Below are 55,778 nucleotides of genomic sequence, written 5' to 3'. Positions count from 1 at the left end.
TCATCTCGGGCAGACGGTGCAGGGTCTGTGGGCCGAACACCACGTCGACATAGGGCGCGCGGTCGCGGATCGCGGCGCCTTCCTGGCTGGCCACGCAACCGCCGACGGCGATCACCATGTCCGGATTGGCCAGTTTCAGTTCGCGCCAGCGGCCCAGCTGCGAGTACACACGGTCCTGGGCCCGTTCGCGGATCGAGCAGGTATTGAGCAGGATCACGTCGGCATCTTCGGCGCGGGCGGTGACTTCCAGGGCCTGGTGTTCGCCCAGCAGATCGACCATGCGCGAGCTGTCGTACTCGTTCATCTGGCAACCGTGGGTTTCGATGTAAAGCTTCTTGGCCATGGGAATCGTCAACTGGTGGTAAAGAACCGCGCATTATAGGGGGCATGCCCATTGGTTCCTAGCGTTGTGCATCGGGTGCCATGCTATAGTTCGCGCCCTCTTTTATATCCCCGATGTGTTGTTCGCCCACCATGACCAAACGTGAAGCTCCAATCTACAAGGTGATTTTCCTCAACCAGGGCCAGGTGTTCGAAATGTACGCCAAGCAGATCTATCAAAGTGATCTGTGGGGGTTCCTGGAGGTGGAAGAGTTCGTCTTTGGCGAGCGCACCCAGTTGGTCGTCGACCCGGGCGAGGAGAAACTCAAGGCGCAATTCGAAGGCGTGGTGCGCAGTTTCGTGCCGATGCACTCGATTGTGCGCATTGATGAAGTCGAGCGCCTGGGCACGCCGAAGATCAGCGAAGCGCGAGGCGTGAGCAACGTCATGCCGTTTCCGATGCCGATGCCTGAGAAGTAGAGCGTTAGAGTGCGTCGTGCCCTTCGCGGGCTTGCCCGCTAAGTGGCCGTCAGATGCAACGCAGAGTCAGGGCAGGGGTGAGAACGGCGAACGTCCGTCGGCGCTCTGCAATTCCAGCAGGTACTTGCGGAAGATCTGGCCCAGCACCTGGGTCGCCACTTCCAGCTCATCGCGCTTCATGTGCTCGGCGACCTCGTCGGCCGTGTCCAGTGCGTCTTCGGCGCCGTTCACCGCCGCCATCTTCAATACGATGTACGCCTGGACGTTATTGACCGGCACCCCTTCACCGCGCATGTACATGTTGCCCAGCTCGAATTGCGCCTGCGCGTGACCTTGCAACGAGGCTTTCTCGAAGTAGCTCAAGGCTTTGTTGAGGTCCTGGGCTGGGTTTTTGCTGTCGTGGTAATACGCGCCCAACTCGTATTGCGCCTGGGCATCGCCCTCGTCAGCCTGTTTCTGGCACGCGCTCAGGGCTTCGGCCTGGGTGTCTGGCTGGGTATTGAGGGTGCAGCGACCCATCGCTGGGATTAACAACGAGTTGCCGCCTGCTTGTGCATGTGCCAGCAGCGGCTGAAGGAGCAACAGGCAGCCCAGAACCAGGGTGCGGCCGGTGCGTTTCATGGGAATCGACTTACCTCTGACGGGGCGCGCGGACCCTTGCGGGATCCAATAAGCGCGCATTATGAAATAAGCAGGCCCCTGCTTACAAAGTCTTTACTCGTTTTTCTGCCGGTTGGGCAAGTTATCTGCTGGATTGCGGATGATTTCTTGCGAAAAAGCCGGAAATATCTGTAAGCAAAGCGCCCAGCCAGGCGCCACGTGGGTGGCGCCTGGTAGATACGGCCGTTTATTTCAGCGCGGCAAAGGCGCGTTCAGCGGCGTCCAGGGTCAGTTTCAGCTCAGCGTCGCCATGGGCGATCGAGGTGAAACCGGCTTCAAACGCGCTCGGCGCCAGGTACACGCCGCCTTCAAGCATCAGGTGGAAGAAGCGTTTGAACAGGTCCGCATCGCTGCCCATCACGTCGTCGAAGGTGACGATATCGTCGGCGCCGCTGAAGTACAGGCCGAACATGCCGCCGGCCTGGGTGGTGACGAATGGGATACCGGCGGCATCGGCGCGCTGTTGCAGGCCGTCCAGCAGGCGGGTGGTGTAGTCGGTGAGTTCGGCGTGGAAGCCCGGACGGCTGATCAACCGCAGGGTTGTGAGGCCGGCGGCCATGGCCAGCGGGTTACCCGACAATGTGCCAGCCTGGTACACCGGCCCCAGCGGCGCGATGTGTTGCATGATCTCGCGCTTGCCGCCGAAGCAGCCCACCGGCATGCCGCCGCCGATGATCTTGCCAAAGGTGCTCAGGTCCGGTGTGACGCCGTAGTGCGCCTGGGCGCCGCCTAAGGCTACGCGGAAACCGGTCATCACTTCGTCGAAGATCAGCACCACGCCATGTTTGTCGCACTGCGCGCGCAGGCCTTCGAGGAAACCCGGGGCCGGCGGTACGCAGTTCATGTTGCCGGCCACCGGCTCGACGATGATGCAGGCCACGTCCTGGCCCACTTCGCTGAGCATCTGCTCGACGGCGGCGATATCGTTGAACGGCAGGGTCAGGGTGTGTTTGGCGAACGCCGCCGGCACACCGGCCGAGCTCGGTACGCCTTGGGTCAGCGCGCCGGAACCGGCCTTGACCAGCAGGCTGTCGGAATGGCCGTGGTAGCAGCCTTCAAACTTGATGATGCTGTCGCGACCGGTGAAGCCTCGGGCCAGGCGAATCGCACTCATCGTGGCTTCGGTGCCGGAGCTGACCATGCGCACCATCTCCATCGACGGCACGATCGAACACACCAGATCAGCCATCTCGGTTTCCATGGCGGTCGGCGCGCCATAGGACAGGCCGTGTTCCAACTGCCTGCGCACCGCGTCCAGCACGTCCGGGTGGCTGTGACCGAGGATCATCGGGCCCCAGGAACCCACGTAGTCCACGTAGCGCTTGTCATCTTCATCGGTGACGTAGGCGCCTTCGGCATGCTTGAAAAACAACGGCGTGCCGCCCACGCTTTTGAATGCACGCACGGGGGAGTTCACACCGCCGGGGATGTGTTTCTGGGCATTGGCAAACAGGGTTTCGGAACGGGACATAAACGGGCTCTCTACACTGAAGATTTAAGAAGGTCGTTGAAGGCGCGGGCGCGGCGCGTCACTTCCTGGGTGCTGTCGGCGCCGAACAGGCCATGGACCACCGCGAGCAGGTCGGCACCGTGCGCCACCAGCGGCTCGGCGTTCTCGAGGGTGACGCCGCCGATCGCACAGATCGGCAGCTGCAGGCGCTTGCGCGCATCGGCGAGCATTTGCAGGGTGGCGGCCGGCGCACCGGGCTTGGTGTTGGAGTTGAAGAAGCGGCCGAAGGCGACATAGCTGGCGCCTTCCCTGGCGGCCTGCTCGGCCAGTTCGATCTGGCTGTGGCAAGTGGCGCCGATGATGGCTTTGGGACCGAGCAGTGCGCGGGCCGGGGTGAGCGGGCCATCGGTCTGGCCCAGATGCACACCGACGCCCAGGCGCGCGGCCAGTTCGGCATCGTCGTTGATGATTAATTGGGTTTTGTAGCGCGAGCACAGTTCCCGCAGCGTTTGAGCTTCGCGCAGGCGGCGCGCTTCATCGTTGCTTTTGTCGCGGTACTGCAGCAGCGTCACGCCGCCGTCCAGCGCCGCTTCGACGTAAGCGAGGAATTTGCCGGCCAACAGTTGGCTGTCGGTAATGGCATAAAGGCCACGTAATTTCATCGGGCATGTCCCTTGAAGTGGCGAGCAGGCGCCTACGAGCAGAAATCCAGCGGCAGCCGGCGCGGAACGAACTGGCCCTGGCCGAGTTGTTCAGCATCACGCAGCGTGCGCCAAGTGTAGTTGAGGGCCGATTGCACGGCGCTGGCCAGGCCTTCGCCCTGGGCGATACGCCCGGCCAGCGCACTGGCCAGGGTGCAACCCGAACCGTGATAGCTGCCCGGCAGGCGCTGACAGGTGAAGGTCTGGCGCGTGCCGTCGCGGCTATACAGGCGATTGTGCACTTCATGCTCGTCGCCATGCCCACCGGTAATCAACAGGTGCTGGATAAACGGCAGCAGCTTGTCGGCGCACTCGTCCGCCGTGCCTTCGGGCAGTTCAGCGAGGATGCGGGCCTCGGGCAGGTTCGGCGTGGCAATCAGCGACAGAGGCAACAGCCGCTCCCGCATGGCGTAGCCCACTTCATCCTTGCCCAGGCTGCCGCCGCCGCCGGCACGCAGCACCGGGTCGCAGACCACCGGCAGGTGCGGGTGCGCCTGCAGCAGCTCGACCACGGTGTCGACCATCGCGGTGGAGCCGAGCATGCCCAGCTTGACCGCGGCCACCTCGGAGTCGCTGAGCACGGCGTTGGCCTGGGCCAGCACCCACTCGCGGTCGAGCACGCGGAAGTCGCTGACGTTGACTGTGTTTTGCACGGTCAGCGCGGTAACGGCCGCAGCAGCATGACAACCCTGGGCGAGCAGGGCTTCGATATCTGCCTGCAGGCCGGCGCCACCACTGGGATCATGGCCGGAGAGACAGAGGACAACAGGGCGAGAGCTGTAGATATTCATGGTGGGCGAGCTTACCACCAAACGCTTTTTGCGTGGCCTTCGGGCAGTGCTTGAATTTCACTCTGAAGGCTTCGCGCTTGCGCGGCTTTAACAGCCAAAAAACCATGCTGAAAGCCTTGTCCTAGAGCCTTTCAAAAAATTATTTCAATGGTGTCCAATGGCCTGCAACGGCTATGCTAGAGTGAATCCAAACAACTTATCTGTACCGCCGGTGTACGTCTTCTCAAAAGGAATGGGGGGCCTTTGCCATAACCGGACATGCCACGCTGGGGCTCTATGCGCTATTTGCTGATTCTATTGTTGTGCGGGCTGCCCATGCTCGCCGGCGCCATCGAGTTCAACCAGGACACCCGAAGCCTGCCCCTGGGCCGAGCCTTGCAAGTGCTCGAAGACCCGTCCAACAGCCTTTCCATTGCCGAGGTCAGCGCGCCGTCCGCGGCCGTGCAATTCAAACCTCACGATAAAGACACCCTCAACGCCGGCTACTCGCGTTCGGTGTTCTGGCTCAAGCTCAATCTGCATTATTTACCCCACGACACCGAGGCTCAGCGCACCTGGCTGCTGGAGCTGGCGTACCCGCCGTTGGACCACCTCGACCTGTACCTGCCCGACGGCCAGGGCGGTTATCGTCTGGCCAGGCGCACCGGGGATGCACTGCCGTTTGCCAGCCGCGAGATTCGTCAGAATAATTACCTGTTCAAACTGGATTTCACCCCAGGCGAGGCCAAGACCGTTTACCTGCGCCTGCAGAGCGAAGGTTCGATCCAGGCGCCGCTGACCCTCTGGTCCAGTACCGCGTACCTGGAGCAGCAGCCGCTGCGTCTGTATGTGCTGGGCCTGATCTATGGCGTGCTGCTGGGGATGCTGGTCTATAACCTGTTCATCTACCTGAGCGTGCGCGACACCAGCTACCTGTACTACATCTTCTATATCGCTTCGTTCGGCATGTACCAACTGTCGGTGAACGGCGCGGCGGTGGAATATTTCTGGCCGAACAACCCTTGGTGGACAAATGCCGCGACGCCATTTCTGATCGGTGCGTCGGCATTGTTCGGCAGCCTGTTTGCGCGCAGTTTCCTGCACACTGCCCAGCACAGTCGCTGGATCAACCGCGTGCTGCTGGCGCTGGTGGCGTGCGGCGCCGTGGTCATGCTGCTGTCGTTGATGGCCAGCTACGCGCTGGCACTGCGTCTGGCCACGGGCCTGGCGTTAGTGTTTACCGTGAGTATCTTTGTCGCCGCCATCAAGGCCTGGTATTGCGGCCAGCGCGTTGCGCGCTATTTCATCATCGCCTGGTCGGCGTTCCTGCTGGGTGGGGTGGTCAACACCCTGATGGTGCTGGGCTATCTGCCTAATGTGTTCCTGACCATGTATGCCAGCCAGATCGGCTCGGCAATCGAGGTGGCGCTGCTGTCGCTGGCCCTGGCCGACCGCATCAACGCGATGCGCGAGCAGCAGGCGCAGATTCTGTTCGATGCCAGCCAGAAACTCGAAGTGCTCAACTCGCAACTGGCCCGCAGCAACCGGCTCAAGGATGAATTTCTCGCCACCCTGACCCACGAACTGCGCACGCCGATGAACGGTGTGATCGGCTCTCTGGAGCTGATGCAGACAGTGCCTCTGACCCACGACCTGGCGCAATACCATCAAACCGCCGCCGGTTCCGCGCGGGACATGATGCGCATGGTCAACGGCATTCTCACCCTCACCGAATTGCAGGCCGGACGCCTGAGCGCCCAGCACCGCGTGTTCAGCCTGCGTGGGGTACTTGACAGCCTGCGCCAGCAATTCAATGCCAGCGCCCTGGCCAAGGGCCTGGCGTTTTCCATCGACGTCGCTGATGAACTGCCGGACCGCCTGGAGGGCGACGTCGACAAACTCATCCAGTGCCTGGATTGCCTGCTGGACAACGCGTTCAAATTCACCCACGAAGGCTCCGTGCGCGTGCGGGTGGTGGGCGTGCCCCACAGCGACGGCAGCGTGCGCCTGAGCTTTATCGTGACCGACACCGGCATCGGCTTTGCCTCCCTTGACGGGGCCACGTTGTACCAGCGTTTCTTCCAGCTGGACGGTTCGAGCACCCGAGAGTACGGCGGCATGGGCATCGGGCTGGCGATCTGTCGGCAGTTGATCGAACTGGTCGGCGGGCGCCTTACCCATCATTCCGAACCCCACAAGGGCAGTCGTTTCCAATTGGAGATGGAGGTGCGCCAGATGCCGTCCGAGTCCAGGCCTGCCCTGGCCGGGCAGCGCGCACCGCAGGACTGCACGGTGTTGCTGGTGGATGACAACAGTGTCGGCCAGTTGGCGGTGCGCGGCATGCTGCTCAAGCTCGGCTACCGGGTTAAAACGGTAGGCAGCGGTGCGGCGGCGTTGGAGGCGTTGCAGGCGCGATGTGTCGAGGCGGTGGTGTTGGATATGCCTGACGGTGAATTCTCGTTGTGTTGTCAGATCCGTGCCTTGCCCGGTTGCGCGGAACTGCCCGTGATCGCCTTGAGCACGTCGCTGACCGCGCCCGAGCGCGAGCGTTGCCTGGGGATCGGGGTGACCGAACGCATAGTCAAGCCGGTGCGCTTTGACGCGCTGCAGGCGGTGATGCAGCGCTGGGTGCTGGGCGCGGCCGAGGGCGAAAGCGCCGGGTATTCGGCGCGTATGCCACTTTTTTAAGCGCAGCAGCGGTGCTTAACTGAAAAAACCGGCCCTAACCGAACGTGGCCTTTTTCCAGGACGCCCGTGATGAACCTGCATCAATTTGCCGAAACCCACGACGTGACCAACCAGCCGCCCTCCCTGGACGGTGTCAACCTGTACCGCATCGACTTGCCCCTGCAAGAGTGGTCGCGTCGTTTCGGTGCCGGTTGGGCGCAACCGCGCATCGATGCCTATGGCGCGCTGGCCGGCGGGCCGTTGATGGCGGCCGGGTTCCTGGCCAATCAGCATAAGCCGGTGTTCAACAGTCATGACCGTTACGGACATCGCATTGATCTGGTGGAGTTTCATCCGGCCTATCACGAGCTCATGCGCACCGCCGTGGAGCACGGCCTGCCGTCGTTGCCGTGGGCGCACCCGCAGGCCGGCGCCCATGTGGCCCGCGCCGCCATGACCTACCTGCACAGCCAGGCCGAGGCCGGCAGCGGTTGCCCGTTGACCATGACCTTTGCCTGCGTGCCGGCACTGCGGTTGCAGCCGGACCTGGCCAAGGCCTGGCTGCCGAAAATCCTCAGCACTCACTACGACCCGCGTAATGTGGGCATCGCCCACAAGGCCGGCGCCACCATCGGTATGGCGATGACCGAGAAGCAAGGCGGCACCGACGTGCGCGCCAACACCACCCGCGCCTATCCGGTGGGCGCGGGCGGCCCCGGGCAGGCGTATGAGCTGGTGGGCCACAAGTGGTTCTGCTCCGCGCCGATGTGCGATGCGTTCCTCACGCTGGCGCAGACCGACAAAGGCCTGACCTGTTTCCTGCTGCCCCGGCACCGCCCTGGTGATACACGCAATGAGTTCTACATCCAGCGCCTGAAAAACAAGCTCGGCAACTGCTCCAACGCTTCCAGCGAAGTAGAGTTTCGCGGCGCCCTGGCGTGGATGGTCGGCGAAGAAGGGCGTGGCGTGCCGACCATTATCGAAATGGTCGCCATGACCCGCTTCGATTGCATGGTCGGTTCCAGCGCCTTGATGCGTCAGGCGCTGACCCAGGCCAGTCATCATTGCGCCCATCGCTCGGTAAGCGGGCGCGTGCTCAGCGAGCAACCGTTGATGCAAAACGTGCTGGGCGATCTGGCGCTGGAAAGCGAGGCCGCGCTGGCCTTGAGCATGCGCATGGGACGAGCGTTGGATCACTTGGATGACGAGCGCGAAAGCAAATTCGCACGGCTGGTCACGGCTGTGGGCAAGTACTGGATCTGCAAGCGCGCGCCGGCCATGATCAACGAGGCTGCCGAATGCATGGGCGGTGCCGGCTATGTGGAGGACAGCATCCTGCCGCGCCTTTACCGTGAGGCGCCGGTGAATTCTACGTGGGAAGGTTCCGGCAATGTGCAATGCCTGGATGTGTTGCGAGCGTTGTCCAAAGAGCCGGGGGTGCTGGAGGCGCTGTTTGTCGAACTGGGCGACGGGCACGGCGACAAGCGGCTGGCTCGGCATATCGAAGCGTTGAAATCCGCCTTCATGGACACCCAGGACATCCAGTACCGGGCGCGGCAGTTGACCGAGGACATTGCCGTGGCATTGCAGGCCAAGCTCTTGTTGGAGGCGGGTCATGCCGCAGTCAGCGATGGCTTTATCGCCAGCCGCTTGAGCGATTCCTCCGGCCGCGCTTATGGCGCCTTGCCGCGTGGCGTGGATGTGGTGGCTATCGTCGCCCGCTCAACGCCTTCTGTTTCTGAATAAGCGCGGTTCAAAGGTGGGAGGGGCAAGCCCTCTCCCACATTATTGAGCGCTTTCCAACGCCACTGTTTCGGTGCGGCTGGGATGCAGGCAAGATACAGGCCTGCATGTCAGAACACAGGATGCTTACCGTGACCGAAGCTTTTGTTGTCGTTAAAACCGCCGAAGAAGCCGTGGACCGGCTGGCGGCTCTGCATGAGCGGGCTACCGGCGCGCTCAATCAGGCCCTCAAGCAATACCTCAAGGACCGCGTCGAACCCGATGCCGAACAGCGTGCTCTGTTTCGCTACCCGGAACTGCGCCTGACCTACCACTGCCACGGCGAAGTCCCACAGACCACCCGCGCTTATGCCAAGGTGCAACTGCCGGGCACCTACAGCGTGACCGTTACCCATCCTGCGGCGTTCCGTAAGTACCTGCTGGAGCAACTGGTGCCGCTGATGCACGACTTCACCGTGACGGTGGAAGTGGGCGTGAGCCAGCAGAATATTCCTTACCCATACGTGGTCGAACAGGGCGATGAACTCGCCGGCTCCGGCGTGACCGCCGCCACCCTCGCGCGGGTATTCCCCAGCACCGACCTGTCGGCCGCCACCGACGGCATTGCCGACGGCCTGTATGACTGGGAAAACACCGACCCGCTGCCCCTGGCGCTGTTCGATGCGGCGCGCGTGGACTTTTCCCTGCGCCGGCTGGTGCATTACACCGGCAGCGACTGGCGCCATGTTCAACCCTGGATCCTGCTGACCAACTACCACCGCTACGTCGACCAGTTCATCCTGCATGGCCTGGAGCAGTTGCGCAGCGACCCGCGTTTTGTCCGCATGGTGTTGCCGGGCAACGTGGTCATCGACAAGAGCATGGACCACGGCGAAGCCTCGGCCATCGCGGCGGGTGTGGTCTGGCACCGCTACCAGATGCCGGCTTATCACCTGCAGGCCAGCGATGGTCACGGCGTGACCCTGGTCAACATCGGCGTCGGCCCGTCCAACGCCAAGAACATCACCGATCACCTGGCCGTGCTGCGTCCGCATTGCTGGTTGATGATCGGCCACTGCGGCGGCCTGCGCCAATCCCAGACCATCGGCGACTATGTCCTGGCCCACGCCTACATGCGTCGCGATGGCATTCTCGACCGTGTGGTGCCGCCGAATATTCCGATCCCGGCCCTGGCCGAAGTGCAACTGGCGCTCCAGCAAGCTGCGGCCCACGTGACGGGCGAAAAAGGCGAACAGCTGAAAAAACGCCTGCGCACCGGCACCGTGCTGACCTACGACGACCGCAACTGGGAGTTGCGTTGGGCCCAGGAGCGCCCATTGATCAACCTGTCCCGCGCCGTGGCGGTGGACATGGAAAGCGGCACCATCGCCGCCCAGGGCTATCGCTTGCGGGTGCCTTACGGCACGTTGCTGTGCGTGTCTGACAAGCCGCTGCACAGTGAAATCAAATTGCCCGGCTCGGCCAACGCGTTCTATGAACGCGCGGTGAGCCAGCACTTGAAGATCGGCATCGAAGCGGTGGACCTGCTGCGCAACGAACTCAACTCGCTGCACTCGCGCAAACTGCGCAGCTTCGACGAGCCGCCGTTCCGCTAAGCGGTTGGGATGGTCATTTAACGGTCAGGCCACTAGCATTGTCGGCCCTGACCGTTAGATGTTGTTCCGCCATGTCTCGTCCCACTCGCCCCGATTCGCGCCGCCCTGGCGTGAAACCTCCGTATTCCGCTGCGCGTCGCGTCGCCAAGGCGCCGCCGGCCGAGCCGAAGCTGATCCTGTTCAATAAACCATTCGATGTGCTGACCCAGTTCAGCGACGAAGGCGGGCGCGCGACGCTCAAGGACTTCATCGACATTCCCGGCATCTACCCGGCGGGCCGTCTGGACCGTGACAGCGAAGGCTTGCTGCTGCTGACCAACGATGGCCAGTTGCAGGCGCGCATTGCCGACCCTAAGCACAAGCTGGCGAAAACCTACTGGGTGCAGGTGGAGGGCGAACCCACGGAACAATTGCTGCAACGCCTGCGCGAGGGGGTAGAACTCAACGACGGCAAAACCTTGCCCGCCGAGGCCCGGCGTTTGGACGAGCCCGCGTTATGGCCGCGCAACCCACCGGTACGCTTTCGCAAAAACATTCCGACGTATTGGCTTGAATTGGTGATTCGAGAGGGGCGCAACCGTCAGGTCCGACGCATGACCGCCGCTGTGGGCCTGCCGACCTTGCGGCTGGTGCGGGTGCGCATTGGCGATTGGACAATCGATGGCCTGGACCAAGGCCAGTGGAAAGAAGTGCCGGCGCGTTTATAAAGCGCCGGATTCGATCAGGCCAATCACCACGCTCTTGATGATGAAAGCGGCCACGCCCAGGCCCAGCACGAAAAACAGGATGAACGAACCAAAGCGTCCGGCCTTGGACTTCTTCGCCAGGTCCCAGACGATAAAGCCCATGAAAATGATCAGAATCGTGACCAGGCCGGTCATCATCCATTCTTCAAACAGGGCGGGGTCGATGTTGTTCATGGGCTCTTCCAACGGGGCAGGCGGCGAGTATAGGGCAGTGTCACAAGCGCAACATTGACCTGGATCGAAGTGCAATCAAAATGTGGGAGCAGGCTTGCCCCCCTCCCACATTTGATCTTCATTGACCTTAGGTGCGTAGGTGGGTCAGTGGCAGCTCCGTGCTGTTGAGCACCTGGTTGAGTACAAAGCTTGAACGCACGCTGGTCACGCCTTCAATGCGGGTCAAATGCCCCAGCAACAGTTTCTGATAATGGTCCATGTCCGGCACCACCACTTTCAGCTGATAGTCCGCATCCATGCCGGTGACCAGGCTGCATTCCAGTACCTGGGGCAGGGTGCGGATGGCCGCTTCGAAGTTTTCGAAACGCTCGGGGGTGTGGCGGTCCATGCCGATCAGCACGTAGGCGGTCAGGCTCAGGCCGAGCATCTTGCGGTCGAGCAGGGCGACCTGGCGGGCGATGTAGCCGTCGTCTTCCAATTGCTTGACCCGGCGCGAGCACGGCGATGGCGACAGGCCAATCCGTTCAGCCAACTCCTGGTTGGAGATCCGCGCGTCACGCTGCAATTCCGCCAGAATACTCAGGTCATATCGGTCAAGCTTGCTCATTGGGTTGGCCTTTGTCGTAACTATTGCGGCGAATTATCTATGAAGGGTTAAAAATTGCGCAAGCACTGTTTATTGACGCAATCTTCGCAATCATCTGTCGGGTGCTGGCGCGTATCGTTAGCAACAGAATCACCGCCTGGACAACAGTCCACTGCAGCTCGCCCAATCAGGCCCGCTGCGGCCGCCGCCCCAGCAGGGTTGAGCCGGCCTCCAGGCTGCACACTGTCCACAAGACGGCGTGAGGTGAGCCAACGTCAAAAGCGTTGAGCCAGGACGAAATTCTCAAGGGGTGGCCGACGGGTCGCCCCTTTTCTTTTGCCTTAAGAAAATTGTTCTCGTGACTGATAACCTGTCTCAGAACCGGGCGAGGCTTTCCCAGTCTCATGTTCAAGCCCCGAATCGCAGTGAGGAAAAGCATGAAGCGCATCTGGCGTTTGGCAGGTGTTGGTTTGCTGGTGGTCGGTGTCGGCGCGCAGGTATTGGCCGACGAGCGCGATAACGCACCTCGCGAAGGCCAAGGGCCGCAGGGCGGTGGGCAGCATGAGCGCGGCCCGGAGGGCGGGCGGCGGCCGGAGAATAGTCCGCCGCGTCCCGAGAACCCTCAACCGCGTCCGCAGAACGAGCATTTTGACCGCGGCGGCCCGAATAGCGGTGGTCAATGGCAGGCGCGGCCGCAGGGCAACGAACCGGAGCGGCCGGCGCCACCACCGCCACCGCCGAATAATCTGCCGATCCAGGGCCGGCCCGATACCGTGCGCCAGACCCAGGAACCGCGCCAGGGTTACTACCGTGATATCCCCCGGCGCAACGATGGCAACCCACATTGGGAAGCCGGCGGCCCCGGTTCGCGTCCCGGCTACAACGGGCGTCCGGATGACCATCGTTGGCCAGGGCGCCCCGACGGCCATGGCAATGGCTGGGGCCCAGGCCCGCAGTACCGTCCGGGTTATGTGGTGGACCGCTTCCCCGACCGCAATTACCGCGTGCCGTATCGTGGCCAGGACTACTTCTTCTCCGGCGGTTACTGGTATCGCCCCCAGGGCCCGCGCTATGTCGTGGTTGCGCCGCCTTATGGCATCCGCGTGCATTACCTGCCGGACTATGCGCGCGAAGTGTGGGTCGGCGGCTCGCTGCTGTTCCTCGCCGCCGGCGCCTATTACGCCTACGAAGAAAGCACACAGCAATACGTGGTGGTGCAGCCGCCGGCGGCGGTTCCCGCGCCGCAGCCTGCGCCCCAGGGCAATGGTTATGACGTGGTGGCCTATCCCGCCAATGGCCAATCACCGGCCCAGGTGCAACAGGACGGTTATGACTGTTATCGCTGGGCGGTGCAGCAAAGCGGCTTCGACCCTCAGGCCGTCACCTATGCACCCGACCCGGCGGTGGTGCAGGCCTATCGCCAGGCCCAGGGCAACTGCCTGAGCAGTCGCGGGTATCAGGTGCAGTACTAGACCTTGGCGCCTGTAACCACTTCCTGCGGGTCGGCGTGTACCAGCACTTCGGCGCGCGGGTAGGCGGCGTGAATGGCATCGGCGGCCTGGTCGCTGATGTCATGGGCCACTGACAAGGTCAGGTCCCCCGGCAGTTCCAGGTGCAATTGCACGAACCAATGGTTGCCCGATACCCGCGTGCGCAGGTCATGGGCGCCCAGCACACCGGGCACGCCACGGGCCAGCTCCAGCATGTGCTGGCTGACGTCGGGCGGCAGTTCTTCGTCCATCAGCACCGCAAAGCTTTCCCGGGCGATATGGATGGCACTCCACAAAATGTAGGCGGCGATCCCCAGGCCGAACCAGGCATCCACCTGATGCAACCCCATGGCGGCCAGCACCAGCGCCAGCAGGATGCTGCCGTTGAGCAGCAGGTCCGAGCGATAGTGCAGCGAGTCGGCGCGCACGGCGTTGGAGCCGGTTTCACGGACCACTCGGTGTTGCAGCATCAGCAGGGCCACGGTCAGCAACAGGGAGAACACAATCACGCCGATGCTCAGCCATGGCGCGCCCACCGGTTCCGGATGCTGCAGGCGCTCATAGGCCTGCAGTGCGATCAACACCGCACTGCCGCCGATAAATAACGCCTGGGCCATGCCGGCCAACGACTCCGCCTTGCCATGCCCGTAACGGTGATCGTCATCGGCCGGTCGCAGCGCGTAATGCACGGCGAGCAGATTGAGCAGCGACGTCACCCCGTCCAGCAGCGAGTCGGTCAAGCCGGCAAGCATGCTCACCGAGCCGCTGAACCACCAGGCGATGGCCTTGGTGATGATCAGTACACAGGCCACCGCAACCGAGGCGCGAGTGGCCAGGCGCAACAGCCGGGCGTGTTCGGGACTGCTGGTCATGGGCTGTCCTTAGGCGGCGGGTTGCAGGCCAAGGGCGGCGAGTTGTTGCACGCTACCCTTGAACTGGATCAGGCGCGGGTCGTCCAGCGGCAGGCTGCGGCCGGTTTCTTTCTGAATGATGCTTTGCAGCTTGGCGTTGTCGACCTGGCCGTCGGCGCCGATGGCTTCGTGGAGTTTTTCCGGGGCGACCTGGGCAGTCTTGCCCGGCTCGAAATAGATCGCGCCCGTGGCGAAGTCGACGCCAAACGCGATCAGGCCAGGGATCACATAAAACAGCAGGCCCACGGCATCAAGCACAGCGATGGTCGGGTCGATCTTGCCGTCGATCTGGCCGCGGCGGTCGGGGTAGAAAATCGAGCCGCAGGCGGTCAATTGGCTGAGCAGGGTGACGGCTAAAACACCGCCGATGACTCGGGAAGCGATACGCATGGACAATCTCCTCAACAGGGTTGATACGCGACTATATAACACCGGCCTTGAGACCAGCGTCGGCATCCGGCAGTTCGCCGTTATACTCGCCGCTCTGCTTTGGAGCCAGTATGAATTCGTTGCCCATCGATGATGTTTTACCCGCCCTGCGTGACGCTTTGGCCAATCGCCATGAAGCCGTGCTCGAAGCACCGCCCGGCGCCGGTAAAACCACCCGCGTGCCCTTGGCCCTGTTGAATGAAACGTGGCTGGCCGGGCAGACCATCCTGATGCTCGAACCGCGCCGCCTGGCTGCGCGCGCCGCCGCCGAACGCTTGGCCAGCGAGCTGGGCGAAAAAGTCGGCGACACCGTCGGCTATCGCATCCGCCTCGACAGCAAAGTCGGCCCCGACACGCGTATCGAAGTGGTCACCGAAGGCATTCTCACGCGGCGCCTGCAGGACGACCCGGCCCTGGAGGGCGTGGGCCTGCTGATCTTCGATGAATTTCACGAGCGCAGCCTCGACGCCGACCTGGCGCTGGCCCTGAGCCTGAATGGCCGCGAGCTGTTTCGCGATGAGCAGCCGCTGAAAATCCTGTTGATGTCCGCCACCCTCGAAGGCGAGCGCCTGGCCGGTTTGCTGGACGACGCACCGATCCTGCGCAGCGAAGGGCGCATGTTTCCGGTGCAGATGCGCTGGGGGCGGCCGTATCAGCCCGGTGAGTTTATCGAACCGCGCGTGGTGCAAACCGTCCTTGAAGCCCTGCATGACGAAACCGGCAGTGTGCTGGTGTTCCTGCCGGGCCAGGCGGAGATTCGCCGGGTCCACCAGCAGCTTGCCGACGCCCTGGGCGACAGCCCCGATGTGCTGCTGTGCCCGCTGCACGGCGAGCTGGACCTCAACGCCCAGCGCGCCGCTATCGACCCCGCGCCGCCCGGCAAACGCAAGGTGGTCCTGGCCACCAACATCGCCGAGACCAGCCTGACCATCAACGGCGTGCGTGTAGTGATTGACGCCGGGTTGGCGCGAGTGCCGCGTTTCGACCCCGGCAGCGGCATGACTCGCCTTGACACCCAACGCATCTCCCGCGCCAGTGCGACCCAGCGCGCCGGCCGGGCCGGGCGCCTGGAACCGGGGGTGTGTTATCGGTTGTGGTCCGAAGACCAGCATGAAGGCCTGGCCGCGTATGGCAGCGCGGAAATCCTCGCCGCCGACCTCGCCGGTCTGGCCTTGCAGTTGGCGCGCTGGGGCGTGACGCCCGCGCAGCTCGTTTGGCTCGATGTGCCACCGACCGCCGCGTATGCCCAGGCCCAGGACTTGTTGGTGCGTCTGGGGGCATTGAGTGAAGAAAAACTGACGGCGCATGGGCAGAAGATGGCCGAGTTGCCGGCCCATCCGCGCATCGCTCATTTGCTGCTGCGCGGGCAAGATCTGGGGCTGGCGGCCACCGCGTGTGACGTCGCCGCGCTATTGGGCGAGCGCGATATTTTGCGCGGTGCCGGTGCGGACCTGCATAGCCGTCTGGCGTTGATGTCCGGCGAAGAACGCGCACGCGGCGGCCAAGGTGGCGTGCAGCGGGCCAGGCAACTGGCGCGGCAATATCGCGGGTACCTGCGCGGCAAGCCGACGCAAGCGGTGGCCGATCCAGACCACCCGCGCTGGCTCGGCGCCTTACTGGCGCTGGCCTACCCGGACCGCGTGGCCCAGCAGCGTCGCCCCGGCGGCGCCGAATACCGCCTGGCCAATGGCCGCGCGGCGCTGTTCGCCGAGGCCGACAGCCTGATGAAACAACCGTGGCTGGTGATCGCCGACCTGGGCAGCCGCCAGGGCCAGCGCGAAGAACGCATTTACCTGGCGGCGGATTTCGATCCGGCGCTGTTCGACACGGTGCTCGCCGAGCAAGTGCGCAACGTCGATCAACTGGATTGGGACGAACGCGAAGGCGTACTGCGTGCCGAGCGCCAGCGCAAAGTCGGTGAACTGGTGCTCAGCCGCGAACCGCTGACCGGCCTCGACGAAGCCGCGCGCAGTCAGGCGCTGGTGAATCTGGTGCGGCGCAAAGGCTTGGAACTGTTGCCCTGGACCCCGGAACTACGCCAATGGCAATCCCGGGTGATGCTGCTGCGTCAGTTGGACGCCGGCAAAACCAGCGAGTGGCCCGACCTCAGTGACAACGCGTTGCTGGCCGGCCTGGAGCACTGGCTGATGCCGTACTTGGGAAAAGTCTCGCGCCTGAGCCACTTCGCCAACCTGGATATCTCCAGCTATCTGCACAACCTGCTGCCCTGGCCGCTGCCCCAGCGCCTCGACGAACTCGCGCCGCAGCACATCAAAGTCCCTTCGGGTTCATCGGTGCGTTTGGACTACAGCGAACAACCGCCGATTCTGGCGGTGCGCTTGCAGGAACTGTTCGGCCTGGCCGACACGCCGCGCATCGCCGGCGGGCGCCAGGTGGTGAAGCTGCACCTGTTGTCCCCGGCACGGCGGCCGGTGCAGGTGACGCAGGACTTGGCGAACTTCTGGCGCAGTACCTATGCCGAGGTGAAGAAAGACCTGAAGGGCAGGTATCCCAAGCATTACTGGCCGGATGATCCGCTGATAGCCGAGCCGACCGCGCGGATCAAACCCCGAAAGTCGTAACCCTAAGCCTTCTACATTTATTGCGCGGCGGGCAGCAGGAAGCGGGCAATCACCGGCAAATGGTTGGAAATGCGCAACGTATCCTCCTGCCGCACCTTGGCCTCCACCCGCTTGATGCGCGGGCTGTGGAACAGGTAATCGACCGTGCGATCCGGGCCGTCGATGCTCGGGTCGTTGGGGAAGTACGTCAGCCATTTCTCCCGGTCGATGCCGCTGGATTGGCTGTTGCTCGGGATCATCGGGTACTTGTCCCACAGCAGGTGCAGCTCGCTGTCCGGCGAATACTGCCCGCGTTTGCTGGCGTCCAGGCGCAGGAATTGCCCCAGCGGCAGCAGATTGAAATCGCCGCCGATCAACCACGGTGTGCCACGCCCCTCGAATTTATCCAACAGCTTGACCGTGGCCTGCACCTGTTCCTGCACGGCACTGTGCCCCGGCATATCGGGATTCAGACGCGTGTTGAGCACCGCCAGCTGGCCGCCATCACTCAACGGCAGGTACGTCAGCAGCAGGGCGGGCTTGGGCTGGAACTGGCGGCTGATCAGTCCAGCATCCGGCACCGGCAGTTGCAGGCGTTCGGCGTGTTCGATCTGGTAGCGGCTGAGGGTGGCGAGCTTGCGCCCGACGCTGCCGAAAATATGCAGGTCGGGCACGAAATCGGCTTTCCAGTCGAACGCCTGGGCGCTGCACGGGTAGAGGTCGACCAGGCGCTCTTGCAGCAACGCGAGTTGGTCCTGGTAATGGGAGGGCTTGGCGTTTTCGTCGAGTTCCTGCAACAGCAGGAGGTCGGGTTGTTCATCGCGGATTATCCGCGCCACTTCGTCGAGGCTGACGGCCATGTCTTCCACGGTGGGGCGCTCGTCCGGGCCGCTGCCGTCGGCGGTGTCGTACCAGAACACGTAGTTCTTGCCGGCCAGGTATTGCACGTTCCAGGTCATCACTTTGAGCGCCTGCCCGGGCAGCAGGGTAGGCGCCCGTGGCGCCACGCAACTGACGGGCAGGGTCTGCCTGGGTTCGGGGCGCCAGGTGAGGCTGTAGATCAAGGCGCTCGCCAGGCCCGCGACGATCAGCAGGCCCAGCAAGGTGATGCGCAATAAACGGGTCATCGGCTCGGCTTAAGGCGTGTCAGGGATGGCGGGAGCATATCACCGCGCGTCGGCGTCGCCACCGATCAGCATGAATAAACGGAACAGCACCACACTGGTAAACAGCTGCAGGAAACTGTGAGCACTGTCGATCAGCACACCCAGCAACGGCGCCGGCTCGGGATACGCCGCGACACTGGCGCCCTTGAGCAGCCACAGGGGTGTCATCACACACAGCAGGCAGACGAGGATGCGCCAGAAATGCCCACGGGTCAGGCGCAGGCTTTCCTTCATCGCCTCCAGCGCCGGCATGCCGCGCAGCACCAGCAGGTACTCGGCAAACCCCAGCACCACCATCAGCCATAGGCCCGGCAGGAAATACAGCGACAGCCCCAGCAGAATCAGCAGCGTGCTCATGGCCGTCAGCAGCGCGAAACGCGGCCACAGGGTCAGCGCCATCGCCCACACATCGCGGGTGCGCGGCGTCTGGCCACGGGTTCGGGCGTCAAGGAACAGAATCAGGGCACCGGTATACACCGGGTAGACGAGCAAACCCACTATCACGCTGTAACCGGGGAAGGCGTCCGCGCCGAGCGTATGGTCGAGCACTTGTTGCAGCACCGCTTCGAGGATCACCCAGGGCAGGCAAAGCTGAACGATGGCGCCCAGGTTGCGCAGGGTAAAACGGAAGGAGTCGCGCAGTACGTCTAACGGATTCATCAGGTTCATCGCAGGCCTGTAAACGAGGGCGACACTTTAACCGATCAGCATCGCAGGGGCACAAACGTAAACCTTGAGTAAAGACCATTGAAACAATTGGTAACAGCCCCATAACTAGCACGCACCTGGCCTGATCAAGGGCAGGACCACGATTTCTACCGGCAATCTAACGAGGTCGCCATGAACAGCGAAGAGCAAACCCTGATCGATGGACTGTTTTCACGGTTGCAGCAAGCCGAAACGGACTCAGCCCCCCGCGACGCCCAGGCCGAAGCGCGGATCAAGGAGCACATGACTCGCCAACCGGCCGCCGGGTACTACATGACCCAGTCGATTCTGGTGCAGGAACACGCCCTGCAGAGCCTCGACGCGCAGAACAAGCAACAGGCGCAGCAGATTCAGCAGTTGCAGGAACAATTGCAACGCGCCAAATCCGCGCAACCCGCCGCCTCCAGCGGTGGCGGTTTCCTGTCGAGCATTTTTGGCGGCGGCTCCCGCGACGCGCAACCCACCCAGAGCGCCCCGGCCTCCACGGGCGGCGGTTGGCGCGAACCGGCGCGGCCCTCCTTCAGCCAGCCTGCGCCGCAACAGAGCTATCAGCAGCCCCCCCAAGCACCTGCCGCGCCCGTGGGCAGCGGTTTCCTTGGCGGCGCCATGAAAACCGCAGCGGGCGTGGCCGGTGGTGTGTTGCTGGCCGAGGGCATCAGCAGCCTGTTCCACCACAACCAGCAACCACAGGTGGTGGAAGAAATCATCGAGCAACCGGCGCCGGCCAGCGATCAAGGCAACTGGGGCAACGATGACCAGAAGTTCGCCGGCAACGACAGCTGGGGCGGCAACAACGCCGACAGCTTTGCCGATAGCGATTATTCCGACGACTCTTCCGTCTTCGATGATGACGATTCCTTCGTCTGACACCGCCAGGCCGGGGCGGCATAGCGCCCCGGTCTGATTTTTTCCCGGAAACTTCCCTGTGGCTGGCATACTGGCGCCTTTGCGGACCCCCGTATGCCGGGTCCAAATGGCTGTCATGGGGAAGTGCGGTGAAGAAAATTGCAGTGTTCGCCGATGTACAAAACCTCTATTACACCGTGCGCCAGGCCTATGGCTGCCACTTCAACTACGCCGCCCTGTGGGCTGATATCAGCTCCCGCGGGCAGATCGTCGAGGCGTATGCCTATGCCATCGACCGGGGCGACAGCAAGCAGCAGCAGTTCCAGCAGATCCTGCGCAACCTGGGCTTTACGGTAAAGCTCAAGCCGTATATCCAGCGCAGCGACGGCTCGGCCAAGGGCGACTGGGACGTGGGTATCACCCTCGACATCATGGACGCCGCCGACCACGTCGACGAAGTGGTGCTGGCCTCCGGTGACGGTGATTTCGACATGCTGCTCGAACGCATCATCCACAAACATGGCGTTGAAGCCGTGGCTTATGGCGTGCCGGGGCTCACGGCCAATTCTTTGATACGCGCCGCCAGCCGCTACGTGCCGATCGAAGGCGCGTTGCTGCTTAAATAGTTGTTTTGACGGAGTAGGAACAGGTTTGGAACGTATAGCGGTCATCGACTTTGAAACCACCGGCATCACCCCGAGCAGCCAGTGCCGGGCCACGGAAATTGCCGTGGTCATCCTTGAGCGCGGGCAAATCGTCGACCGCTACCAGAGCCTGATGAATGCCGGCGTGCGCGTGCCGGGCTTTATCGAACAACTGACCGGCATCAGCACCGCCATGTTGCGCAGCGCACCACCGGCCGAGCGGGTGATGAACGAAGTCAACGAGTTCGTCGGCATCACGCCGCTGCTGGCGCACAACGCCGCATTCGACCAGAAATTCTGGGACTACGAACTGGGCCTGATCCGCCGCACCCGCCTGCAGAAATTCGCCTGTTCCCTGCTACTGGCCCGCCGCCTGATGCCCTCGGCACCCAACCATAAGCTCGGCACCTTGAATGCTTTCGCTCAACTGCCTCACACCGGCAAGGCTCACCGTGCATTGGCGGACGCGGAAATGGCCGCCAACCTGACGGCGCATTTGGCCCAGGAATTGCGACGTACCCATGGCCTGCGCGAACTGTCCCACGACCTGCTGTGCACCTTGCAGAAGGTGCCGGCGGCGAAGATCAATGAGCACCTGAAGAAACATCGCGGGTTCTGACAGAACAACTCCGCTGGAAATGCGGGAAGGGGCTTGCCCCCGATTGTGGTGTGTCAGTCACAGATTAGCTGACCGGTCCACCGCTATCGGGGGCAAGCCCCCTCCCACGTTAGTTATGTGTCGTTCATTGAGGCTGCACACACTCCAGAGCCTGATCCACCACTCCCTTTGCCATCTCCACCAAATGCATCACCGCCCGCTGCTGCACATCCATCGCTTCCCCCGACGAATGTGCGGTGCCCACCGCGCAGTGCAACAAATCCGCCGCGTGGGCGAGGGCGTCTTCGAGGCTCAGGTTGCCGTTCAGGGTGAAAGTGGGCGCATCGGGGGCGCAGGCTTTGAGGTAGTAGTCGATGGCGCGGCGGTGGAGCAGGGCGTCTTCGCTGGGGAAGTGGGGTGGATCGGGGGTAACTTTGACCATGATGTCGCTTCTCCGTCAGATAAGAAGCTGCACCATTCGCTTGCACGCGAATTAGGGTGGCAGCGGTACGCGGGTGTGCAAGACCGAGACGGAGTTCGGTAGATCCGAAGATCTCCCGCGTACAACTGCCATAACGAATTACCGCCTGAAAAAACAGACGTTAAAGAGTTAAAGCTTTTGAGTATTACCGTCGGCGGACTTGCACGTCCGGTCACCGAAAACTCGATGACTGGGCGAGACTAGCTACCTGATCCGACGGAAACAAGGCCGTGGGATTCTCTCGGAAACGTCCCGCAAATGAAAGGGATCGGTCTTGCTGGCCTTTGAAACAACAGCTCTTTTTCGGGGCGTTTATTTGCTTTCTGAATAGTCAGTAGGCTTAGACTTGCTGTCATGTCGGACTTTTCTGGATTTTCCCGTCTCCCGTCTATAGCCCTTCGCTGCGACCTAAGATCCCTGCTGTCATTTACGTACAGGGACTACGTCATGCAGGAAAGCGATCTTCACACAGCAATCATGCGAAGCCAGTTTGAACTCCAGCGTAACGGCATCGATTTCGGCTCAACTTCAAACGTGGCGTTTCATTTGGGAAACGCGATGACAAGCTGCCCGGCAGTCATGGTTTTACCTGGTTCGCCAAGCTGGACCCATGGCGCCAGTTACCAGCTCCTCAAGCCCGTGCATGCTGACTCCTCGGTGCCGAGCACCACGTTTGACGAACTCTGGAAATGCACACAGCAACACTACGGCTTGACGGCCGCAACGGTTCTCACTGGTGCCGCGGGCATACCTATCAGCAAAATGGCCGTGGGCACTTGGGTTCATGTTGGCTCCAGCAAAACGACGAACTTGGCGAGTCTTATTGGCATGCGCTTTTTCCCCCGTACATTGATCAGGCAACCCACGGTGGCCAGAATGGCGAAAGCAACGTTTGGCACCGTCCGGGTATTTGGCATTATTGGACGGGGCATTCCGTTCGTAGCTGCGGGGTTAGCTGTTTTTGATCTAATCAGTATTGGTAAGTGCGCCTATGAGGCCAGAAATGGAAGGTAGCCCGACTAGAACCGAGATCAGCGAAAAGGTAATTCAGCTATTCGTCGATATCATCGGCTTTATCGACCGAAGCCAGGTCACGGAGCAAACGGACTTCATCCATGACTTCAAGATTATTGATGATGATTTGACCTGCTTTGTCATGCAGATCAAGTGGCAATTCAACTTGCAGGCGACGCAGGAGGATTGGGATCACATCACTACCATCAAGCAGATAGTCGACTTGATCGTTGAGCGCGCGAATTTGCAGTGCGGCCACTGACGCCATCGGGGGCAAGCCCCCTCCCACATTGGATCTGTGTTTACCTTCGGATTGGCGCAGTCAACGCGGTCAAAACTGTGGGAGGGGGCTTGCCCCCGATGGCAATCTGTCAGTCACAGATTAGCTGACCGGTCCACCGCTATCGGGGGCAAGCCCCCTCCCACGTTAGTTATGTGTCGTTCATCGAGGCTGCACACACTCCAGAGCCTGATCCACCACTCCCTTTGCCATCTCCACCAAATGCATCACCGCCCGCTGCTGCACATCCATCGCTTCCCCCGACGAATGTGCAGTGCCCACCGCGCAGTGCAACAAATCCGCCGCGTGGGCGAGGGCGTCTTCGAGGCTCAGGTTGTCGTTCAGGGTGAAAGTGGGCGCATCGGGGGCGCTGGCTTTGAGGTAGTAGTCGATGGCGCGGCGGTGGAGCAGGGCGTCTTCGCTGGGGAAGTGGGGTGGATCGGGCGTGACTTTGACCATGGTTGAACTCCTTGCTGGAAGAAGTCGACACCGTTCGCTTGCACGCGAATGGGGTGGCAACTGTACGTAGGTGTGCAAGACCGGGGCAAGAAGTAAACCCAGCAGACCCGAAGGTCTCCCACGCACAGCCGCCATAACGGGCATATTGAAAGCCTGAGACTAGGCGTAAAGCTGTAGGTTGATTTGTGATCTCGCTTGCCATCGGACTTGCACGTCCGGTCACCGAAAACTCGATGACTGGGCGAGACTAGCTACCTGATCCGACGGAAACAAGACGGTGGGATTCTCTCGGAAACGTCCCGCAAATGAAAGGGATCAGTCTTGCTGGCCATCCAAGCATTCTGACGGCGTCGCGATCGTTGAGCGCTCGAATTTGCGGTGCGGCCACTGACGCCATCGGGGGCAAGCCCCCTCCCACATTGGATTTGTGTTTACCTTCGGATTGCGTAGTCAACGCGGTCAAAACTGTGGGAGGGGCAAGCCCCCTCCACATTGGATCTGTGTTTACCTTCGGATTGCGCAGTCAACGCGGTCAAAACTGTGGGAGGGGCAAGCCCCCTCCCACATTGGATCTGTGTTTACCTTCGGATTGGCGCAGTCAACGCGGTCAAAACTGTGGGAGGGGGCTTGCCCCCGATGGCGATCTATCAGCCAAGCGTTTTCCCATTACCTTCCAATTGCCCCAACGGCACTCGCCGTTCTATCGCGCTCGATAGGATGATCGAGGTCTTGCTGAACCCAAACTTTGCAATCCGGTTGATCAGGTTTTCCAGCTCCTGCATCGACCCCACCGCCGCCTGCATGATCACGCAGGGGTCGCCGGTGACGCGGTGGCACTCGGTCAGTTCGGGGATTTCGGCGAGGGCGTCGTAGACCTTTTGATTACCGTGGTGGGTCAGGCGCAGTTCAATCACGCATTGAATCGGTAAGCCCACTTTGGACAGGTCCACCTTGGCCTGATAGCCGGTGATTACCCCGCTGGCCTCCAGCTTGGCCACGCGTTCGGCCACGGCCGGGGCGGAGAGGTTAACGATGCGCGCCAGTTGTGCGTAGGACGCGCGGCCGTCTTCAAGCAGGGCGTTGAGGAGCATGCGGTCGTATTTGTCCATAGAAAGGCTCCAATCACCGGTTGCTTTCGAAAACAAAGCTTATAGCCCCCATAACCCTGTTTTGAAAAGTGTATGGGCCGTTTAAACAGGTTTTGTAACTTATTTTTATCCGCCTGCCTTTCTAGAATAAGCCTCCCGTTTCCGTCATAGAGCCGCCCCATGCCTGGCCCACGTCGCTTTCCCTTACCGTTGATCGCTGCCTTCTTTGCTTTATATGTGATCTGGGGTTCCACCTACCTGGTGATCCGCATCGGCGTCGAATATTGGCCGCCGCTGTTGCTAGCGGGGATTCGGTTTTGCACGGCGGGGGCGTTGATGTATGGCTACCTCAGATGGCGTGGGGTGCCGGCGCCGACCTGGAAGCAGTGGAAAGCCGCCGGGATGATCGGCATTTTGCTGCTCACCTTCGGCAATGGCGGCGTCAGCGTGGCCGAGCACACCGGCGTGTCGTCCGGGGTGGCGGCGCTGGCGGTAGCGACGGTGCCGCTGTTCACCCTGCTGTGCGGGTACTTCTGGGGCGCGCGTAATACGCGACTGGAATGGGCCGGGGTGATCCTGGGGATCGTCGGCATCGCCATGCTCAACATGGGCAACACCCTGCAGTCGAGTCCGATAGGGGCCGCGTTGTTGCTGTTTGCGGCGGCGTCATGGGCGTTCGGCTCGGTGTGGAGCCGGCAGTTGCCGTTGCCCGAGGGCGCCATGGCCAGTGCCGCGGAAATGCTGGTGGCCGGTGTGGCGTTGTTGATCGTCAGTGCGCTGTCCGGCGAGCACCTGCAGGCGATGCCTCCGTTGGAAGGCTGGCTGGCCCTGGCTTACTTGACCGTATTCGGCTCGATCATCGCCTTCAACGCCTATATGTACCTGCTCAAGCACGTGCGCCCGGCAGCGGCGACCAGTTACGCCTACGTCAACCCGGCGGTGGCGGTGTTGCTGGGGATTGTGTTCGTCGGTGAAACCATCGGCCTGGAAGAAGCCCTGGCCATGCTGGTGATTATCAGCGCGGTGCTGTTGATCAGCCTGCCCCAGTGGCGCAAGCCCAAGCCGGAAATAAGGTAAACTGCCGCGCATTGCGACCTTGCGTTGATTTTTCCTACGGTAACTACATGACTTTCGCCACCCTTGGCCTGATCGAACCCTTGCTGCGCGCCCTTGAGACGCTCGGCTACCAGACCCCGACGCCGGTGCAGGCGCAAGCCATTCCGGCGGTGCTGGCCGGTCGCGACCTGATGGCCGCCGCCCAGACCGGCACCGGCAAGACCGCCGGCTTCGCCGTGCCGTTGCTGCAATTGCTGACCCTGGAAGGGCCGAAAGTCGCCGCCAACTCGGCACGCGCGCTGATCCTGTGCCCAACCCGTGAGCTGGCCGAGCAGGTCCACGCCAGCGTCGCCGAATATGCGCAACACCTGCCGCTGACCACCTACGCGGTGTACGGCGGCGTGAGCATCAACCCGCAAATGATGAAGCTGCGCAAGGGCGTCGACATCCTGGTCGCCACCCCTGGCCGCTTGATCGATCTGTTCCGCCAGAACGCGCTGAAGCTCAATCAGCTGCAGACCCTGGTGCTGGACGAAGCGGATCGCATGCTCGATCTGGGCTTCTCCGAAGAACTGGCGAACATCTACCGCATGCTGCCGAAAAAGCGCCAGACCCTGTTGTTTTCGGCGACCTTCTCCGATGACATCCGCCTGCTGGCCGGGCAGATGCTCAACGACCCGCTGAGCATCGAAGTCAGCCCGCGTAACGTCGCCGCCAACACCGTCAAGCAATGGGTAGTGCCGGTGGACAAGAAGCGCAAGCCGGAGCTGTTTGTGCACCTGATGCGCAAAGGCCGCTGGAAGCAGGTGCTGGTGTTTGCCAAGACCCGCAACGGCGTGGATGCGCTGGTGGACAAGTTGCAGGGCCTGGGCATCAATGCCGACGGCATCCATGGCGACAAACCCCAGGCTACGCGCCAACGCGCGCTGGACCGCTTCAAGTCCAGCGATGTGCAGATCCTGGTGGCCACCGATGTGGCGGCCCGTGGCCTGGACATTGAAGACCTGCCGCTGGTGGTCAACTTCGACCTGCCGATCGTGGCCGAGGACTACATCCACCGTATCGGCCGCACTGGCCGCGCGGGCAACACCGGCGAGGCGATTTCCCTGGTGTGTGCCGATGAAGTGAACATGCTGTCGGCCATCGAGATGCTGACCCGTCAGACCCTCACGCGCAAAACCGAGCCGGACTTTGAGCCCGAGCACCGGGTTCCGGATACCGATGCCAGCGGGCAAGTGGTGAAGAAGCCGAAAAAACCGAAGAAGCCCAAGGCGTCCGGTGGTGGCGGCAAGCGCAATCTGGGCAAGTGGGTGGACAGTGGGGACGCGGCGCCGGTGGAGCCGTCGATCAAGCCGGTGCGCAAGGTGCCGGTGTTTAATACCGGGCCGCGTAAGAAGAAGTAAATGATCGTTCCCACGCTCTGCGTGGGAATGCATCCTGTGACGCTCTGCGTCACGACTCTACAGCGGGACGCGGAGCGTCCCTGGCGGCATTACCACGCGGAGCGTGGGAACGATCAGCGGTTCAACCATTCCAGCATGCCCCGCCCAGCTGCTCGACCACTGGCAAAGCACCCCGTCAGCAAATACCCGCCGGTCGGCGCTTCCCAATCCAGCATCTCGCCCGCACAAAACACCCCCGGCAATTGCTTGAGCATCAAGCGCTCATCTAACGCTTCAAAGGGCACGCCGCCTGCGGTGCTGATGGCTTCATCCATTGGCCGGGTTTTCACCAGCGTCAGGGGTAACGCCTTGATATCCACCGCCAACTGCGCGGGATCCTGGAAGTGATCGGCTGGCGTCAACTCGCGCAGCAGCGCGGCTTTCACCCCATCCAACCCCAACTGGCTGTGCAAATGCTTGCTTATCGAGCGCGAGCCACGCGGTTTGGTCAGGGCGGCCTGGACCTTATCCAGCGGTTTGCTCGGCAGCAAATCGATATGCACGGTGGCCGCGCCGTCGCGGTTGATCGCTTCCCGAATCGGCGCCGACAACGCATAGATCAAGCTGCCCTCGATACCAGTGGCAGTGATCACGCATTCGCCCAGCCGCGGTTTGTCGTCCCCCAAGCCGATGGCGACGTTTTTCAACGGCGCGCCGGCGAATTTGCTGACCATCAAATCGCTCCAGGCCGATACCTCGAAACCACAGTTGCTCGGTTGCAGGCGGACGTAGGGCACGCCTTTGTCTTCCAGCAGCTTGAGCCAGGCGCCGTCGGAACCCAGGCGCGACCAACTGCCGCCGCCCAGGGCCAGCAGCACGGCCTCGCTGTGGACAACTGTTTCGCCGTCCGGGCTGTGGATAAGTAAATCGCCCTCGGCATTCCAGCCCACCCAGCGATGGCGGGTGTGGATAACCACGCCTTGGTCGCGCAGGCGCTTGAGCCAGGCACGTAAGAGCGGGGCGGCTTTCATGTCGGTAGGAAATACACGGCCGGAGGTGCCGACAAAAGTTTGAATACCCAGGCCATGAATCCACTCGCACAACGCTTGGGCACCAAACTCACGCAGCAAGGGCGCCATTTGCGCGGCGCGCTCGGCGTAGCGGGCCACAAAGGCCGGGTACGCCTCGGAATGGGTGATGTTCATACCGCCTACGCCCGCCAGCAGGAACTTGCGCCCCACCGAGGGCATGCCGTCGTAGAGGTCCACATGCACCCCGGCCAGGCTCAAGACTTCGGCGGCCATCAGCCCGGCTGGGCCGCCGCCGATGATGGTGGCGTGTCGAGAGGAAATGTCGGGCATGGGCAGGGCTACGATCGCAAAAATAAGCCGAGCATTCTACCTGAGGAGTGCGACGCTGCCTGATCAAAAAATGTACAGCTTCCTACAGGCTATGCAGAGACTGGCTCTCAGCCGCTTACGCTCAAGTTATCCACAGGCCGTTCCACAGCCATTGTGGGTAACGCTCACAAATCAATGACAACCTGATGACGTCCACACCCGCTGCGCGCTGTGGTGCAGGATGCCGTGGCGGCGGGCCAGGGCCGTGCGGTCTTTGCTGTAGCCGCCGCCGATCACGCCCATCACCGGAATGTCGCGGCCCAGACAGTGACGCATCACGCGTTCATCGCGGTCGGCCAGGCCTTGGTCTGTCAGCTTGAGGTAACCGAGGGCGTCATCCTTATGCACATCTACGCCGGCGTCGTACAGCACCAGGTCGGGCTGATACAGCGGCAACAGGTAGTTGAGGGCGTCATCGACCACTTTGAGATAGTCGGCATCGCCCATGCCCATGGGCAGTGGGATGTCCCAGTCGCTGTGGGCCTTGCGCGCGGGGAAGTTTTTTTCGCAGTGCAGCGACACGGTGATCGCTTCCGGGGTGTCGTGCAGGATGCGCGCAGTGCCGTCGCCCTGGTGCACGTCGCAATCGAAGATCAGCACGCGGTCGACCCGGCCGCTTTCCAGCAGGTAACGGCTGATTACCGCCAGGTCATTGAAAATGCAAAAGCCTGCCGGGTAATCGTAATGGGCATGGTGGGTGCCGCCCGCCAGATGGCAGGCCAGGCCGTGCTCCAATGCTTGCTCGGCGGCCAGGATCGAACCGCCCACCGCTCGCACCGTGCGCCGGGCCAGGGCTTCGCTCCAGGGCAGGCCGAGGCGCCGTTGGTCTTCGCGGGACAACTCGCCGCTCATGTAGCGTTCGATATACCCAGGTTCATGGGCCAGGGCCAGAATCTGCGGCGGGCACAATGACGGGCGCAGCAGTTGGCTGTCCTTGGTCAGGCCGCTGGCCACCAGGTGGTCACGCAGCAGGCGGAATTTGTCCATCGGGAACCGGTGGTCCGCCGGGAACTCCGGGCTGTAGTCATCGTGGTAGATCAGTGGCAATGGCATGGAATTTTCTGACGGGAATCTGCGACTGATCTTAACAGCGCTGTACACTCACGCACATGGCAAGGGAGGGGCCCCATGGAGCCGATACTGGAATTGGAAAGCGCGCGGCTGGTGCTGCGCCAGTGGCGCGACAAAGACCTCAAGGCATTTGCGAGCATGTGCGACGACCCTCAGGTGATGCGCTATTTCCCGGCCCGGCTGAGCCACCTGGAAAGCGCCGCCTTGATCGGGCGCATCCGTGGCCATTTCGCCGAATACGGCTTCGGTTTCTGGGCCTTGCAGCGCAAGGACAGCGGCGAATTCATCGGCTTCACCGGGTTGCAGAACGTCAGCTTTGAAACCGGCTTCACCCCGGCGGTGGAAATTGGCTGGCGCCTGGCGCGCGAGCATTGGGGCCTGGGTTACGCCAGTGAGGCCGCCTGGGCGGCCTTGCGTTGTGGTTTCGACCGCTTGCAGCTGGATGAAATCGTCGCCTTCACCACCGAAGCCAATCTGCCTTCACAAAAAGTCATGCAGGCCATCGGTATGCATTACGATCCGCAGGCCGATTTTGAACACCCCAAAGTCGCAGCCGACGACCCGCTGCGTCATCATGTTTTGTACCGCATCACCCGCGCCCAATGGTTGGACACGCTGCACGGATAAGCAGCCCGGAATGCCCTATCGTTTTTAGGAGTTGCTCTATGAGCCAAGTATTGGAAGATCTGGTGGACCTGCTGACCCTGGAGCCGATCGAGGAAAACCTCTTTCGCGGCCGCAGCCAGGACCTGGGTTTTCGCCAGTTGTTCGGTGGCCAGGTGCTCGGGCAGTCGTTGTCGGCGGCCAGCCAGACCGTCGAAGAAGCGCGGCATGTGCATTCCCTGCACGGTTACTTTCTGCGCCCCGGCGATGCGGCGCTGCCGGTGGTGTACTCGGTGGACCGCGTGCGCGACGGCGGCAGCTTCAGCACGCGCCGGGTCACGGCGATCCAGAAGGGCCAGCCGATTTTTACCTGCAGCGCCTCGTTCCAATACGACGAAGTCGGCTTTGAGCACCAGACCACCATGCCGGTGGTGGTCGGCCCGGAGAATCTGCCATCGGAGCTGGAGCTGACGCGCCAGCGCGCGCACCTGATCCCCGAACCCATGCGCGACAAGCTGCTGTGCGCCAAACCGATCGAAGTGCGCCCGGTCACCGAAAAAGACCCGTACAACCCCCAGCCGTCCGACCCGGTCAAGTACGTGTGGTTTCGTGCCGACGGCGCCCTGGCCGATGCGCCGGCGCTGCATAAATACCTGCTCGCCTACGCCTCCGACTTCGGCCTGCTGACCACCTCATTGCTGCCCCATGGCAAGACCGTATGGCAGAAAGACATGCAGGTCGCCAGCCTCGATCACGCACTGTGGTTCCACGCCGACCTGCGCGCCGACGATTGGCTGCTCTACGCCATGGACAGCCCGTGGGCCGGCAACTCTCGGGGGTTCTCCCGTGGCAGCGTGTACAACCGCGCCGGGCAACTGGTGGCGTCGGTGACCCAGGAAGGCCTGATCCGCCATCGCAAGGATTGGGCATGAGCCTGGCGGACGTTAAGCACTGGGTGTTCGACATGGATGGCACCCTGACGGTGGCCGTGCATGATTTTGCGGCGATCCGCGTGGCGCTGGAGATCCCGCCCGAAGACGATATTCTCACCCACCTGGCGGCACTGCCCGCCGAGGTGGCGGCGGCCAAGCATGCCTGGTTGCTGGAGCACGAGCGTGAACTGGCGCTGGGCTCGGTGGCGGCCGACGGTGCGGTGGAACTGGTGCGCGAGTTGTCCGCACGCGGGTATCGCCTGGGCATCCTGACCCGCAACGCGCGGGAGCTGGCCCATGTCACGTTGCAGGCCATCGGCCTGGCCGACTGCTTCGCCGTGGAAGACGTGCTGGGCCGCGAAGACGCGCCGCCCAAGCCGCAACCGGGTGGTTTGTTGAAATTGGCGGCGGCGTGGCAGGTATCGCCCGATGAAATGGTGATGGTCGGGGATTACCGCTTCGACCTCGATTGCGGCCGTGCGGCGGGAACCCGGACCGTGCTGGTGAACCTGCCGGAGAACCCGTGGCCCGAGTTGGCGGACTGGCATGCCGCAGACTGCGCGGCACTGCACCGGATGATCCAGCCCAGGCAATGACTATCAAAGGTGGGAGGGGCGGTGTGACGGTTCGACTTACCCGATGACGGTGAGTCAGCAACAGCTGGGTGACTGACCCACCGCAATCGGGACATGGGTCTCTACCTATCTTCAGTGAAAACATCACGTCAGTACATGAAGCTCTTGTGGTGAGCGGGCTTGCCCCGCGCTGGGCTGCGAAGCGGCCCCAAACTCAGGCACCTCGGAGTGTCAGTTGAAACCACATCGCCTGGAATGGGGCTGCTTCGCAGCCCAGCGCGGGGCAAGCCCGCTCACCACAACAAGTCTAGGTCACCACAACAAGGCCAGGTCATCACAGCAAGCCAAGGTCACCACAACAAGCCCGGCTCACTACAAACAGCCGAGTTCACCACAGAGTTATTTCAGCCTGTGAGGGTTGCGTGGATACCTATGGCTATCGGGTGTTAGCCGCTTCCCACAGGTTGCGCCTGTTTTGTTCAGTTAAAGCTGGGGAAACAGTACTTTCTGGCCTTCGGGCGATCTGAGCATCCCATCGCCGTTATGCCCCACGCCTGGCACTTCCACCAGTTCCTGGCGCAGCTGCGGATGGCGTTGCTTGAGGTAGTCAAAATAGTTGTGCCCGCGAATCAGCCGATAGGCGCCCTGGGCCTCGGCCTCGCAGCTTTTATCCAGCGCGGGGTGGTTGGGGTTGGTGTCTTGTTGGCCGAGCAGATACGTGATGCTGCGTGACACGTAGGTTTGCTCAAGTTGCGCGGCGCTTTGGCCGTTGGCGTACGCCGGCAGTTTTTGCAGGCCGTACTTCCAGTCGTCGAAACCAGGGCAGGCCGCCGCGTCGAACGGCACGGGCCGTTGCGGGCTGAAGTAGGCGTAGGACGATGGATTGGCCACCACATAACGCAGGCGGATGCCTTCGTGATGCAAGGTCGGATGATCGTCGCCGAGGAGGGCAAAGCGCTGTACCACCTGGCCACCGCCGGAATGACCGGCGACCACGATGTCCTTGAGTGCCGGGAACAACCGGCGATCGCCCAAATGCTGGATCAGTTGGTCCAGCGCGCTGAAGGAGCTGACGTGATCGGCCCCCACCGACGGCTCGCCGGCCATCCAGTCATTGCCTTGCCAGCGCAGCACCGTATTGTCCAAGTGATTGCGCTGCGCATCGGCCTCGTTGAGAAACTGCGGGGCGATCACCAGCGTCGTATCGGCCTGGCCCGCCTGTTCGGCGGCGGCTTCGGCGCTGTGCAGATAGGTCTGCGCGTTGCGCAGGCGACCGTGCACGACGATCAGCACGCGGGTGACATGTGGCAACGGCTGGCGCCAGTCCTGGCTTACACCAAGGCTTAAGGCACCGGTCTCCAGCTGGAAACGATCGGGGCTGACTACCTTGACCCCATGCTCGACGGCCCCGGCGGTAGAGCAGGCCAGCCACATACCCAGCAGCAATCCCGATCGTTTATTCATTTAAAGGCTCTTGGCGTTAAAGGTGTCGCACTGGCTGATCTGGCCTTGGGCGAAGCCGGTCTTGAACCAGCGCACCCGCTGCGCGGAGGTGCCATGGGTGAACGAGTCCGGCACCACGCGGCCCTGGCCTTGCTGTTGCAAACGGTCATCGCCGATGGCGTTGGCCGCATTCAGGGCCTCTTCGATGTCGCCCGGTTCCAGCCAGTTCAAGCGTTTTTGTGCGCGGTTGGCCCACACGCCGGCAAAACAGTCGGCCTGCAGTTCCTGGCGCACCAGCAGGCCGCCATCGCCCTGCATCTGCATGCCTTGCTGGCGCGCGTCCTGGATCTTCGCCGAGATGCCGAGCAATGTCTGCACGTGGTGCCCGACTTCGTGGGCGATCACATAGGCCTGGGCGAAATCGCCGGCGGCCTGGAAGCGTTGGGACATTTCCCAGAAGAAGTCCAGGTCCAGGTACACCTGCTGGTCGGCCGGGCAATAAAACGGACCGCTCGCCGAAGTGGCGCCACCGCAGGCGGAATTGACCCGGCCACGGAACAGAATCAGCTTGGGGTTCTGGTAGGTCTTGCCGTTTTCCTTGAACACCTGGCCCCAGGTGTCTTCGGTGTCGCCCAGCACCGCGCGGACGAAATCGGCCTGCTCATCGTTGGCCGGCGGCGCCTGACGCGGCTGGGTGCTGACCGACGGTGCCTGCTCCATCTGACCGGTCAACTGGCCGAGAATCTGCATCGGGTCCTGGCCGGTCAACCAGCCGATACCGACGATCAGCACAATCGCCGTGAGGCTCAGGCCCTTGCCGCCGCCGAAGCGCATCCCGCCGCCGCCACCACTGTCATCGCGGGCATCCACCACGTTGTCGCTGCGTCGGCCTTTTTTCCATAGCATGGGGCAATCCTCTTGATGAACGGTCCTACAAAATATTGAGATGAGTATGGCCGTTAATCGCGGCAATACCCTTCGCCGGTCACCACAACCAGGCAGTCTTTCTTGTCCGCCAGCCACTTGAGACCGGTTGCCGCGCCATCACCGGCGCGCAGCAACTGCGGACCGTCCGGGCGATTGAAGGCGATCCCGTCTTCGGCCGCTTCACCCTTGAAGGTGCCGCTGTCATCGGCGTCGAGGCCGTACTGCATGGTAAGAAGATAGTGACCGCGGCCAATGCTGTCGTCCTTGGCGATGGTCAGGTGCAGGCCTTCGACGCCGACCCACTTGCCGACCCATTTATCGGTCGGTGGAGTCTGCGGCACCAGCGTGGCTTGCACCGACGCGGGCGCGGGTTTGGGCGCTTGCCTGGCCTCCTGGTTGCAGGCGGCGAGCAAGGCGAGGGTGGAAAGAACAAAGAAGGTTTTTTTCATAGCGGCAAGGCCTTGATTAAAAAATGTGCAGCTGGAAGGCAACGTGCAGGGTTGGACTCGATTCCCATGATTTAGTGCGCTGTTCGCCCGGTGTTTGGTTATGCTCTTGGGGCAGGCTGCGGCCCGCCTGCTAGATTACCGGGTTGAGCGCGGCCTCGTTCAGTGCTCAGCGTTAAGCCCGCCACGCAAGAGAATTCCATGACTGTCAGTACCCCGCTTTCCGGCGTCAACCATCCGTTCAAAGGCATCCTGCTGATTGTGGTGGCGACCTTTCTGTTTTCCAGCCACGACGCGTTGTCCAAATACCTGGCCGGGTTCTATCCGATCGTGATGGTGGTGTGGGCACGGTACGTGGTGCATACCGTGCTGATGGCCGGGATCTTCCTGCCGCAATCGGGTTTGCGCGTGCTGCGCAGTAAGCGACCGGGGATGCAGGTGGTGCGGGCCTTGTGCCTGTTGGGCACCAGTCTGTTCTTTACCACCGCGCTGCATTACATCCCGCTGGCAGAGGCCACGGCGGTGAACTTCCTTGCACCGATCCTGGTGACTGCGCTGTCGGTGCCGCTGCTGGGTGAGCATGTGACACGTGGCCAGTGGCTGGCGGTGATCTGCGGGTTTATCGGCGTGCTGGTGATCATCCACCCAGGCGGTGAACTGTTCACGCCGGCGGTGCTGCTGCCGTTGTGTTCAGCGATGTTCTTCTGCTTTTACCAACTGCTGACGCGCATCCTCAGCCAGTACGACACCCCCACCACCAGCAACTTTTTTGCCGGGTTGTGCAATACCCTGGTGATGAGTGCGCTGGTGCCGTTCTTCTGGCAGGTGCCGACCCTGTGGCACGGCGTGATGATGCTGGCCCTGGGCACCTGTGGCATGACGGCGCACTTGATGCTGACCCAGGCGTTCCGCTTTGCGGCGCCGGCCTTGCTGGCGCCGTTCGGCTATTGCCAGATCGTGTTCGCGGGGTTGCTGGGCTGGCTGGTGTTTGCCCATACCCCCGACATGACCACGGTGGTCGGCATCGGGGTGATCTGCATGAGCGGGTTGGCCGCCGCCTGGCAGCAGCGGCGGCGATGATTCATACCTCGACGGTGGGAATCTTGCGCGGTGCCATGAAGTACATCCAGGCCAGCGCAATGAAGTACATCGCCGGGATCAGAGTGAACAACACGGTGTAGTTGTTGTGGGTCACGGTCAGGATATGGCCGACGATCTGGGTCATGAACATGCCGCCGATGGCCGCGCACATGCCGCCGAAGCCGAATACCGTGCTCATCATGTGCTTGGGCGTGTAGTCCATCACCAGGCTCCAGATATTCGCGGTCCAGGCCTGGTGCGCACCGATGGCCAGGGAGATGGCGAACACCGCCACCCACAGCTGGCTGGAGCCGGCCGCCATGATCACGCCGACGATGCAGCAGGCGAACAGCAGCATCGACAGCAGCCGCGCCTTGATCGAGTTCATCCCTCGGCCGATCAGGAACGAAGAGAGAATCCCCCCACCCACGCTGCCGAAGTCGGCTGTCAGATAAATAATGATCAGTGGGATGCCCATCTGCGTCACGTTGATGCCCAGGTTGTATTGCTGGTTCAGGAACGGTGGCAGCCAGTACAGGTAGAACCAGAACACCGGCGCGGTCAGCGAATAGGCCAGGGCAAAGGCCCAGGTGCCGCGCATGCGCAGGATACGGGTGAAGGGCACGCGCGGTTGTTCCGGTTCGGCTTGTTGTTGTACGTAGTCCAATTCGGATTGTTTAACCGTCGGATGCTCTTCCGGGTTGTAGTACTTCAGGCCCCAGCACACCAGCCAGATGCCGCCCAGCGCTGACATGCACAGGAACGCCGCCTGCCAGCCCCATACGTGCAGGATCAGCGGCAGCAGCATCGGTGTCATCATCGCGCCGACGTTGGTGCCGGCATTGAAAATACCAGTGGCCACTGCGCGCTCGCCGGCGGGGAACCACAGGCGGGTGGTCTTGACGCATGCCGGGTAGTTGGCGGCTTCGGTCAGGCCGAGGATAAAGCGGCAGACCATAAAGCCGACGGCCGAGGTGGCCAGGCCGTGGGCGCCGGTGGCCAGGCTCCACAGCAATACCGCGAAGAAGAACACGCGTTTCACGCCGACGCGGTCGATCAAGCGACCCTGCAACACAAACCCGATGGCATAGCCGACCTGAAACCAGAAGTTGATGTTGGCGTAGTCCATCGCCGTCCAGCTCATTTCCTTGGCCAGGATCGGCTGCATCACCCCCAGGGCGGCGCGGTCGATGTAGTTCAGGGTGGTGGCGAAGAACACCAGGGCCAGCATGCCCCAGCGGGTTTTACCCACGGCCAGGGCGCCGCGGATCTTGCTGCCGATGCCGGCGTGCGGCATGCCTGGGCGCTCGGCCAGGACGGAGTTTTGCAAAGGCATGAGGTCGTACCCGTTTTTTGAAATTTTTATGGTGTGTTCTGGGTCTTTTGTGAACGTTTGTTGCGTGATCGATGGTGCGCAGCGCCTAAAAAATCGTCAATTCGCTGCACGGCATAGTGTTCGATAATCGCCCGAAAAACTAACCGGTTCGTACATTTTATTTGCTGCCGGTAGGCGGGGGGCGAATAATTTGCCACAAACAACCAATGCGGGGAGTTTCCATGCAACGTTCCATCGCTACCGTTTCCTTGAGCGGCACCCTGCCGGAAAAGCTCGACGCCATTGCCGCCGCCGGGTTCGATGGGGTGGAAATCTTCGAGAATGACTTGTTGTATTACGACGGCAGCCCGCGGGAAGTGCGGCAGATGTGCGCCGACCTCGGCATCGCCATCACCTTGTTCCAGCCGTTTCGCGACTTTGAAGGCTGCCGTCGCGAGCGCCTGGCGCGCAACCTGGAGCGGGCCGAGCGTAAATTCGATCTGATGCAGGAACTGGGCGCCGATCTGGTGCTGGTGTGCAGCAATGCCTCGGCCGATTGTGTGGGCGACGCATCCATTCTGCTGGATGACTTGAGCCTGCTGGCCGAGCACGCCGGCAAACGTGGCTTGCGCATTGGTTATGAAGCCCTGGCCTGGGGCAAGCATGTGAACACCTGGCAGCAGGTGTGGAACCTGGTGCGTCAAGTCGATCATCCGAGCCTGGGCGTGCTGCTCGACAGCTTCCATACCCTGTCGCTCAAGGGCGACCCAAGCGCCATCGCGCAGATCCCCGGCGACAAGATCTTCTTCGTGCAAATGGCCGATGCGCCCATCCTGGCCATGGATGTGCTGGAATGGAGCCGGCATTTCCGCTGCTTCCCGGGGCAGGGCGAATTCGACCTGGCCGGGTTTCTGGCGCCGATTATCAAAAGTGGTTACACCGGGCCGCTGTCCTTGGAAATCTTCAACGATGGTTTCCGCGCCGCGCCGACCCGCGCCAATGCCGCCGATGGGTTGCGCTCGCTGCTGTACCTGGAGGAAAAAACACGCCAGCGCCTGGCGGAGGAACAGTCGGCCGCGCCGGTGGATATCCTGTTCGAAACGCCGCCTGCCAGCGAGTACGACGGCATCGAGTTCCTCGAATTTGCCGTGGATGAAAGCCTCGGCGCCAAGCTCTCCAACTGGCTGGAGCGGCTTGGCTTCGTCAAGGCCGGGCAGCACCGTTCCAAGGCCGTCAGCCTGTTGCGCCAGGGTGAGATCAACCTGATCCTCAATTGCGAGCCGTATTCCTTCGCCCATAACTTTTTCGAAGCCCACGGGCCTTCGCTGTGCGCCACGGCGTTGCGGGTCAAGGACAGCGCCAAGGCGTTGGAGCGCGCGGTCGCCTTTAAAGGCCAGCCTTATCGTGGCCTGGTCGGGCCGAACGAACTGGAGCTGGCGGCGGTGCGCGCGCCGGACGGCAGCCTGATTTACCTGGTGGACGCCAGCGAAGGCGGGCTCTACGACACCGATTTCAACCTGCAGGCGAACACGGCTTGTAGCGGCGGCCTGCTGCGCATCGACCATATGGCAATGGCCCTGCCGGCTGACAGCCTCGACAGTTGGGTACTGTTCTACAAGAGTCTGCTGGATTTCGAAGCCGATGACGAAGTGGTGCTGCCCGACCCCTACGGCCTGGTGAAAAGCCGCGCATTGCGCAGCCGTTGCAGCTCGATTCGCCTGCCGCTGAATATTTCCGAGAACCGCAACACGGCCATTTCCCACGCGCTATCGAGCTATCGGGGCTCGGGGGTGCATCACATTGCCTTCGACTGTGCGGATATTTTCGCCGAGGTACGCCGGGCCAAAGAGGCCGGTGTGCCGCTGCTGGATATCCCGCTCAATTATTACGACGACCTGGCGGCGCGCTTTGATTTTGATGAGGAGTTCCTCAGCGAGCTGGCGTACTACAACGTGCTGTACGACCGCGACGCTCAGGGCGGTGAGTTGTTTCACGTCTACACCGAGCCGTTCGAAGGGCGGTTTTTCTTCGAAATCATCCAACGCAAAAACGGTTACGTGGGCTACGGCGCGGCCAACGTGGCGGTACGCCTGGCGGCGATGGCCAAGTCGCGCAGCGGCGCGGTGCGCCAGGCACGCCTGTAAGCCATGGCCGGGTGCTTCCTTCGGGGAGCGGCCCGGCCCATAATCGCGGCCTGCCTAACAACAATGGCCGTGAGCACCATGACGTCGAGTCCCGAACTCCCCGCAGTGCCAGAAGCACCGCGCAAGAGTCGTAAGAACAACCCGGAAAAGACCCGCGAAAACATACTGCAGGAAGCCATTGTGGAGTTTGTCCAGCAGGGCCTTTCCGGCGCGCGCGTGGACGCCATCGCCGAACGCATCCACACTTCCAAACGCATGATCTACTACTACTTCGGCAGCAAGGAGCAGCTGTACGTCGAGGTGCTGGAGAAGCTCTACGGCGATATCCGCAATACCGAAACCCGCATGAACCTCACGGCGCTGGAACCGCGTGAAGCGATCCGTCGGCTGGTGGAATTCACCTTTGATCACCACGATCAGAACGTGGATTTCGTGCGCATCGTCAGCATCGAAAATATCCACAACGCTGAATATGTGAAGCGCTCGGACTCGATCAAGGCCATGAACAGCAACATCCTCGAAGCCCTGGGCACTACCTTGCGCCGAGGTGCCGAAATGGGCCTGTTCCGCGAAGGCCTGGAGCCGCTGGATGTGCACCTGCTGATCAACTCATTCAGTTTTTACCGGGTGTCCAACCGCCATACGTTCAGTGAGATTTTTCAGATCGAACTGTCGGATGAGGCGGTTAAACAGCGCCACCGCGAGATGCTCTGCGACTCGGTGATGCGCTACCTGCAAGCCTGAAGGCTCAGGTTGGAATGCCTGCCAGGTGGAGGGGCAAGCCCCTTCCACATTTTGATCTGGTTTCGTCAGTCAGGTATTCATGCTGTTGAAGTGCGTCAGCATGCGTTGCGCATCCGGCACTTCACCGCTGAATAATTCAAATGCTTTTACCGCCTGGAACACCGCCATATTGCCGCCGTCCAGGGTGCGACACCCCAGGGCGCGTGCATCCCGTAGCAGTTGGGTTTCCAGCGGGAAGTAGACGATTTCCGCTACCCACAGCTGAGCGCGCAAAAGCGCCGCCGGCACCGGTGTACCGGGGAGTTTGGCCATACCCATCGGCGTGGTGTTAACCAGGCCATCGGCTTCGGCCGCGGCGTTCTCCAGGTCTGCGCCGACTTGAGCGCGGCCGCTGCCGAAACGCTGTGCGAGGTTATCCACAAGGTCGCGGGCGCGGCCGGCGTCCACATCGAAAACACTCAGCTGCTCCACCCCTTCAGCCAGCAGTGCATGCGCGACTGCCGCGCCCGCACCACCGGCGCCCATCTGCACCACACGCTGGCGCGGCACGTCACTGAGATTGCGCCGCAAACCTTCGGCAAACCCCAGGCAATCGGTGTTGTGACCGATGCGTTTGCCGTCTTTGAACACCACGGTATTCACCGCGCCGATGCCTCGGGCCTCGTCGGACAAGTCATCCAGCAGCGGCAGAATCGCCTGTTTGCATGGGTAGGTAATGTTCAGCCCGGTAAAGTGCATTAGCTCGGCGGCGCGTAGGAGCTCGGGCAGGGCCTTGGCGTCCAGGCCCAGGGCATCGAGGTCGATCAGTTGATACAGGTAGCGCAGGCCTTGGGCGTCGCCTTCCTGTTCGTGCAAAGCGGGCGTGCGGGAGGCCTGGATGCCGGCGCCGATCAGGCCGGCAAGAATGCGTGGCTTCATCAGGCACGTCCTTTCAGCAGATGGCTGAAATGTTCCAGGGCCAGGTGGTAGCCGTGGCTGCCGAAACCGGCCAATACAGCTTTGGCGATGGGCGACACGAACGAGTGATGACGAAACGCCTCACGCGCATGCACGTTGGATAAATGCACTTCGACCACCGGCACTTCACTGGCCACCAGTGCATCACGGATCGCCACCGAGGTATGGGTCCAGGCCGCTGGATTGATCACGATGCCGGCGCAACGTGCACGTGCGCCTTGGACCCAGTCCAGCAGCTCGCCTTCGTGGTTGGTCTGGCGAAATTCGATCTTCAGTCCGAACTGTTCCGCGCTACGGCCGCACAACGCGGCAATGTCGGCCAGGGTTTCATGCCCGTACGTAGCAGGCTCGCGGCTGCCGAGCAGGTTGAGGTTGGGGCCGTTGAGCACCAGCACGATGGGCGGCATGAGGGGGTATCTCCACAGTTCTTGTTGGTTGTGGAGATAAAATGTACTGGATGGTTAATTTGGTCAATTGCCAGCGCGGCATGTGTTCGATTATCGAACCGTTAATGCGAGCAACGCGCTGCAAGCCCACTGCGCGGCCGCTTAGCCAATGGCTCGGGCGGCCGTGCAGGGGACAACAGCACGTTTAGCGTCGGGTCAACAACACACCCGATTCCATATGGTGCGTCCACGGAAACTGATCAAACAGCGCACACCGGGTAATACGGTGCGTGTCATGCAGTTGCGCAATGTTCGCCGCTAACGTCTCCGGGTTGCAGGAGATGTACAGGATATTGTCGAACCGCCGGGTCAGTTCGCAGGTGTCCGGGTCCATGCCGGCACGCGGCGGGTCGACGAAAACGCTGCCGAATTCGTAGCTCTTCAGATCGATTCCCTGCAGGCGGCGGAACGGGCGAACTTCGTTGAGCGCTTCGGTCAGTTCTTCAGCGGACAGGCGCACGAGGGTGACGTTAGTCACGGCGTTTTCATCAAGGTTGCTCAGGGCTGCGTTGACCGAGGTCTTGCTGATCTCAGTGGCCAGCACCTTGCGCACACGGGTCGCCAGGGGCAGGGTGAAGTTGCCGTTGCCGCAGTACAGCTCCAGCAAGTCATCCGCACGATCGCCCAACGCGTCGTAGGCCCAGTTGAGCATCTTCTGGTTCACCGTGCCGTTGGGCTGGGTGAACGCGCCTTCGGGTTGGCGATAGCTGAAGGTGCGGCCGCCGACGTCGAGTTTCTCCACCACGTAGTCGTGGCCGATCACATCGCGCTTGCCCTTGGAGCGACCGATGATGCTCACGTTCAGGTCCGCGGCGAGCTGGTTGGCGGCGGCATGCCAGTGCTCGTCCAGCGGGCGGTGATAGCACAGGGTGATCATCGCATCGCCGGCCAGGGTGGTGAGGAACTCCACCTGGAACAGTTTGTGGCTCAGGGCGGCGCTGGCTTGCCAGGCGGCCTTGAGCTGCGGCATCAGTTGGTTGATGCGAGCGCTGGCGATGGGGAAGTCTTCGATCAGGATCGGCGTGCGCTTGTCATCCTGGGAAAACATCGCGTAGTGGCGCTCACCGCCCTCGCGCCACAGGCGGAATTCCGCACGCAGGCGGAAGTGCTGCAGCGGCGAGTCGAACACCTGCGGCTCGGGCGCATCGAACGGAGCGAGCAGGTCACGCAGGCGCGTGACCTTGTCTTGCAATTGAGCGGTGTAGCGTGCGGCGTCAAAAGTCATGCGTTGAACCAGCCCAGCTTGATCACGAACAGGATCGACAGAATCACCAGCGCCGGGTTCAGCTCACGGTAGCGGCCCGAAAGCAGCTTGATGGCGGTCCAGGCGATGAAACCGAAGGCGATGCCGTTGGCGATGGAGTATGTGAAGGGCATCGCCAGGGCGGTGATCACCACCGGCGCTGCAACGGTAATGTCATCCCAGTCGATTTCGGCCAGGCCCTGGGTCATCAGCACGGCGACGAACAGCAGCGCCGGTGCGGTGGCAAAAGCCGGAACGCTGGCGGCCAGCGGCGAGAAGAACAGTGCGAGCAGGAACAGGATCGCGACCACGATGGCGGTCAAACCGGTGCGGCCACCGGCGCTCACGCCCGCGGCGGACTCGATATAACTGGTGGTGGTCGAGGTGCCCAGCAGCGAACCGGCCATGGCCGCGGTGCTGTCGGCGATCAGCGCACGCCCCATTTTCGGCATGTGGCCGTCCTTGCTCATCAGGCCGGCGCGCTTGGCGACGCCGATCAGGGTGCCGGAGTTGTCGAACAGGTCAACGAACAGGAAGGCAAAGATCACGCTGACCAGGCCGATATCCAGCGCGCCCTTGATATCCAGTTGCAGGAAGGTCGGTGCCAGGGACGGTGGCATTGAGGTCACGCCGCCGAACGGGGTAACGCCCAGTACGATGGAAGCAATGGTGACCGCCAGAATGCCGATCAGCACCGCACCACGCACGGCCAGGGCTTCCAGCGCGACGATCAGTACGAAACCGAGGGTGGCGAGGATGGGGGCGGCTTTTGTCAGGTCGCCCAGGCCCACCATGGTGGCCGGGTTACTGACCACGATCTGCGCGTTGTGCAAGGCAATCAGCGCCAGGAACAGGCCGATACCGGCCGCAATCGCTGAACGCAGGGGCAGGGGGATGGCGTTGATGATCCACTCACGGATGCGAAAGATCGACAGCAGGAAAAACAGCACCGCCGAAATAAACACCGCCCCCAGTGCCACTTGCCAGGTGTGGCCCATGTGCAGGACCACGGTGTAGGTAAAGAAGGCATTGAGGCCCATGCCCGGCGCGAGCGCGATGGGGTAGTTGGCGATCAGGCCCATCACGGTCGAACCGATGGCGGCCGCCAGGCAGGTCGCGACAAACACCGCACCTTTGTCCATGCCGGTTTCGCCGAGGATGCTCGGGTTCACGAACAGGATGTAGGCCATGGCCAGGAATGTCGTGATGCCCGCGAGGATCTCGGTGCGCACGTTGGTGTTGTGTGCCTTGAGTTGAAACAGCTTTTCCAGCATGCCGGCTCCCTGTGACGCTATTTTGCGTCGTGATTTGTTGACCTCTAAGTCAAAGCACAAACTGCGCCAAGCGCCTGTGGTTCCAGAGAGGATCGGAAAAAGCGGCGCATCATACCAGCAGCCGAGGCTGTGTGGCGCATGGGCTTGAGGCATACTGCGCCGACGTTCAATTCACGGTCATCGACAGCATGAAAAAAGCCAACGCGTGGAGTCTAGCCCTGATCGCCGCTCTGAGCCTGTGGCTCGGCGCGGCACCGGCATGGGGCGCGACTGCACCGGCCTTGAGCGAGGTGCGCGTGTTCAAGGTCGAGTCGTCGCGCTGCGAGGAAACCATCCCCGAACGCGTCACCTCCACGCAGATGTGCACGCACCGTGGGCCCACCAAGGTGTCGGTGATGGAGGTGGGCCTGGGCAATAACCCGGTCGGCCTGTTCAATGGCGCGGTATTGAATGGCCAGCGCACGCCGGTGTGCCAGGTCGGCAACATCAGCCAGGCGTGCAACGGCGCGGGCACGCTGATGGGCTACATCTATGTATTTGATCTGGATGTGCAGGCCCAGGGCTGGTTTGAATACAGCAACTCTTCGATCAACCCCCCGCGAAACACCTTGAAGACCCAGCTCAATATCCGCTGATCAATTCTCTTGAACGCTCAAAACCCCGGGAAGTCGTACCCCTGAGACGGCGATTTTCCTGAACGCCGCGGATGCAGACCAACCCGTGAGGTGTTTATGAGCGCAACCCCCCAAGGCGCGGCGGCCCAGCCGTTTGCCCGCCATTCGATACGCCTGACCCTCAATGGGCAGGCCCGCCAACTGGACGTGTTGCCCTGGACCACGCTGTTGGACCTGCTACGCGAACAACTGGACCTGGTGGGCAGCAAAAAAGGCTGCGACCACGGCCAATGCGGCGCCTGCACCGTGTTACGCGACGGCAAACGCGTGAACGCTTGCCTGACGCTGGCGGTGATGTGCGACGGTGCCGAACTGACCACCGTCGAAGGCCTGGCCAATGGCGATCAACTGCACCCCATGCAGCAAGCCTTCATCAAGCACGATGCCTTCCAATGCGGTTACTGCACGCCTGGGCAGATCTGCTCCGCCGTCGGCCTGGCCAATGAAGGCCGTGCCCACGACAGCGCGCAAATCCAGGAGCTGATGAGCGGTAACCTGTGCCGCTGCGGCGCCTACAGCAACATTCGCGATGCGATTGAAGAGGCCCTGCCGGCCTGCCGCAATGCGGGAGGTGAGCAATGAACCCGTTCCAGTACAGCAAACCGGCCGACGTGCACGAAGCCGTGCACCTGAGCAGTGCCGCGTCGCGCTTTATCGCCGGCGGTACCAACCTGCTGGACCTGATGAAAGAAAACATCAGCCGCCCCGAGCACCTGATCGATATCACCGGCCTGCCGTTGCACGGCGTCGAACCCACGGCCGAAGGCGGCGTGCGCATTGGCGCGCTGGTCAGCAACGCTGATCTGGCCTGGCACCCCTTGATTGAACAGCGTTACCCGTTGCTGTCCCAGGCCATCCTTGCCGGTGCCTCGCCGCAGTTGCGCAATATGGCCAGCACCGGTGGCAACCTGCTGCAGCGCACCCGTTGCTATTACTTCTACGACGCCAGCGTGCCCTGCAATAAACGCGAACCCGGCAGCGGTTGCCCGGCGCGCACCGGCTTGAATCGCATCCATGCGATCCTCGGTGCCAGTGAACACTGCGTGGCGACCCATCCGTCTGACATGTGCGTAGCCCTGGCGGCGCTGGAAGCGCGGGTGCATGTGCATGGGCGCGGCGGTGCGCGAGTCATCGAGTTCGCCGATTTCCACCGCCTGCCCGGTGATGCGCCGCGACGGGATAACCAACTGGCCGACGATGAACTGATCACCGCCATTGAATTGCCCGCCGACCACCTGGCGCGGCACAGCCATTATCTGAAGATCCGTGACCGTGCGTCCTACGCCTTCGCGTTGGTGTCGGTGGCCGCCGCTCTGGAGTTGGACGGCGATGTGATCGTCGACGCGCGCCTGGCTCTGGGCGGCGTGGCCCATAAACCCTGGCGCGACCGCGCGGTGGAGGCGGGATTGATCGGGCAGGCTGTCAGCCGCGAAACCTTCAGCCTCGCCGCCGATGCGATGTTGCAGGACGCCGAGCCGCTGGAACACAACGCTTTCAAGGTCAAGCTGGCACGGCGCGCAATTATCCGCGCCCTGAGCGATGCCGCTGTCGCAGGAGAACGCCCATGAGTGCCGTCGGAAAACCCCTGGACCGTGTCGACGGTCTGCTTAAAGTCACCGGCCAGGCGCGCTATGCCGGCGAGTTCCCCGAACACGACCTGCTGCATGGCAGCGTGGTGTCCAGCACGATCGCCAAGGGCCGCGTGGTTCGTATCGATGCGTCCAGGGCCCTGGCGCTGCCGGGTGTGGTCATGGTGCTCGATCACACCAACCGGCCTCGGTTGGCCAGCTATGACGACGCGTTTGCCGACGCCGACGCCGCCGATGGTTCGCCGTTTCGCCCGCTGTACAACGACCGCGTGCTGTACAGCGGCCAGCCCCTGGCCCTGGTGATCGCCGACAACCTGGAGCTGGCGCGACATGCTGGCTCCCTGGTGCACATCGAATACGAGCGCGATGAGTTCGAAACCGACCTGCTCGCCCAGCAGGCCCAGGCCCATCCGTCGCCACAGACACCGCCGGCCCCGCGCGGGAATTTCCAGGCCGAGTGGACCGCTGCCGCCGTGAGCCTGGACGTGCACTACAGCACCCCCATCGAACATCACAACCCCATGGAACCCCACGCCAGCACCGTGCTGTACCAGGCGGATGGCACGCTGCATATCCATGACAAAACCCAGGGCCCGCAGAACTGCCAGGCCTATGTGCAAAAAGTGTTTGGCCTGGATAAAAGCCAGGTGCGGGTGTTTGCCGCGTTTGTCGGCGGTGCCTTTGGTTCCGGCCTGCGTCCGCAGTACCAATTGCCCCTGGCGGTGATGGCGTCGCTGGCGCTCAAGCGTTCGGTGCGCGTGACCCTGACACGTCAGCAGATGTTCACCTTCGGCTACCGCCCGCGCACGTTGCAGCGCCTGCAAATGGGCGCCGCCGCCAATGGTCGCCTGCTGGCGCTGGGGCACACGGCGATCGGCCAGACCTCGCGCTTCGAGGACTTCAGCGAACACGTGGTGGAGTGGAGCGGCATGCTCTATCACTGCGACAACGTGCAATTGACCTATAAGTTGGTGCCGCTGGATGTGTTCACGCCGCTGGACATGCGCGCACCCGGCGCCGCCCTCGGGGTGATCGGCCTGGAGTGCGCCATGGACGAACTGGCCTGCGCCCTGGCCATCGACCCGGTGCAACTGCGCCTGATCAACTACGCCGAGCGCAACCAGAACGAAGACAAACCGTGGTCGAGCAAAGCGCTGCGCGAGTGTTATGCCGAAGGCGCCGAGCGCTTTGGCTGGAGCCAGCGCAATCCGGAACCGCGCAGCATGCGCGACGGCCGTCAGCTGATCGGCTGGGGCATGGCGGGCGGCGTATGGGAAGCCATGCAAATGAAGGCCAGCGCCAAGGCGCGTATCGATGCCGAGGGTAAGCTGGTGGTGAGCAGCGCCACCACCGATATCGGCACCGGTACCTACACGGTGATGACCCAGATCGCCGCCCAGGCCAGCGGCGTGGCGGTGGAAGATGTGCGCTTCGTGCTAGGCGACTCATCGCTGCCCACCGCGCCGTTGCAGGGCGGTTCGTTCACTGTTTCCTCGGTGGGCACCGCCGTGCAACAGGCCTGCGAAGCGTTGACCGCCAAACTGCTGAGCGTGGCCCGGCAGACTTATCCGGTGTTCAAGGATGCCGAGTCGGTGCGCTTCGAGGACGGTCGGTTGCACACGGGCGACGTAAGCGTGTCGTTGGCGCAGTTGGTCAAGGACAGCGGTGAAGACGCTCTGGAGGTGCAGGTCGACAGCGAGCCGGACAAAAAACGCGAAGGTTATGCCACGGCGACCCATTCGGCGGTGTTCGTCGAAGTACGGGTGGATGAGGACCTCGGCACTATCAAGGTCAGCCGCGTGGTCAGCGCGATTGCCGCCGGGCGCGTGGTCAATCCGAAGATGGCCCGCAGCCAGATCCTCGGCGGCGTGGTATGGGGTATCGGCATGGCCCTGCATGAAGAAACCCAGATCGACCATCAGCTGGGCCGCTACATGAACCACAGCCTGGCCGAGTACCACATCCCGGTGAACGCCGATATTGGTGAGATTGATGTGGTATTCGTCGAAGAACACGACGAGATCGTCAACGCGCTGGGGTCCAAGGGCGTCGGCGAAATCGGCATCGTCGGCGTCGCGGCGGCAGTGGCCAATGCGGTGTACCACGCCACCGGCAAGCGGGTGCGGGACTTCCCGATTACCTTGGACAAGGTGCTTTAAAAACACGGTCTATCCAAATGTGAGAGGGGGCCAGCCCCCCAGTGGCGGTGTTTCAGTCAATGGATGCTTCGACTGTTACGCCGCCATCGAGGGCAAGCCCTCTCCCCCATTGACCTTGTCGCCACAGCGCCTATGCGGTGGGTTTCGAGACCGGTTCTTCCACCGGCACATGCATGCGATCACGGTTGGCCAGGGTGGGGAACAGTTTGATCCACACCCCGGTGACCACCAGGGTGCCGATCCCGCCCATCACCACGGCGGGCACGGTGCCGAACCAGTGGGCGGTGATGCCGGATTCGAATTCGCCCAATTGATTCGACGCGCCGATAAACAGGCCGTTGACGGCACTGACGCGCCCGCGCATTTCATCCGGCGTTTCCAACTGCACGAAGGACGCACGGATGACCATGCTGATCATGTCCGCCGCGCCCAGCACCACCAATACCGCCAGGGAAAACCAGAACGAAGTGGACAGGCCGAAAGCGATGGTCGCCACGCCGAATACGCCGACGGCGGTGAACATCACGCGGCCGACGTGGCGGTCCACCGAGAAGCGCGCCAGCCACAACGACATCAACAACGCCCCTACCGCCGGTGCCGAGCGCAACAGGCCCAGGCCCCAGGGGCCGGTCAGCAGGATGTCTTTGGCGAACACCGGCAGCAGCGCGGTGGCGCCGCCCAGCAGCACCGCGAACAAGTCCAGGGAAATGGCCCCCAGGATGTCCGGACGACTGCGGATAAAACGGATGCCGGCCAGCAGCGAATCCAAGGTGGCCTTGCCTTTGTTCAGCGGCGTCTGGCGGGCAGGCAGGTTGAGGGTCAGCGCGCAGGCGATCAGGTACAACACCACGGTAGGGCCATACACCCACACGCTGCCGAACGCGTAGAGCAAACCACCCAAGGCAGGTGCGACGATGGTGGCCAGTTGCTGGGCGGACTGCGACGATGCCACGGCACGCGGGAACAGCGCGCTGGGCACGATGCTGGGGAGCAGCGCCTGGGTGGTGGGCATTTCAAAAGACCGCGCAGCCCCGAGCAGGAAGGCGAGGATAAAGATCATCTCGCGGGTTACGTTGCCGGTCAGGCCGCCGATGGCCAGGGACAGCGCAATCAGCGCCTGTACGGTCTGGCAAATGGCCGCGACCTTGCGTCGCTCATAACGGTCGGCTACATGCCCGGTGTGCAGCATGAACAGCACGCGGGGTACAAACTCCACCAGGCCGACCAAACCCAGGTCCAGCACATTGCCGGTCAGTTGGTAAAGGTTCCAGCCGATGGCCACGGTCAGCATCTGGAAGCCACTTGCGGTAAAGATCCGCGCCAGCCAGAACGCTATGAAGGGGCGGTGGTGACGCAACAGCAACGCAGGTTCACTAGGCATCGGGAATTCAGATCAAGGCCGGAGGGAAGGGCGAGATTAGCATCAAGCTGTAACAAATAGTTGCGAGAACCGGGGTGAGGCAGCCTGTCACGCGTCAATCGACCACACAACTGGACAGCAAAAATGGGACTACTCTTTGAGCTGTAATTGATCCAGATCAAATCCATCCCATGATTTGTCCTGGCGGGCCGCAAGGCCGGATTCCCTACGTGGTTGGCCAAAAAAAGAAACGAATTGAAATTCGCCACACTCCATATCCGTGGGGGCAGTGGGTGCAGGCTCCCGCCAGCAGCCGGTATTACCTGACAGAGGAAGACTTATGTTCGGTTTGGAGGCGTTAGATCTCGCCCGAATTCAATTTGCGTTCACCGTCTCATTTCACATCCTGTTCCCGGCGATTACCATCGGCCTGGCCAGTTACCTTGCGGTGCTGGAAGGGCTCTGGCTCAAGACCCATAACGATACCTACCGTGACCTTTACCATTTCTGGTCGAAGATCTTTGCCGTCAACTTCGGCATGGGCGTGGTCTCGGGGTTGGTCATGGCCTACCAGTTCGGCACCAACTGGAGCCGCTTCTCGGATTTCGCCGGCGCCGTCACCGGCCCCTTGCTGACGTATGAAGTGCTCACGGCGTTCTTCCTCGAGGCCGGTTTTCTTGGCGTGATGCTGTTCGGCTGGAACAAGGTGGGGCGCAAGCTGCACTTCTTCTCCACGGTGATGGTGGCCGTGGGTACGCTGATCTCCACCTTCTGGATCCTGGCGTCCAACAGCTGGATGCAGACGCCCCAGGGCTTTGAAATCATCGACGGCCGCGTGATCCCCACCGACTGGCTGGCGGTAATCTTCAACCCTTCATTCCCCTACCGCTTGATGCACATGGCCACGGCGGCCTTCGTGGCGACCGCATTCTTCGTCGGCTCCTCGGCGGCCTGGCACTTGCTGCGCGGCAAGGACAACCCGGCGATCCGCAAAATGCTCTCCATGGCGATGTGGATGGCGCTGATTGTGGCGCCTGTCCAGGCGGTGATCGGCGACTTCCACGGGCTCAATACCCTGGAGCACCAGCCGGCGAAGATCGCCGCGATCGAAGGTCACTGGGAAAATAAAGGCAATGAGGCGACGCCGCTGATCCTGTTCGGCTGGCCCGAAATGCAGGCGGAAAAAACCAAGTACGCCGTAGAGATTCCCTACCTGGGCAGCCTGATCCTGACCCATTCCCTGGATAAACAGGTGCCTGCACTCAAGGAGTTCGCGCCGCAGGACCGACCGAATTCGACCGTGGTGTTCTGGTCCTTCCGGGTTATGGTCGGGTTGGGGTTCCTGATGATCTTTACCGGTCTGTTCAGCTTGTGGCTGCGCCGGGGCGACCGGATGTATACCTCCAGACCGTTCCTGTACCTGGCGTTGTGGATGGGCCCGTCCGGCCTGATCGCGATCCTCGCCGGTTGGTTCACCACCGAAATCGGGCGCCAGCCTTGGGTGGTCTATGGGCTGATGCGCACGGCGGATGCCTCCTCCGGGCATAGCGTGGCGCAGATGACCATCACCCTGGTGTTGTTCGTGGTGGTGTACTTCGCCCTGTTCGGCGCGGGCCTGGGCTACATGATGCGCCTGGTGCGCAAAGGTCCTGTGACCCACGACAGCACCGAACCGACCCACGGCGGCCCCGGCCAGAAACGCACACCGGCACGTCCGTTGTCGGCGGCCGACGATGGCACCGACGACGACCACGACCACATCCAGCACAAGGGGAATTGAGATGGGTATTGATCTTCCGCTGATCTGGGCCGTGATCATCATCTTCGGCATCATGATGTACGTGGTGATGGACGGCTTCGACCTGGGCATCGGCATCCTCTTTCCGTTTGTTCCGGGCAAAGTCGACCGTGACGTGATGATGAACACCGTCGCGCCGGTCTGGGACGGCAATGAAACATGGCTGGTGCTGGGTGGGGCGGCGCTGTACGGCGCCTTCCCGCTGGCTTATTCGGTGGTGCTGTCGGCGCTGTACCTGCCGCTGATCCTGATGCTGGTGGGGTTGATTTTTCGCGGCGTGGCGTTCGAGTTCCGCTTCAAAGCCAAGGACCACAAGCGCCATCTGTGGGACAAGGCCTTCATCGGCGGTTCGCTCGCGGCGACGTTCTTCCAGGGCGTGGCGCTGGGGGCGTTCATTGACGGCATTCCGGTGGTCAATCGCCAGTTCGCCGGCGGTTCGCTGGACTGGCTCACGCCGTTTACGCTGTTCTGCGGCGTAGCGCTGATCGTCGCGTATGCCTTGCTCGGCTGCACCTGGCTGATCATGAAGACCGAAGGCAAGCTGCAGGAACAGATGCACAACCTGGCGCGGCCGTTGGCATTCGTGGTGCTGGCGGTGATCGGCATCGTCAGCCTGTGGACCCCGCTGTCGCACGCGGAAATCGCCTCGCGCTGGTTCACCCTGCCTAATCTGTTCTGGTTCCTGCCGGTGCCGCTGCTGGTGCTGGTGACCATGTACGGGCTGATTCGCGCGGTGGCGCGCAATGCGCACTACACACCGTTCCTGCTGACGCTGGTGCTGATCTTCCTCGGCTACAGCGGCCTGGGGATCAGCCTGTGGCCGAACATCGTGCCGCCGTCGGTGTCGATCTGGGACGCCGCCGCACCGCCGCAGAGCCAAGGCTTCATGCTGGTGGGCACCTTGTTCATCATCCCATTCATCCTGGGTTACACCTTCTGGAGCTACTACGTGTTCCGCGGCAAGGTCACCCACGAAGACGGTTACCACTAGGAGGGGCGCGACATGTCCGGCAAGCCTTCGTTGCACGAGATCGAACAGGCTGAAAAGCAACCGCTGTGGCGGCGCCTGGGGTGGCTGGCGATGATTTGGACCGGCAGCGTGCTGGCACTGTTCGTCGTGGCCAGCCTGATGCGCATGTTCATGAATGCGGCCGGCCTGACCACCCACTGACATCCCATCCCGTTGCCTTGCGGCACGGTTTTTTGACCCTGTTTCTACGTTGTAGGGGCGGGGTCTTTTTTTATTTGCGGGCTTTGAGAATCACGAACTTGGGCGTGGCCGCCACCTGCTCGACGCCGCGGAACAGCCGCGCCAATTTGCTGTGATAACCCAGGTGGCGGTTGCCGACGATATACAGCGCACCGCCCACCACCAACGCCTCACGAGCCTGCTGGAACATGCGCCAGGCAAGGAAGTCGCCGACCACCTGCTGCTGGTGGAATGGCGGGTTGCACAGCACCACGTCCAGCGATTGGGCCGCTTGCCCGGCCAGGCCATCGGCGGCGCGCACGATCACGGCACGCTCACCGAGCGCGGCCTGCCAGTTTTCACGGGCCGATTGCACGGCCATGTAGGACTCGTCCACCAGGGTGTAGTGCGCGTCGGGGTTGTGCAGCGCGCTGGCAATCGCCAGCACGCCGTTGCCGCAGCCGAGGTCGGCCACGCGGGCATCGCCCAGGCCGGTCGGCAGGTGCGGCAGGAACGCGCGGGTGCCGATGTCCAGGCCTTCGCGACAGAACACGTTGGCGTGGTTCAGCAACTCAAGGGCGGGAGTGTCCAGGGTGTAACGCGTCGGATAGGGCGAAGCGGCGACAGGGCGCTCGGCCACGGTGGCGATCAGCAGTCGGGCTTTCTTGACCGCCAGAGAGGCGTGCATCGGCCCGATATAGCGTTCCAGCAGGTCCCCGGCCGCGCGTGGCAAGTGCTTGACCATCGCCCCGGCGATCACTTCGGCGCCGGGTGCCAGTCGGCCCTGCAGGCGTATCAGTTGTTCTTCCAATAGCGCCAGGGTTTTGGGCACGCGGATCAGCACGCGGTCGAACGGCCCGGTGGGCACCTCGCTTGCGGGAATGAACGGCACGGCATCGAAAGCCTTGGCGTTGCGCACCAGGTTTTTCTCCAGGCCCTGGGCCGCCAGGAACGAGTCGCCGCTGGACGTCACCTGCACCCGGCCTTCAAGGCTGGCCGCCAGGGCGCCGAAGCTGTCGTTGAGCACCAGCACGCGGGTGCTGACGTTCGGCTGCTGTGCCGCCAGATGGTTGAGCAGGTATTCGTCGGCGGCATCGAAGGCTTGCAGCGGGTCGTTGTGCTGCTCGGGCTGGCGGATCAGATCGAGCTGGGCGAAGGGGCTGTCGAGCAGGGGCATGGGGGGAGGAAACTCTGGGTAGTCGAACCTTCTGGGTGAACGGCGACACGACGTTGAAGGCTGCGTCATCACCCGGAACTGGTCGCAAATGTTACGGTTTTTTTGTGCGGATTACATGCGGTGTTTATAGAAAGCCGGCCTTTGCAGCCACCATCACGGCGGCGATCTTGTTATTGACCCCCAGTTTTCGCATCGAACTGCAGTTGTGAAACCCCACCGTGCGTTCGGACAGGCACAGGATCTGTGCGATCTCCGCCGCGGTTTTGCCCAGCGCCGACCACCGCAGCACTTCGATTTCGCGCGCGGTCAACTTTGTGCACGGCCTGGCAGCTGGGCCGTTGGCGTATTTATGCGCCACTACGGTATGCAGCGCGTGGCACAGCCACAGGGCATTGCCGGCTTTTTCGTACAGTTCCTCCGGGGTGATTTCGCCTGTGCGGCGGCTCAATGTCAGCATGCTGACCACGCCGTGGGGGCTGTGCAACGGCTGTGTCCACCCCAAATGCACGCCATAGGATCGAGCCAGTTGCCACAGATGCGGCGAACCTTCGAAGGCACTTTCTTGCCACACAAACGGCAACACAGAGCGTTGGCAGTGAGTCACCACAGGGTCGTAATGAAAAAACTTGGCGCGGCGGTAGAGTTTGTTCCACTCATTTGGATAGTTGTTTTTTTCGAATACAAGATTTTGATTAGTCGTGTGCTGAGTACTCATTTTGAAGGCGCAGAAGTGAAAGCCGAGGGCGTAGGTTTCATTGACGACCATCTCAAAGACACTGGTGATCTCGTCCTCCTCTTTCAGTTTTGGGGGGCGTGTGTTGTGCCAGTTGACCATCGATAACTCTCCATGTGAATTGGCATGGCTTGGGTACGTCCTGATCCCAATGCTGCTCGGAAAAGAGTGTAGGACACCGGCTACTTTCAGGTACGAAAAAAAATTAATAGTAGTTGGTAATTTTCGAGGGTTTTAACTTGTACAGACTTGACAGTTTTGTGTAGCTATTTAAAAGAGTATTGATTTTGAGGCCTTTGAAGTAGTGTCTAATTGATATCATTTAGTTAGGGTTTTTACTCTAGTAATCGAACGGGAGGACGTTAATAGCTAAATGATTAGTGCATGTGCAAGAAATCTGATCAGTCAAAAGCCGCAACTAATAAAGGGTCTTTCTATCGTCGCGATCGACATTCCGTCAGCGGTCGATAATGCCAGTACAAATCACCGGTGTTAGCCGGCGCGGCTTTGAGGGACACTAGTGGCCTCTGCAGATCGGAGTTCCCCATGACGGCCAGCGCTGAAAAATACACCTGCCAGACCTTGCTCGACGTGCAATCGCTCACCCCCAGCCTCTTCACCCTGCGCACCACCCGCGATCCGGGATTTCGTTTCACCGCCGGCCAATTTGTGCGCCTGGGGGTCACCAAGGCGGATGGCAGCACTGTATGGCGCGCGTATTCCGTGGTGTCGGCGCCTTTTGACGAGTACCTGGATTTCTTCTCGATCGTCGTACCGGGGGGGGAGTTCACCAGTGAGCTTAGCCGCCTGCGTGTCGGCGACACGCTGATGGTGGAGCGTCAGGCCACGGGTTATCTGACGTTGAACCGATTCGTCGATGGCCGCGACCTGTGGTTGCTGGGCACGGGCACCGGCGTGGCGCCGTTTCTGTCGATCCTGCAGGACTTCGAAGCCTGGGAGAAATTCGAGCGCATCATCCTGGTGTACAGCGCACGTGAGGCCAGGGAGCTGGCTTACCAGTCGCTGATCAAGGAACTGGGCGATCGCGAATACTTGGCCGAGTACGCGCATAAACTCACCTACCTGCCTATCGTCACTCGTGAGCAGCACCCGGGGGCCTTGAACGGCCGCATCACCACCTTGATCGAAAACGGCGAGCTGGAGCGGGCGGCCGGGGTAAAACTGAGCCCCGAGCATTCACGCGTGTTGATTTGCGGTAACCCGCAGATGGTCGATGACACCCGCCAACTGCTGAAGAAACGCGACATGAACCTGTCGCTCTCCAGGCGACCGGGCCAGGTGGCGGTGGAGAACTACTGGTAAACGAAAGGCGCCCCTGGAGGCTAATGCCGGTCAGTTAAGAGACGGAACGGACAATCAGTCACCTGTGGCGAGCGGGCTTGCCCCGCGTTGGGCTGCGCAGCAGCCCCAAAACATAGTCCCGGAGCTGCCTGGCATACTGCGACGCTCCTATTGGGGCTGCTGCGCAGCCC

The 55,778-nt window shown here is 62.0% G+C and carries 55 protein-coding genes (1 of these 55 running past the window's edge); 28 read left to right on the top strand and 27 right to left on the bottom strand.

Annotated elements, in window-relative coordinates:
- Positions 1-343 carry the 5' portion of a tRNA (N6-isopentenyl adenosine(37)-C2)-methylthiotransferase MiaB gene (miaB, locus tag G7025_RS14280; protein WP_181079828.1) on the bottom strand. The gene continues 986 nt to the left of window position 1, outside the view, so the window shows 343 of its 1,329 coding nt (coding positions 1-343); the start codon lies at positions 341-343; its stop codon lies beyond the left edge, outside the window.
- 131 nt (positions 344-474) lie between these two features.
- Here miaB and G7025_RS14275 point away from each other — a divergent pair, with 131 nt between their 5' ends.
- On the top strand, positions 475-801 hold the full coding sequence (locus tag G7025_RS14275) for a DUF1820 family protein (RefSeq protein WP_003236992.1): 327 nt from the start codon (positions 475-477) through the stop codon (positions 799-801).
- Positions 802-867: 66 nt separating this feature from the next.
- Here G7025_RS14275 and G7025_RS14270 read toward each other — a convergent pair whose 3' ends face one another.
- The 4 genes from G7025_RS14270 to G7025_RS14255 all read right to left on the bottom strand — a co-directional run bounded on the left by G7025_RS14270 (position 868) and on the right by G7025_RS14255 (position 4,403).
- A complete protein-coding gene (locus tag G7025_RS14270; RefSeq protein WP_181079827.1) occupies positions 868-1,422 on the bottom strand; it encodes a tetratricopeptide repeat protein in 555 nt (184 codons plus the stop codon).
- A 226-nt stretch (positions 1,423-1,648) separates the two neighbouring features.
- Positions 1,649-2,932 (bottom strand): glutamate-1-semialdehyde 2,1-aminomutase, encoded by a 1,284-nt coding sequence (gene hemL, locus G7025_RS14265; protein WP_181079826.1) that lies wholly within the window; start codon positions 2,930-2,932, stop codon positions 1,649-1,651.
- A gap of 11 nt (positions 2,933-2,943) precedes the next feature.
- Positions 2,944-3,573: a thiamine phosphate synthase gene (gene thiE, locus G7025_RS14260; protein ID WP_181079825.1), complete on the bottom strand. Its 630-nt coding sequence runs from the start codon at positions 3,571-3,573 to the stop codon at positions 2,944-2,946.
- A gap of 32 nt (positions 3,574-3,605) precedes the next feature.
- The gene (locus tag G7025_RS14255) at positions 3,606-4,403 is read right to left on the bottom strand and encodes a hydroxymethylpyrimidine/phosphomethylpyrimidine kinase (RefSeq protein WP_181079824.1); all 798 of its coding nucleotides are present in this window, start codon (positions 4,401-4,403) and stop codon (positions 3,606-3,608) included.
- A 276-nt stretch (positions 4,404-4,679) separates the two neighbouring features.
- Between G7025_RS14255 and G7025_RS14250 the strand changes: the two genes are divergently transcribed.
- The 4 genes from G7025_RS14250 (at position 4,680) to G7025_RS14235 (ending at position 11,094) form a co-directional block, all read left to right on the top strand.
- The gene (locus G7025_RS14250; protein WP_181079823.1) at positions 4,680-7,070 is read left to right on the top strand and encodes a hybrid sensor histidine kinase/response regulator; all 2,391 of its coding nucleotides are present in this window, start codon (positions 4,680-4,682) and stop codon (positions 7,068-7,070) included.
- A 69-nt stretch (positions 7,071-7,139) separates the two neighbouring features.
- The gene (locus G7025_RS14245; RefSeq protein ID WP_181079822.1) at positions 7,140-8,795 is read left to right on the top strand and encodes an acyl-CoA dehydrogenase family protein; all 1,656 of its coding nucleotides are present in this window, start codon (positions 7,140-7,142) and stop codon (positions 8,793-8,795) included.
- A 119-nt stretch (positions 8,796-8,914) separates the two neighbouring features.
- Positions 8,915-10,387: an AMP nucleosidase gene (gene amn / locus G7025_RS14240; protein ID WP_181079821.1), complete on the top strand. Its 1,473-nt coding sequence runs from the start codon at positions 8,915-8,917 to the stop codon at positions 10,385-10,387.
- 71 nt (positions 10,388-10,458) lie between these two features.
- On the top strand, positions 10,459-11,094 hold the full coding sequence (locus G7025_RS14235) for a pseudouridine synthase (RefSeq protein WP_258197689.1): 636 nt from the start codon (positions 10,459-10,461) through the stop codon (positions 11,092-11,094).
- Here the strand turns inward: G7025_RS14235 and G7025_RS14230 are convergent.
- Complete coding sequence (locus tag G7025_RS14230) at positions 11,089-11,298, bottom strand: DUF2788 domain-containing protein (RefSeq protein ID WP_025999909.1); 210 nt, start codon at positions 11,296-11,298, stop codon at positions 11,089-11,091. The two genes, G7025_RS14235 and G7025_RS14230, sit on opposite strands and share 6 nt — an antisense overlap.
- A 136-nt stretch (positions 11,299-11,434) precedes the next feature.
- Complete coding sequence (locus tag G7025_RS14225) at positions 11,435-11,914, bottom strand: Lrp/AsnC family transcriptional regulator (protein WP_003194418.1); 480 nt, start codon at positions 11,912-11,914, stop codon at positions 11,435-11,437.
- A gap of 416 nt (positions 11,915-12,330) precedes the next feature.
- Here G7025_RS14225 and G7025_RS14220 point away from each other — a divergent pair, with 416 nt between their 5' ends.
- Positions 12,331-13,365, top strand: coding sequence for a DUF6515 family protein (locus G7025_RS14220; RefSeq protein WP_181079820.1), 1,035 nt, complete (start codon positions 12,331-12,333; stop codon positions 13,363-13,365).
- Here the strand turns inward: G7025_RS14220 and G7025_RS14215 are convergent.
- Positions 13,362-14,255: a cation diffusion facilitator family transporter gene (locus G7025_RS14215; RefSeq protein ID WP_181079819.1), complete on the bottom strand. Its 894-nt coding sequence runs from the start codon at positions 14,253-14,255 to the stop codon at positions 13,362-13,364. The two genes, G7025_RS14220 and G7025_RS14215, sit on opposite strands and share 4 nt — an antisense overlap.
- 9 nt (positions 14,256-14,264) lie before the next feature.
- Complete coding sequence (locus G7025_RS14210) at positions 14,265-14,684, bottom strand: hypothetical protein (protein WP_034139408.1); 420 nt, start codon at positions 14,682-14,684, stop codon at positions 14,265-14,267.
- A 110-nt stretch (positions 14,685-14,794) separates the two neighbouring features.
- Here G7025_RS14210 and hrpB point away from each other — a divergent pair, with 110 nt between their 5' ends.
- Positions 14,795-17,305 (top strand): ATP-dependent helicase HrpB, encoded by a 2,511-nt coding sequence (gene hrpB, locus G7025_RS14205; RefSeq protein WP_181079818.1) that lies wholly within the window; start codon positions 14,795-14,797, stop codon positions 17,303-17,305.
- A 17-nt stretch (positions 17,306-17,322) separates the two neighbouring features.
- Here the strand turns inward: hrpB and G7025_RS14200 are convergent, their stop codons facing one another.
- The gene (locus G7025_RS14200; protein ID WP_181079817.1) at positions 17,323-18,411 is read right to left on the bottom strand and encodes an endonuclease/exonuclease/phosphatase family protein; all 1,089 of its coding nucleotides are present in this window, start codon (positions 18,409-18,411) and stop codon (positions 17,323-17,325) included.
- A 39-nt stretch (positions 18,412-18,450) separates the two neighbouring features.
- Positions 18,451-19,110, bottom strand: coding sequence for a YciC family protein (locus G7025_RS14195; RefSeq protein ID WP_181079816.1), 660 nt, complete (start codon positions 19,108-19,110; stop codon positions 18,451-18,453).
- Positions 19,111-19,290: 180 nt separating this feature from the next.
- Here G7025_RS14195 and G7025_RS14190 point away from each other — a divergent pair, with 180 nt between their 5' ends.
- From G7025_RS14190 to G7025_RS14180, 3 genes are all read left to right on the top strand, one after another.
- Positions 19,291-20,025, top strand: a complete 735-nt coding sequence (locus G7025_RS14190) for a DUF2076 domain-containing protein (RefSeq protein ID WP_181079815.1) — start codon at positions 19,291-19,293, stop codon at positions 20,023-20,025.
- A gap of 128 nt (positions 20,026-20,153) precedes the next feature.
- Complete coding sequence (locus G7025_RS14185) at positions 20,154-20,630, top strand: LabA-like NYN domain-containing protein (RefSeq protein WP_034100876.1); 477 nt, start codon at positions 20,154-20,156, stop codon at positions 20,628-20,630.
- 25 nt (positions 20,631-20,655) lie between these two features.
- Entirely contained in the window at positions 20,656-21,267 is a 612-nt protein-coding gene (locus tag G7025_RS14180; RefSeq protein WP_181079814.1) for a 3'-5' exonuclease, read from the top strand.
- 124 nt (positions 21,268-21,391) lie between these two features.
- Here the strand turns inward: G7025_RS14180 and G7025_RS14175 are convergent, their stop codons facing one another.
- On the bottom strand, positions 21,392-21,688 hold the full coding sequence (locus tag G7025_RS14175; RefSeq protein ID WP_181079813.1) for a DUF6124 family protein: 297 nt from the start codon (positions 21,686-21,688) through the stop codon (positions 21,392-21,394).
- A 486-nt stretch (positions 21,689-22,174) separates the two neighbouring features.
- On the opposite strand from G7025_RS14175, the gene G7025_RS14170 reads away from it, so the two are divergent.
- Both G7025_RS14170 and G7025_RS26805 read left to right on the top strand, forming a co-directional pair.
- Complete coding sequence (locus G7025_RS14170) at positions 22,175-22,741, top strand: hypothetical protein (protein ID WP_181079812.1); 567 nt, start codon at positions 22,175-22,177, stop codon at positions 22,739-22,741.
- Positions 22,731-23,003: an acyl carrier protein gene (locus tag G7025_RS26805; RefSeq protein ID WP_253509526.1), complete on the top strand. Its 273-nt coding sequence runs from the start codon at positions 22,731-22,733 to the stop codon at positions 23,001-23,003. Before G7025_RS14170 ends, G7025_RS26805 begins: the two co-directional genes overlap by 11 nt.
- Before the next feature lie 180 nt (positions 23,004-23,183).
- Here the strand turns inward: G7025_RS26805 and G7025_RS14160 are convergent, their stop codons facing one another.
- Together G7025_RS14160 and G7025_RS14155 are read right to left on the bottom strand one after the other, a co-directional pair.
- On the bottom strand, positions 23,184-23,480 hold the full coding sequence (locus tag G7025_RS14160) for a DUF6124 family protein (RefSeq protein WP_181079810.1): 297 nt from the start codon (positions 23,478-23,480) through the stop codon (positions 23,184-23,186).
- Positions 23,481-24,127: 647 nt separating this feature from the next.
- Complete coding sequence (locus tag G7025_RS14155; protein ID WP_034100874.1) at positions 24,128-24,589, bottom strand: Lrp/AsnC family transcriptional regulator; 462 nt, start codon at positions 24,587-24,589, stop codon at positions 24,128-24,130.
- A 159-nt stretch (positions 24,590-24,748) separates the two neighbouring features.
- On the opposite strand from G7025_RS14155, the gene yedA reads away from it, so the two are divergent.
- Positions 24,749-25,645 (top strand): drug/metabolite exporter YedA, encoded by an 897-nt coding sequence (yedA, locus tag G7025_RS14150; RefSeq protein ID WP_181079809.1) that lies wholly within the window; start codon positions 24,749-24,751, stop codon positions 25,643-25,645.
- 47 nt (positions 25,646-25,692) lie between these two features.
- A complete protein-coding gene (locus tag G7025_RS14145; RefSeq protein WP_181079808.1) occupies positions 25,693-27,027 on the top strand; it encodes a DEAD/DEAH box helicase in 1,335 nt (444 codons plus the stop codon).
- A gap of 113 nt (positions 27,028-27,140) precedes the next feature.
- On the opposite strand, the gene G7025_RS14140 is transcribed toward G7025_RS14145, so the two are convergent.
- Positions 27,141-28,367, bottom strand: a complete 1,227-nt coding sequence (locus G7025_RS14140) for a TIGR03862 family flavoprotein (protein ID WP_181079807.1) — start codon at positions 28,365-28,367, stop codon at positions 27,141-27,143.
- A gap of 171 nt (positions 28,368-28,538) precedes the next feature.
- A complete protein-coding gene (locus G7025_RS14135; RefSeq protein WP_181079806.1) occupies positions 28,539-29,459 on the bottom strand; it encodes a histone deacetylase family protein in 921 nt (306 codons plus the stop codon).
- A 75-nt stretch (positions 29,460-29,534) separates the two neighbouring features.
- On the opposite strand from G7025_RS14135, the gene G7025_RS14130 reads away from it, so the two are divergent.
- The 3 genes from G7025_RS14130 to G7025_RS14120 are packed head-to-tail and all read left to right on the top strand — an operon-like array spanning position 29,535 to position 31,608.
- Positions 29,535-30,104 (top strand): GNAT family N-acetyltransferase, encoded by a 570-nt coding sequence (locus G7025_RS14130; RefSeq protein ID WP_181079805.1) that lies wholly within the window; start codon positions 29,535-29,537, stop codon positions 30,102-30,104.
- A gap of 38 nt (positions 30,105-30,142) precedes the next feature.
- Positions 30,143-31,012 carry an acyl-CoA thioesterase II gene (gene tesB, locus G7025_RS14125; protein ID WP_181079804.1) on the top strand — a complete coding sequence of 290 codons (870 nt, stop codon included), beginning with the start codon at positions 30,143-30,145 and terminating at the stop codon, positions 31,010-31,012.
- Positions 31,009-31,608 (top strand): HAD family hydrolase, encoded by a 600-nt coding sequence (locus tag G7025_RS14120; protein WP_181079803.1) that lies wholly within the window; start codon positions 31,009-31,011, stop codon positions 31,606-31,608. Before tesB ends, G7025_RS14120 begins: the two co-directional genes overlap by 4 nt.
- 462 nt (positions 31,609-32,070) lie before the next feature.
- On the opposite strand, the gene G7025_RS14115 is transcribed toward G7025_RS14120, so the two are convergent.
- The 3 genes from G7025_RS14115 to G7025_RS14105 are packed head-to-tail and all read right to left on the bottom strand — an operon-like array spanning position 32,071 to position 34,406.
- On the bottom strand, positions 32,071-33,051 hold the full coding sequence (locus G7025_RS14115; RefSeq protein WP_181079802.1) for an alpha/beta hydrolase: 981 nt from the start codon (positions 33,049-33,051) through the stop codon (positions 32,071-32,073).
- Positions 33,052-33,936, bottom strand: a complete 885-nt coding sequence (gene ypfJ, locus G7025_RS14110) for a KPN_02809 family neutral zinc metallopeptidase (protein ID WP_181079801.1) — start codon at positions 33,934-33,936, stop codon at positions 33,052-33,054. It lies immediately after the preceding gene.
- A gap of 53 nt (positions 33,937-33,989) precedes the next feature.
- Positions 33,990-34,406 (bottom strand): membrane lipoprotein lipid attachment site-containing protein, encoded by a 417-nt coding sequence (locus G7025_RS14105; protein ID WP_181079800.1) that lies wholly within the window; start codon positions 34,404-34,406, stop codon positions 33,990-33,992.
- A 198-nt stretch (positions 34,407-34,604) separates the two neighbouring features.
- Here G7025_RS14105 and G7025_RS14100 point away from each other — a divergent pair, with 198 nt between their 5' ends.
- Entirely contained in the window at positions 34,605-35,483 is an 879-nt protein-coding gene (locus tag G7025_RS14100) for a DMT family transporter (RefSeq protein WP_034139389.1), read from the top strand.
- A 1-nt stretch (position 35,484) separates the two neighbouring features.
- Here the strand turns inward: G7025_RS14100 and G7025_RS14095 are convergent, their stop codons facing one another.
- The gene (locus G7025_RS14095) at positions 35,485-36,819 is read right to left on the bottom strand and encodes an MFS transporter (RefSeq protein WP_181079799.1); all 1,335 of its coding nucleotides are present in this window, start codon (positions 36,817-36,819) and stop codon (positions 35,485-35,487) included.
- Positions 36,820-37,040: 221 nt separating this feature from the next.
- Between G7025_RS14095 and quiC the strand changes: the two genes are divergently transcribed.
- On the top strand, positions 37,041-38,942 hold the full coding sequence (gene quiC, locus G7025_RS14090; RefSeq protein ID WP_181079798.1) for a 3-dehydroshikimate dehydratase QuiC: 1,902 nt from the start codon (positions 37,041-37,043) through the stop codon (positions 38,940-38,942).
- 78 nt (positions 38,943-39,020) lie between these two features.
- The gene (locus G7025_RS14085) at positions 39,021-39,686 is read left to right on the top strand and encodes a TetR/AcrR family transcriptional regulator (RefSeq protein ID WP_181079797.1); all 666 of its coding nucleotides are present in this window, start codon (positions 39,021-39,023) and stop codon (positions 39,684-39,686) included.
- Positions 39,687-39,755: 69 nt separating this feature from the next.
- Here G7025_RS14085 and G7025_RS14080 read toward each other — a convergent pair whose 3' ends face one another.
- The 4 genes from G7025_RS14080 to G7025_RS14065 form a co-directional block, all read right to left on the bottom strand.
- Positions 39,756-40,604, bottom strand: coding sequence for a shikimate dehydrogenase (locus tag G7025_RS14080; RefSeq protein ID WP_375139335.1), 849 nt, complete (start codon positions 40,602-40,604; stop codon positions 39,756-39,758).
- Complete coding sequence (gene aroQ / locus G7025_RS14075) at positions 40,604-41,050, bottom strand: type II 3-dehydroquinate dehydratase (protein ID WP_181079796.1); 447 nt, start codon at positions 41,048-41,050, stop codon at positions 40,604-40,606. Before aroQ ends, G7025_RS14080 begins: the two co-directional genes overlap by 1 nt.
- A gap of 184 nt (positions 41,051-41,234) precedes the next feature.
- Positions 41,235-42,314: a tRNA (uridine(54)-C5)-methyltransferase TrmA gene (gene trmA, locus G7025_RS14070; protein WP_181079795.1), complete on the bottom strand. Its 1,080-nt coding sequence runs from the start codon at positions 42,312-42,314 to the stop codon at positions 41,235-41,237.
- Positions 42,311-43,606: an NCS2 family permease gene (locus tag G7025_RS14065; protein WP_017528884.1), complete on the bottom strand. Its 1,296-nt coding sequence runs from the start codon at positions 43,604-43,606 to the stop codon at positions 42,311-42,313. The genes trmA and G7025_RS14065 overlap by 4 nt, the downstream gene beginning before the upstream one ends.
- Positions 43,607-43,794: 188 nt before the next feature.
- Here G7025_RS14065 and G7025_RS14060 point away from each other — a divergent pair, with 188 nt between their 5' ends.
- From G7025_RS14060 to G7025_RS14045, 4 genes are all read left to right on the top strand, one after another.
- On the top strand, positions 43,795-44,241 hold the full coding sequence (locus G7025_RS14060; protein ID WP_181079794.1) for a DUF4879 domain-containing protein: 447 nt from the start codon (positions 43,795-43,797) through the stop codon (positions 44,239-44,241).
- 96 nt (positions 44,242-44,337) lie between these two features.
- The gene (locus G7025_RS14055; protein WP_253509506.1) at positions 44,338-44,862 is read left to right on the top strand and encodes a (2Fe-2S)-binding protein; all 525 of its coding nucleotides are present in this window, start codon (positions 44,338-44,340) and stop codon (positions 44,860-44,862) included.
- On the top strand, positions 44,859-45,848 hold the full coding sequence (locus G7025_RS14050) for an FAD binding domain-containing protein (RefSeq protein ID WP_181079793.1): 990 nt from the start codon (positions 44,859-44,861) through the stop codon (positions 45,846-45,848). The genes G7025_RS14055 and G7025_RS14050 overlap by 4 nt, the downstream gene beginning before the upstream one ends.
- Positions 45,845-48,028, top strand: coding sequence for a xanthine dehydrogenase family protein molybdopterin-binding subunit (locus G7025_RS14045; RefSeq protein WP_181079792.1), 2,184 nt, complete (start codon positions 45,845-45,847; stop codon positions 48,026-48,028). Before G7025_RS14050 ends, G7025_RS14045 begins: the two co-directional genes overlap by 4 nt.
- A gap of 130 nt (positions 48,029-48,158) precedes the next feature.
- Here the strand turns inward: G7025_RS14045 and G7025_RS14040 are convergent, their stop codons facing one another.
- The gene (locus G7025_RS14040; protein ID WP_181079791.1) at positions 48,159-49,409 is read right to left on the bottom strand and encodes an MFS transporter; all 1,251 of its coding nucleotides are present in this window, start codon (positions 49,407-49,409) and stop codon (positions 48,159-48,161) included.
- A gap of 319 nt (positions 49,410-49,728) precedes the next feature.
- Between G7025_RS14040 and G7025_RS14035 the strand changes: the two genes are divergently transcribed.
- Genes G7025_RS14035 through G7025_RS14025 form a run of 3 tightly spaced genes read left to right on the top strand, consistent with a single transcriptional unit; the run spans position 49,729 to position 52,357 of the window.
- The gene (locus tag G7025_RS14035) at positions 49,729-51,168 is read left to right on the top strand and encodes a cytochrome ubiquinol oxidase subunit I (protein ID WP_181079790.1); all 1,440 of its coding nucleotides are present in this window, start codon (positions 49,729-49,731) and stop codon (positions 51,166-51,168) included.
- A 1-nt stretch (position 51,169) separates the two neighbouring features.
- On the top strand, positions 51,170-52,177 hold the full coding sequence (cydB, locus tag G7025_RS14030; RefSeq protein ID WP_181079789.1) for a cytochrome d ubiquinol oxidase subunit II: 1,008 nt from the start codon (positions 51,170-51,172) through the stop codon (positions 52,175-52,177).
- A 12-nt stretch (positions 52,178-52,189) separates the two neighbouring features.
- On the top strand, positions 52,190-52,357 hold the full coding sequence (locus G7025_RS14025) for a DUF2474 domain-containing protein (protein WP_010206690.1): 168 nt from the start codon (positions 52,190-52,192) through the stop codon (positions 52,355-52,357).
- Positions 52,358-52,427: 70 nt separating this feature from the next.
- On the opposite strand, the gene G7025_RS14020 is transcribed toward G7025_RS14025, so the two are convergent.
- Together G7025_RS14020 and G7025_RS14015 are read right to left on the bottom strand one after the other, a co-directional pair.
- Positions 52,428-53,552 (bottom strand): methyltransferase, encoded by a 1,125-nt coding sequence (locus tag G7025_RS14020; protein WP_181079788.1) that lies wholly within the window; start codon positions 53,550-53,552, stop codon positions 52,428-52,430.
- A gap of 124 nt (positions 53,553-53,676) precedes the next feature.
- Positions 53,677-54,387: a helix-turn-helix transcriptional regulator gene (locus G7025_RS14015; protein WP_181079787.1), complete on the bottom strand. Its 711-nt coding sequence runs from the start codon at positions 54,385-54,387 to the stop codon at positions 53,677-53,679.
- A gap of 444 nt (positions 54,388-54,831) precedes the next feature.
- Here G7025_RS14015 and G7025_RS14010 point away from each other — a divergent pair, with 444 nt between their 5' ends.
- Positions 54,832-55,608 carry a ferredoxin--NADP reductase gene (locus tag G7025_RS14010; RefSeq protein ID WP_181079786.1) on the top strand — a complete coding sequence of 259 codons (777 nt, stop codon included), beginning with the start codon at positions 54,832-54,834 and terminating at the stop codon, positions 55,606-55,608.
- The last annotated feature ends 170 nt before the right edge of the window (positions 55,609-55,778 follow it).

The sequence above is a fragment of the Pseudomonas lurida genome (assembly GCF_013522705.1).
GTDB classification, from domain to species: domain Bacteria; phylum Pseudomonadota; class Gammaproteobacteria; order Pseudomonadales; family Pseudomonadaceae; genus Aquipseudomonas; species Aquipseudomonas quebecensis.
Note: the sequence above shows the minus strand (reverse complement) of the source record. Positions and strands in the feature narration are given on the sequence as shown.

Coding starts and splice junctions, on each gene's coding strand:
- G7025_RS14275 (WP_003236992.1), top strand. CDS start 475: ATGACCAAACGTGAAGCTCCAATCTACAAGGTGATTTTCCTCAACCAG.
- G7025_RS14270 (WP_181079827.1), bottom strand. CDS start 1,422: ATGAAACGCACCGGCCGCACCCTGGTTCTGGGCTGCCTGTTGCTCCTT.
- hemL (WP_181079826.1), bottom strand. CDS start 2,932: ATGTCCCGTTCCGAAACCCTGTTTGCCAATGCCCAGAAACACATCCCC.
- thiE (WP_181079825.1), bottom strand. CDS start 3,573: ATGAAATTACGTGGCCTTTATGCCATTACCGACAGCCAACTGTTGGCC.
- G7025_RS14255 (WP_181079824.1), bottom strand. CDS start 4,403: ATGAATATCTACAGCTCTCGCCCTGTTGTCCTCTGTCTCTCCGGCCAT.
- G7025_RS14250 (WP_181079823.1), top strand. CDS start 4,680: ATGCGCTATTTGCTGATTCTATTGTTGTGCGGGCTGCCCATGCTCGCC.
- G7025_RS14245 (WP_181079822.1), top strand. CDS start 7,140: ATGAACCTGCATCAATTTGCCGAAACCCACGACGTGACCAACCAGCCG.
- amn (WP_181079821.1), top strand. CDS start 8,915: ATGCTTACCGTGACCGAAGCTTTTGTTGTCGTTAAAACCGCCGAAGAA.
- G7025_RS14235 (WP_258197689.1), top strand. CDS start 10,459: ATGTCTCGTCCCACTCGCCCCGATTCGCGCCGCCCTGGCGTGAAACCT.
- G7025_RS14225 (WP_003194418.1), bottom strand. CDS start 11,914: ATGAGCAAGCTTGACCGATATGACCTGAGTATTCTGGCGGAATTGCAG.
- G7025_RS14220 (WP_181079820.1), top strand. CDS start 12,331: ATGAAGCGCATCTGGCGTTTGGCAGGTGTTGGTTTGCTGGTGGTCGGT.
- G7025_RS14215 (WP_181079819.1), bottom strand. CDS start 14,255: ATGACCAGCAGTCCCGAACACGCCCGGCTGTTGCGCCTGGCCACTCGC.
- G7025_RS14210 (WP_034139408.1), bottom strand. CDS start 14,684: ATGCGTATCGCTTCCCGAGTCATCGGCGGTGTTTTAGCCGTCACCCTG.
- hrpB (WP_181079818.1), top strand. CDS start 14,795: ATGAATTCGTTGCCCATCGATGATGTTTTACCCGCCCTGCGTGACGCT.
- G7025_RS14200 (WP_181079817.1), bottom strand. CDS start 18,411: ATGACCCGTTTATTGCGCATCACCTTGCTGGGCCTGCTGATCGTCGCG.
- G7025_RS14195 (WP_181079816.1), bottom strand. CDS start 19,110: ATGAATCCGTTAGACGTACTGCGCGACTCCTTCCGTTTTACCCTGCGC.
- G7025_RS14190 (WP_181079815.1), top strand. CDS start 19,291: ATGAACAGCGAAGAGCAAACCCTGATCGATGGACTGTTTTCACGGTTG.
- G7025_RS14175 (WP_181079813.1), bottom strand. CDS start 21,688: ATGGTCAAAGTTACCCCCGATCCACCCCACTTCCCCAGCGAAGACGCC.
- G7025_RS14170 (WP_181079812.1), top strand. CDS start 22,175: ATGCAGGAAAGCGATCTTCACACAGCAATCATGCGAAGCCAGTTTGAA.
- G7025_RS26805 (WP_253509526.1), top strand. CDS start 22,731: ATGGAAGGTAGCCCGACTAGAACCGAGATCAGCGAAAAGGTAATTCAG.
- G7025_RS14160 (WP_181079810.1), bottom strand. CDS start 23,480: ATGGTCAAAGTCACGCCCGATCCACCCCACTTCCCCAGCGAAGACGCC.
- G7025_RS14155 (WP_034100874.1), bottom strand. CDS start 24,589: ATGGACAAATACGACCGCATGCTCCTCAACGCCCTGCTTGAAGACGGC.
- yedA (WP_181079809.1), top strand. CDS start 24,749: ATGCCTGGCCCACGTCGCTTTCCCTTACCGTTGATCGCTGCCTTCTTT.
- G7025_RS14145 (WP_181079808.1), top strand. CDS start 25,693: ATGACTTTCGCCACCCTTGGCCTGATCGAACCCTTGCTGCGCGCCCTT.
- G7025_RS14140 (WP_181079807.1), bottom strand. CDS start 28,367: ATGCCCGACATTTCCTCTCGACACGCCACCATCATCGGCGGCGGCCCA.
- G7025_RS14135 (WP_181079806.1), bottom strand. CDS start 29,459: ATGCCATTGCCACTGATCTACCACGATGACTACAGCCCGGAGTTCCCG.
- G7025_RS14130 (WP_181079805.1), top strand. CDS start 29,535: ATGGAGCCGATACTGGAATTGGAAAGCGCGCGGCTGGTGCTGCGCCAG.
- tesB (WP_181079804.1), top strand. CDS start 30,143: ATGAGCCAAGTATTGGAAGATCTGGTGGACCTGCTGACCCTGGAGCCG.
- G7025_RS14120 (WP_181079803.1), top strand. CDS start 31,009: ATGAGCCTGGCGGACGTTAAGCACTGGGTGTTCGACATGGATGGCACC.
- G7025_RS14115 (WP_181079802.1), bottom strand. CDS start 33,051: ATGAATAAACGATCGGGATTGCTGCTGGGTATGTGGCTGGCCTGCTCT.
- ypfJ (WP_181079801.1), bottom strand. CDS start 33,936: ATGCTATGGAAAAAAGGCCGACGCAGCGACAACGTGGTGGATGCCCGC.
- G7025_RS14105 (WP_181079800.1), bottom strand. CDS start 34,406: ATGAAAAAAACCTTCTTTGTTCTTTCCACCCTCGCCTTGCTCGCCGCC.
- G7025_RS14100 (WP_034139389.1), top strand. CDS start 34,605: ATGACTGTCAGTACCCCGCTTTCCGGCGTCAACCATCCGTTCAAAGGC.
- G7025_RS14095 (WP_181079799.1), bottom strand. CDS start 36,819: ATGCCTTTGCAAAACTCCGTCCTGGCCGAGCGCCCAGGCATGCCGCAC.
- quiC (WP_181079798.1), top strand. CDS start 37,041: ATGCAACGTTCCATCGCTACCGTTTCCTTGAGCGGCACCCTGCCGGAA.
- G7025_RS14085 (WP_181079797.1), top strand. CDS start 39,021: ATGACGTCGAGTCCCGAACTCCCCGCAGTGCCAGAAGCACCGCGCAAG.
- G7025_RS14080 (WP_375139335.1), bottom strand. CDS start 40,604: ATGAAGCCACGCATTCTTGCCGGCCTGATCGGCGCCGGCATCCAGGCC.
- aroQ (WP_181079796.1), bottom strand. CDS start 41,050: ATGCCGCCCATCGTGCTGGTGCTCAACGGCCCCAACCTCAACCTGCTC.
- trmA (WP_181079795.1), bottom strand. CDS start 42,314: ATGACTTTTGACGCCGCACGCTACACCGCTCAATTGCAAGACAAGGTC.
- G7025_RS14065 (WP_017528884.1), bottom strand. CDS start 43,606: ATGCTGGAAAAGCTGTTTCAACTCAAGGCACACAACACCAACGTGCGC.
- G7025_RS14060 (WP_181079794.1), top strand. CDS start 43,795: ATGAAAAAAGCCAACGCGTGGAGTCTAGCCCTGATCGCCGCTCTGAGC.
- G7025_RS14055 (WP_253509506.1), top strand. CDS start 44,338: ATGAGCGCAACCCCCCAAGGCGCGGCGGCCCAGCCGTTTGCCCGCCAT.
- G7025_RS14050 (WP_181079793.1), top strand. CDS start 44,859: ATGAACCCGTTCCAGTACAGCAAACCGGCCGACGTGCACGAAGCCGTG.
- G7025_RS14045 (WP_181079792.1), top strand. CDS start 45,845: ATGAGTGCCGTCGGAAAACCCCTGGACCGTGTCGACGGTCTGCTTAAA.
- G7025_RS14040 (WP_181079791.1), bottom strand. CDS start 49,409: ATGCCTAGTGAACCTGCGTTGCTGTTGCGTCACCACCGCCCCTTCATA.
- G7025_RS14035 (WP_181079790.1), top strand. CDS start 49,729: ATGTTCGGTTTGGAGGCGTTAGATCTCGCCCGAATTCAATTTGCGTTC.
- cydB (WP_181079789.1), top strand. CDS start 51,170: ATGGGTATTGATCTTCCGCTGATCTGGGCCGTGATCATCATCTTCGGC.
- G7025_RS14025 (WP_010206690.1), top strand. CDS start 52,190: ATGTCCGGCAAGCCTTCGTTGCACGAGATCGAACAGGCTGAAAAGCAA.
- G7025_RS14020 (WP_181079788.1), bottom strand. CDS start 53,552: ATGCCCCTGCTCGACAGCCCCTTCGCCCAGCTCGATCTGATCCGCCAG.
- G7025_RS14015 (WP_181079787.1), bottom strand. CDS start 54,387: ATGGTCAACTGGCACAACACACGCCCCCCAAAACTGAAAGAGGAGGAC.
- G7025_RS14010 (WP_181079786.1), top strand. CDS start 54,832: ATGACGGCCAGCGCTGAAAAATACACCTGCCAGACCTTGCTCGACGTG.